The organism is Actinokineospora terrae, assembly GCF_900111175.1.
In the GTDB taxonomy this organism is placed as follows: domain Bacteria; phylum Actinomycetota; class Actinomycetes; order Mycobacteriales; family Pseudonocardiaceae; genus Actinokineospora; species Actinokineospora terrae.
Genome location: NZ_FOGI01000002.1, coordinates 161,364 through 216,197, shown reverse-complemented (window position 1 = coordinate 216,197; position 54,834 = coordinate 161,364). Strand labels below are relative to the sequence as shown.

The window sequence follows — 54,834 nt, the reverse complement described above, 5'->3', positions numbered from 1 at the left end:
TGTCCGGAGCTTTCCAGGCCACGGTGGACGAGGAGTACGTCGGCCGGGCCAGCGCGATCCTCAGCGTCACCGACGACGGACTCGCCCCGGTCGCCATGGCCGCCTTCGGGTTCCTCGCCAAGGTGACCAGCCTGGCGACGGCCACCACCGCGTTCGGCCTCTGCTTCGCCGCGCTGCTCTGCTTCGCCCTGTCCCGCCCGCACGTGCGCGACCTGCGCCTCGACGGCAGCACCGCCGCGGCGAACTGCCCATGACCTGCCGCCGGGGGCGCCTCCCGGGCGCCCCCGGCCGACCGACACTGAGCGGGCACAGGTGACCTCCAACGCAGGGGTGGGACAGACATGCGGAGTGTGATTTCGCTCGACGACCTCACGACCGCCGACGTCGACGCGCTGACCGGCCGGGCCGTCGCGTTCGGCGCGGGCGAGCGCTCCTCGGCCCTGGCCGGGCGCGCGGTCGGCGTCTACTTCCGGAAGTCGTCCACGCGGACCAGGACCTCGTTCTGGCGCGCGGCGACCAGGCTCGGCGCCCAGGTCATCACCTACGGGCCCGACGACCTCCAACTCACCACCGGCGAGACGCTGGCGGACACGGCCAGGGTCCTGTCCGGCTACCTCGACGCGTTGGTCGTGCGCACCAACGGCGACATCGCCGAACTGCGCGAGCTGGCCAAGGCCGACATCGCCGTCGTCAACGCGCTCACCCGGTTCGAACACCCGACCCAGGCCCTGGCCGACATCGCCACCCTCCGCGAGGAGTTCGGCGACCTCTCCGGCAGGCACCTGCTCTACATCGGCGAGGGCAACAGCACCGCCGCCGCCCTCGTGCGCGCCGCCGAACTGACCCCCGGCCTGACCTTCACCGTCGTGACCCCGCCCGGCTACGGCGTGCCCGACGACGTGCTGGCGGACAAGCCGTCGGGCATCACCCAGCACCACGACCTCGACGCGCTCCCCGAGGCCGTGGACGCCGTCTACACCAGCCGGTGGCAGACGATGGGAGTGTCCAAAGCGGACCCGGACTGGCTCACCGTGTTCACGCCGTACCAAGTGGACGAAGCGCTGCTGGAGCGGGTCTCGCACGACGGGACGATCTTCCTGCACGACCTGCCCGCCGTCCGCGGCCAGGAGGTCACCGACGGGGTGCTCGACGGCAAGCGCAGCCGCGCCTGGCGCCAGGCCCACCACAAGATGACCATCGCCATGGCCGTCCTGGAGTGGTGCGTCACCGGCAGGGACGACTGATGTCGACCACGCACCCGCGACTGGACGGGCCCCCGAGGCTGTGGCTGCTCGACGGCTTGATCGAGGCCGTCCGCGCGGTGAGCGACCGCGCCGACCCGCTCGACGAGACCGTGCTGTGCCTGGCCGAGTCGGCCGCGATCGCCGCCGCGTCCGTCGAAAGCGCGCGCAGCGAACCCCCCGGCTCCTCGGCCCGCCGCGCGGCGATGGCCCGGTCGCTGGCCGCCGCGCGCGCCGCCGTCGTCTGCGCCACCTACGCCCTCGCCGACGAACCCCGCGTCGAATGGAGCAAGACCATGACCACCACCGACCAGGCCGTCGACGGCGCCGCGCTCGCCAGGGCCGTGTACGACCGCGTGGACGCCGACGACGTCGAGGGCCTGCTCGCCCTGTTCACCGAGGACTGCGTCTACACCCGGCCCGGCTACCAGCCGTGGGTCGGCCACGCCGGGCTCGCCACCTTCTACCGGGAGGTCCGCTCGATCCGCTCCGGCGCGCACACCCTCACCGCCGTCCTCGCCACCGGCCGCGACGTCGCCGTGCACGGCGAGTTCCACGGCCTGCTGCGCACCGGCGACGAGGTCCACCTGCGGTTCGCCGAGTTCCTCGAACTCGCCGCCGACGGCCGCGTCGCCCGCCGCATCACCTACTACTTCGCGCCGCTGGCGTAGACCCGACAAGGAGCCCGCAGATGACGCTGGAGCTGACCCCCACGCCCCTGCCGACCCAGGCACCCACCCGGCCCGGCCACGGGGACGCGTTCACCGACCACATGGTCACCCTGGCCTGGAACCCCGTCGACGGCTGGCACGACCGGCGGGTCGGCCCGCTCACCGCGCTGCCGCTGCACCCGGCCACCATCGGCCTGCACTACGCCCAGGTGATCTTCGAGGGCCTCAAGGCGCACCGCCAGGTCGACGGATCGGTCGCGGTGTTCCGCCCCGACCGCAACGCCACCCGCTTCCGCGCCTCGGCCAGGCGGCTGGAGATGCCGGAACTGCCGGAGGAGCTGTTCCTGGCGGCGGTCGACGACCTGGTCGGCCTCGACCAGCACCTGCTCTCCGACGACCCCGACCTGAGCATCTACCTGCGGCCGCTGATGTTCGCCACCGAGCCCAACCTGATGCTGCGGCCGTCCGGGGAGTACCTGTTCCTGCTCATGGCCTTCGTCGCGGGCGGCTTCTTCGGCACCGACCCGTTCGCCCCCGTCTCGGTCCTCGTCGGCCGCACCCACACCAGGGCGGTCCCCGGCGGCACGGGCGATGTGAAGTGCGCGGCCAACTACGGGCCGTCGTTCGTCGCCCAGCGGCTCGCCCGGGAAGCGGGCTGCCAGCAGGTCGTCTGGCTCGACGCGCTCGAGCGCAGGTGGATCGAGGAGATGGGCGGCATGAACATGTTCTTCGTCCGCCAGGGCGCCTCGGGCCCGGAGGTCGTCACCCCCGCCCTCACCGGCACCCTGCTGCCCGGCGTCACCCGCGACTCGCTCCTGACCCTCGCCGCGGGCCTCGGCTACCCGGTCAGCGAGGAACGCGTCTCCGTCGACCAGTGGCGCGAGGAGTCGCTGTCCGGCCGCATCACCGAGACCTTCGCCTGCGGCACCGCCGCCGTCGTCACCCCGGTCGGCCGCGTCCACGACACCGACGGCCACTGGCTCATCGGCAACGGCACCCCCGGCCCGGTCACCACCGCCCTCCGCAAGGCCCTGGTCGACGTCCAACACGGCCGCACCCCCGCCCCCGAGGGCTGGCTCCGCCCCATCCCACCCCGCTAGTCGGACACGGAACTCCACCCAGTCCCGCTCGCCACACCGTAGTGCCCCCGGCTGACCGCTTAGCCGGGGGCACTGGGGCGCGCGCAAAGTGAACAACTGTTTCCCAACATGCCCGCTGACCTGCGGTTTCGGTTGGTAACAACGACCACCGCCGACGCGTAACCAAACCATTGAGGTCGCCCGAGGTCGCCGGCTAGCTTTCGGGCTCCCGCGAGTCCCCGCGGGAACGAGCCGCGGTGCGGGTGGCGATCACCGGCCCGTGCCCGGGGTTCGGTGTCCACCCTGCGTCCGGAGACCACCACATGACACGTCCCCATCGTCGCCGTGCCACCGCGATCGCCCTGGCGGCCGCCGCGGCCGCCGTGGCGTTCGTCCCCTTCTCCGCCGAGGCCGGCCAGCAGGCCGGGCTCGCCGACAGCGTCACCGACACCCTCCTCGCCGAGCGCGGTCCCGCCGTTGCCGCACAACGCGGTGTGGCCGCGCTGGCCCGGCACGCCGTCGTCGAGCCGCGGCGCGAGGCGTCCGACTGGTCGTTCGGCGCGGCCACGATCCCGGGCGATGCCGCCGTCCACGCGCCCGACGCCAGTCTGTACGTCGCGCACCGGGTCGCCGGGCGTTGGCAGGTGGGTGTCCTGGGCAGTGACACCTTCGTCGCGCTGACCCGGCAGGCGCCGGATTCCGTTGTCAGCGCGGACGAGAAGGGCCTGTTCAAGCAGAACCACGCCGCGGCGGGACCGGGTGCCGCGGCTCGCTCCGTCGAGACCGGGCTCGCGTTGCCGGTCAACGCGTCCAGCAACGTCGGCTGGGGCGGCGGCCCGCACGCCAACGACGGCTCGGGCTCGCTCTACAGCTCGCTGGACTTCGGCGGCAGCGGCACCGAGGTCCGCGCCGCGGCGGCAGGCAAGATCTACCGCGCGTGCGTCGACGCTGGTTCGAACCAGACCGCTTTGATCCTCATCGTGCACGCCAACGGTTACACCACCGGCTACTACCACCTCAACCAGCGCAGCAACTTCCCCGCGGACGGCACCTCGGTCGACCTCGGCTACTCCCTGGGCACCGCTGGCACCAACACCGTCTGCGGCGGTAGCGCCAACGGCGCGCACGTCCACTTCACCCTCCGCTCCGGCGACCGCAACAACCTCGCCTTCGAGTCGGTCATCGGCAAGACCATCGGCGGCTGGACCTTCCACACCAACGGCTCCAACTACGACGGCTACGCCACCCACGGCAACACCAAGGTCCAGGACGGCGGCACCCTCTACAACTACGGCCGCTACACCGGCAACGGCCCCTACGCCGCCACCGTGAGCTCCTCCAACGGCGCCAACGTCCGCTACAACACCAACACCTCCGCCAGTTCCACCATGTACACCGCCCCCAACGGCCGCGCCCTCGCCCTCAGCTGCAAGACCACCGGCAGCGCGGTCAACAACAACACCACCTGGTACCGCCTCACCGACACCGACTACGTCGCCGCCTCCCTGATCAGCACCACCGCCACCATCCCGAACTGCTGACCCCACCGAACGCCAGAGGCGCCCCGACCCGGGCGCCTCTGGCGTTCGGAGTACCCCACGGCACGCGAACAGCGGAACCTGCTGATCATCGCCGGATGCGCGGTTCTCCGTTGTGGCAAGGTGCGCCTCATCCGGGGGAGGGGAGCACCATGGTCGACAAGGTCCGGCGGCTGTCGTTGACCTCGCTGTTGCACCGAAAGCTGGACGACATCGACGAGCGCTGGACCGGGCCCCCGCCGGACGGCGGGATCGCGTCCAAGGCGGTGCGCCGCTTGCTGTGGCGCGCGCTGATCATCGGCCTGGTCGCCGTGGTCTGCGTGGTCCTCTCCGTGGTGCTCTACCAGGCGCCCAGTGCCCACGCCGAGTCGCTGCTGCGCGACGGGACGCACACCGAGGGCACCGTGTTCGTGCACGTTCCCCGCAAGGGGCCCAAGCCACGCGACGCGGTTTACGACGTCGAGTACTCGGCGGGAGGCAGGGAGCTGACCCGGTCTTATCGCGGACCGGACGACAAGCTGATCGAAGACGGGGCCAGGGTCGACATCGTGTACGACCCGGACGACCCCACCGACTTCCAGATCACCGGGATGCCCCACGAAACCCCGGTGCTGGGCCTCTTCCTGATCGTGCTCCTGCTGCTGACGTTCTGCGGCTTCGGTTTCGGCGCACTCGTCGGCATCCCCCGCTGGGCCAGGCGCGTCGGCCGCGCGGGGCCCGGCGACTGGCGCCCCGGCGAGAGCACGACAGTGCCAGGTCACCGAAGGGTTGTCGTCATCACCTTCGACGACGGCAACCGCACCACCCTGAGCCTCACCCGCCCGGTCTGCCGCTCCATCCCGTCGTTCCACCTGGGCGGCCCCGTGCTCGTCGCGGGCACAGGAACCCGGATCACGGTCCTGTTCGTCCGCGGCCCCGTCCTCGCGGCCGCCCGCGAACGCCCGTGGCGCTAGCCGGGTCCGCAGTGGTCCGGACCATTCGGGCGTGGTGTGCCGGGCGATCGGCGTATCCGGGTGTGCGCGTGGTGGAACCTGCTGATGATCACCTGGTGGGCGGCCCGCGCCTGTGGCACGGTGCGCGCAATCGTTGCCGGGGAGGGGAATCGTCGTGGCAGAGCGGATTCGTCGGCTGTCGTTGCGGTCGGTGGTGGTGCGCGGGCAGGACGACCTGGGCCTGCCGAAGAAGGACGTGACCGTCGACGACGACACCGCGACCCGAGGCGTGGCCCGGCTGCTCCGGCGCGCGGTGCTCTGCGGGGTGGCCGCGCTGGTGTGCGCCGGTCTCATCGTGGTGGTCTCGTGGTGGCTCCGGTCCCACCACGACACGCTGCAACGCGAGGGGGCGCGGGTCGAGGGCACCGTGGTCGCGGTCAACGATGTGGTCCGCAAGACCAGGTGGTCATCAGATCCGACCATCGAGGTCCGCTACTCGGTCGGCGGCGAGACCTTCACCGAGACCTACACCACCCCGAACACCCGGTTCGCCGTCAAGGACAGCACGATCCCACTCGTGTACGACCCTGCCGACCCGGGGGACTCCGCCTTGGCCGGGGAGGCCTACGAGGGCCCCAGGTGGTACCTCTGGTTCGCCGTCGTGCTGTTCCTGGCGTTCGCCACCCTCGGCTTCGGCGCCGTTGTCGGCGGCATCCGCTGGTCGATCCGCCTCGGCCCGGCCAAGGCCGGGTGGCGTCGCGGCCGCGGTCACCCAGTCATCGGGGAGCGGCACGCCATCGCCGTCCTCTTCGAGGACGGCACCACCTCGATACTGACCCTCACCCGCCCGGTGAACCTGAAGATCCCCATCCCCTACCGGGACAGCCCGGTACTGGTCGCGGGCTCGGGCGCGCGAACGACCGTCCTGTTCACCAGCGGCCCCGTCCTCGCCTCCGCCCGCGAGCGTCGCGTCCCGGTCAGGTGATCTCACCCAGGGACGCGTAAGACGAGCAAGGCCGTGTCGTCCGTGGCGTGGTCGCCGCGGTGTCGGGTGAGGGCTCGAGTGATCCGGTCGGTCATGTCGGTGGCGTCAACGCCGTCGAGCGCGCGCATCAAGCCCTCTTCGCCGAAGAACGCCCCATCGGCGTCGCGGGCCTCGGTAGCGCCATCGGTGTAGAGGAGCAAGGCGTCGCCTGGGGCCAGGTCGAACTGGACGTCCGTGAGGGTGACGTCGTCGAGCATGCCGAGGAGAGTCCCGGGGAGTCCCAGTGGTCGGACGGATCCGTCTGCTCGGCGGATGAGGGCGGGCGGGTGACCCGCGGTGCAGAGGTGGCCGCTGACGCCGTCGGCGGTGGTGCGGAAGGTCAGGTAGGCCGCGGTGAGGAACCGGTCGTAGCCGCGCTGGGTGATCATGGCGGTGTTGAGCCGGGACAGCACGGCGGCGGGGGACAGGTGCCTGGTCGCCTCGGCGCGCACGGTGTAGCGGGCGAGCGCGGTGATCTTGGCGGCCTCGGTGCCGTGACCGCACACGTCGCCGAGCACGGCGCACCACCACGGTCCGTGCGCCGGGAACAAGTCGTAGAAGTCACCCAGCACCGTGTCACCGGTGGCGGGTAGGTAGGACGCCGCCGCGTCGACACCGGGCACGGAGGCCAACACCGGCGGCAGCAGGCTCTCCTGGAGGCTGCGGGCCAGGGCGGCGGACGTGGCCAACGCGCTCCGCGTGGCGGCGAGCGACTGCCGCAGGTGCATCTCGTTGCCGACCGACCGGGCCAGCGTCGCCAGACCGGCCAACTCCGCCCGCCCCCACTCACGCGGGACGTCGTCGATGACGCACATGCTGCCCAGCACCTCACCGCCGGGCGCGAGGATCGGGTACCCGGCCCAGGCGCCGATGCGCATCGGCGCCACCGAGGGGTGGTCACGGGTGCGCGGGTCGGCGGCGGCGTCGCTCACCACGAACGGATCGCCCTCCAGCCCGACCAGGAAGTAGCAGAAGCTCTCCCGCACCGGGCTCTGCCGCGCCGCCGTGTCGCTCGGGTCCAGGTCGACCCCGACGCACGACTTCCAGTACGACCGCTTGTCGTCGACCAGGGTCACGAAGGCCCGCCCGACCCCGGTGAGCGCGGCGGCCAGCCGCGCGAGGTCGTCGAACACGTCCTCGGCGGCGGTCTCCGCCAACCCGGTGGCCGCGACCGCGGCCAACCGCCCCGGATCCGACAGCGCGGCGGGCAAGCCGTCCGCCCGCACCCCGCCCGGGAACAACCCCGCGACCTGACCCACGCATGCCCTCCAGAAGACCGCCGGACCGTCACGATAGGTGAGCCGAGCCCCGAACACCCCGTGCGCTTGGTCTCGATCCGGGCACCACCGGCGACCCGCGGGCTCGGCGGTCGGCCCACGTGATCACCCGACGTGGCACGATTCGCCCCACTCGTCGTCCTGAGTCCTGATCCGGGAGTGCACATGAGCGACCAGAACACCGCGCGGGGCGAGTCGACCGACCTGCCGCCCGCCCCGATCGACGTGCTGGTGGTGGAGGACGACGAGGGCGACGTGCTGATGATCCGCGAGGCGTTCGAGCAGCACGCGCAGCGCACCAGGCTGCACGTGGTCAACGACGGCGCCGACGCGATCGCGTTCCTGCGCCGCGAGGGCCGGTTCCAGGACGCGCCGAGACCCCGGCTGGTCCTGCTCGACCTCAACATGCCGCGGATGGACGGCCGCGAGGTGCTGGCCCAGGTCAAGGCCGACCCCGCGCTGGCCGCCATCCCCGTGGTCGTCCTGACCACCTCCGCCGCGCACGACGACGTCGTCGGCAGCTACTCTTTGCACGCCAACGCCTATGTGACCAAACCGGTCGACTTCGACGCGTTCATGGCCGCGGTCGGCAAGGTCGACGAGTTCTTCAGCGCCACCGTCCGCCTCCCGTCCTGACCCGCGGCCCCCGCCCGCGTATTCTGCCCGGGTGAGGTCATCTGGGGTCCTGGACCACGTGCGTGGACTCGGGGTGCACGACCACGTCTGCTGGGGCTACCGCGACCCGGACGACTTCCGCGACCACGCCGGTGAGTTCCTCGTGGACGGCCTGGCGCTCGGGCAGCGCCCCCAGTACGTCGTCACCAGCCAGGACGCCCCCAGTGCCCTCGCCCGGCTGCGGCGCGACCCGCGGCTGGACCGGGCCGTGCGCGACGGGGTCCTGCGGGTCACCGCCATCGACTCCGCCTACGCGGGCGAGGCGGCCGTGGACCCCGACGCCCAGGTCGACTGGTACGTCGCCGCCACGCGGGACGCCGTCGAGGCCGGTTTCGCCGGGCTGCGCGTGGTGGGGGAGGCGACGCCGCTGGTGGGCACCGCGGGCCAGTTCGACGCGTTCGCCCGCTACGAGCACCTCATGGACCGCCGGATGCCCGGGGTGCCGTTCGCCGCGCTGTGCGGCTACGACCTCACCGTCCTCGGCGAACCGGCCGTCGCGCAGATCGCGGTCATGCACCCGTTCACCAACCTCGACCGCCCGGGGTTCCGGCTGTGCGGGTCGTCGCTGCCGGGCTGCTCGGTGGCCCTCGGCGGGGAACTCGACCTCGCCAACGCCGACCTGTTCGCCGCGGCCCTCGACCGGACCGAGCTCCCGGTCGTCGACGGGACCATCACCCTCGACTGCACCGGCCTCGAGTTCATCGACCACCGCGCGCTGATGACCCTCGCCGAGCGCGCCGGTGACGCCACGCTCGTGCTGCTGACCCCCAGGTCGGGGCCCGCCCGCGTCGTCGACCTGCTCGGGCTGCGCTCGGTGCGCGTGGAGCGGCCCGCATGACCCGGTTCGCCCACCCCGCCTGGTTCTACACCTCCGACGAGGACTACCTCGCCGCTCTGGTGCCGTTCATCACCGATGGCCTCGCCGCGGGCGACCCGGTCGCCGCCGCCGTCCCCACCCCCAGGCTCGACCTGCTGCGCGACGCCCTCGGCGGCACCGCCCGCGAGGTGTACCTGCAGGACATGGCGGTCGTGGGCGCCAACCCCGGGCGCATCCTGTCCAGCGTCCTCACCGAGTTCGCCGACCGCCACCCCGACCGGCACGTCCGCATCGTCGGCGAACCGGTCTGGGGCGCCCGCGACAGCGCCGACTACCCCGCGTGCGTCCGGCACGAGGCACTGACCAACCTCGCCTTCGCCGACCGGCACGCCACCATCCTGTGCCCCTACGACGTCGCGGTGCTCCCCCCGCACGTCCTGGCCGACGCCCGCGTCACCCACCCGGAGATCTGGTCCACCGCGGGCCGCGACGCCAGCGACCACTACGCCCCGGACCAGGCGATCAGCAAGTACAACCTGCCGATCCCGCACCCCGCGCACGCCACCACCTTCACGGTCACCACCCCGGCCGGGGTCCGCGCCGCCCGCACGGCCATCACCCGCGCCGCCGCCGCCGCGGGCCTCGACACCGCCGGGCGCGCCGACCTGGAGATCATCGTCACCGAACTGGCCACCAACAGCCTCACCCACGGCGGCGGCCACTGCGAGATAGCCCTCTGGACCGAGAACGCCCTACTCCTCTGCTCCGTCAGCGACGCCGGCCGCTTCACCAACCCCCTGGCCGGAACCACCCCCCTCACCGCGGGCCAACCCTCCGGCCGCGGCCTGTGGCTCGTCCACCACCTCGCCCACCTCGTCCGGGTCCACACCACCGAACAGGGCACCACCATCCGCGCCTACCTGGAACTGCCGACTGCGAGCCAGGACCAGGCGGAGTAGCAGTCTCCTTGGCAGGATCCCGACCGCCAGGCCGGAATCAAGCGTGGTCGACCGGGTCCTGCTCAGCAGGGCGTCTGGAAGTCCGCCACCACCTAGAACGCGACGGCAGGCCCCCAGGCGGGAGAGCGCATCCGAGCGTTGTGGAAACCCTTCTCCAGGGCGGAAATCGCGTTGCCAGGCCGATCAGGCGTGGTCGACGACCTGGTCCTGGGCGGCAGGTGTCCGGAAGTCGGCCACCACCGTCGTGCCGGTTGTGCAGGCGGAGCGGTCCACCCGCACCGCGTCCGACAGCGCACGCAGCAAGACCAAGCCGCGGCCGCGGACGGAGAGGCGTTCGGTGGGGTGGTCCGTGGGTTCGCGCCAGCGGCCGTGGTCGGTGACGGTGAAGCGGAGGTTCCGGGTGCCTGCCACGGTGTTGAGCTCGTGGGCGCAGACGATCACCGGGCCGGGCGCGGTGCCCAGGTAGGCGTGTTCCACCGCGTTGGCCACCGCCTCGCCGACGCCGATCAGGATCGCGTCCACGACCTCGGCGGCGACCCGGCGCACGGTCAGCCAGGCGCGCAGGGCCGCGCGGACGACGGCCACGTCCTCGGCGCGGGCCAGGATCTCGATCCGGAGCATGGCGGTATCCATTGTCAGCAGTGGTACCCAGTCCGCACCCCCGTCACGCACACCCGTCCGGTCGGCCCACCGGGATCAGCCGGGGATGAGGAACTCCGCCGCCACCGTCGTGCCCGGCGCGGCGCGGGTCCCGTGGTCGATGCGCAGCCGCGCCGCGAGTGCCCGCAGGATGCCGAGCCCCCGGCCGCGGATGGCGATCGCGGCGCCCTGCGGCGGGGTCGGTTCGCGCCAGTGGCCGTGGTCGGTGACCACCACCGACACCGCGCGGTCGGCGACCTCGGCCGTCACGATCACCAGGCCGGGCGGGCCGGTCGGGTAGGCGTGCTCGACGCTGTTGGTGACCGCCTCGCTGACCGCGAGCAGGATCTCCTCGGCTGGACCGCGCGCGACCTGCCGGGCGGTGAGCCACGCGCGGACCTCGGACCGGATCTCGGACACGGCCTGGGCGCAGGCGGTGGCCTCTATCCGCAACGACACGGTGCACATCATGCCGGTCGCGCCCCCCGGCCGCTTGCCGCGTGCTGGTGGCCGGGCGAAGTATGCTGCCTGCCGTGTCGGGGATCTCCGAGCCCGTTGACCGGGTGAGCGTGCTGGAAGCGGTCACCGACGTGGGGCTGCGGCACATGAAGCTCGACGAGTTCCTGCGGGCCGTGCTGGCCCGGATCCAGCAGCTGTTCGAGGTCGACACCACCTCCGTGCTGCTCTACGACACCGCGGCCGAGGTGCTGACCGTGGAGGCCTCGGTCGGCATGGACGAGGTCGGCCACGGTGTGACCGTGCCGCTGGGGGTCGGGTTCACCGGCAGGGTCGCCGCGACCAGGGCCCCGGTGATCCTCGACCGCGTCGACCACACCACCGTCATGAGCCCGCTGCTGTGGCGGCGCGGCCTGCGCGCGCTGCTGGGCGTCCCGATGCTCGTCGGCGGTGACCTGGTCGGCGTGCTGCACGTCGGCTCGGTGACGCCGCGGCGGTTCACCGACGAGGACACCCAGCTGCTGCACCTGGTCGCCGATCGGGTCGCGCTCACCATCCAGGCCGAGGTCAGCGGTGCCGAACGCGCCGCGGCCACCGCGCTGCAGCGCAGCCTGCTGCCGACCCGGTTCCCCGCGATCGACGGTCTGAGCTTCGCCGCCCGCTACATCCCCGGCACCGGCATGACCGTGGGCGGCGACTGGTACGACGTGTTCACCCTCCCCGGCGACCGCCTCGGCGTGGTCATCGGCGACGTCGCGGGCCACGGCCTGGCCGCCGCGGTCGTCATGGGCCGCCTCCGCAGCGCCCTGCGCGCGTACGCCCTGATCTACGGAAGCCCCGCCGAGGTCCTCACCAACCTGCACGCCAAGGTGTCCCACTTCGAGCAGCGCAGCATGGCCACCGTCGCGTACGGGGTCATCGACCTCGCCACCTCGCGGCTCACCCTGTCGCTGGCCGGGCACTTGCCGCCCGCGCTCGCCCTGCCCGGGCAAGCCGCCACGCTGCTCACCGCGCGCCCCGGCATCCCCATCGGCCTCGGGCTCACCCCGCCCTGGCCGCGCCGCGACACCGTCATCGACCTCCCGGCCGGGTCGGTCCTGGCCCTCTACACGGACGGGCTGGTCGAACGCCCCGGCCATTCCCTCGACCCGTACCTGCGGCGGTTCCTCGACGCCATCACCCACGACGACCCCAACTCGATCTGCACCCAGGTCACCGAGACGCTCCTGGGCACCGCGCCCGCCCGCGATGACGTGGCCCTGCTCGTCGTGCGGCTGACCCCGAGCTGATCAAGGCTCCCACCAGCGGTTATGCAGACCCGAGGTCATCTATTCACATTTCGTCAAGCGAGCGCGTGACCCGCGTGCTTGTCTTGGGGCGTGACCGTACGTGGAACCGAGATCGCCACCACCCAGGAGCTGGCCGGGGCCGGGCGGGGGGTCGTGCTGCGGGTCGTGGGGGAGATCGACCTCGCCACGGCCGACGCGTTCCACGAGGCCCTGACCGCCGCTCTTGACGACGTCCACGCCCGTGGCCTGACCACCCTGGTCATCGACCTCACCGGCACCAGGTTCCTCGGCTCGGCAGGCCTCGCCGCGCTGGTGCGGGCCCACCGGCAGACCAGCCGGTCGTCGGTCGAGTCGGTGGTCGTCGCCGAGGCGAACTCGCTGGTCATGCGCGCGCTCACCGTCACCGGCCTGCACGAGGTGCTGACCGTCACCGATTCCGTCGAGCACGCGCTCGGGTAGAAAAAGTTTCGACGGGGGTGTCGGATCGGGCCGGACCCGTTCGTAGCAGGGGTGAGGGGCTGCCGAGAGGGCGGCTCACGGGAGTAGGGAACCCCGAGCATGAAGCTGACGATCGCCACCCAGGTCTCCGTCGACGGTGTGATGCAGGGCAACGGCGGGCGGCACCCGGACCTCGACCCCGGGTTCGAGCGCGGCGGCTGGGCCAGGCCGCTGTTCAGCCCCGAGGGCTCGGCGTACGTCGCGTCGATCTGCCGGCGCGCCGACGCGTTCCTGTTCGGCAGGCGCACCTTCGAGCTGTTCGCGGGCTACTGGGGCACGATGGCGCCGGGCAGTGGTCCGATCGCGGACGCGTTCAACACCCGACCCAAGTACCTCGCGTCCACCACGGTCACCGAGCCGGGATGGGCCGACACGACCGTGCTCTCCGGTGACCTCGCTACAGCCATCAGGGAGCTCAAGGACCGGGGCACGGGCGAGCTGCAGGTGCACGGCAGCGGCGTCCTGGCCCGGTGGCTGCTGGAGAACGACCTCGTCGACGAGCTGTCCCTGATCGTCATGCCGGTCGTCGTGGGGGAGGGCACCCGGCTGTTCCCCGCCGCCGGTCGCGACATCGCGCTGGAGCTGGTGGATTCGCGGGTCTTCTCGACCGGTGCCATGGCCCAGGTCTACCGACTCGCCGGTCGCCCGAGCTATGCGATCGGCTGAGGCGCGTGGCAGGCTTCGACGGCGAGTGTCGATCGTGGACGGACGGGACCTGAGATGCAGTACCTGGTATCGGTGATCACCGACAGTGCCGAACCCAGCACGCCCGAGGAGATGGCCGCCATCAGCGCGTTCAACCGCGGGCTCCAGGCGCAGGGGAGCTGGGTGTTCGCCGGTGGCCTGGCGGAGCCGAGCGCGTCGACGGTCGTGGACAACCGCGGCGGCGAGCCGCTGTTCACCGACGGGCCGTTCCTGGAGTCCAAGGAGTTCCTCATCGGCTTCTGGGTCATCGAGGCGGCCGATCTCGACGTCGCGCTCGGGATCGCGGCCGAGGGGTCCAGGCACTGCAACCGCAAGGTCGAGGTCCGGCCGTTCCGGTGAGCGGGGCGCGGGAGGCGATCGCCCAGGCCCACAGCGCCGAGTGGGCACGGGTGGTCGCAGCGCTGACCAGGCGGTTCGGCGACCTCGACACCGCCGAGGAAGCCGCAGCCGAGGCGTTCGCGACCGCCGTGGCGCGGTGGCCGGTGGACGGCGTGCCACCCAACCCCGGCGCCTGGCTGACGACCACGGCCAACCGCAAGGCCATCGACCGGATCCGCCGCGAGAGCAAGCGCGACGACAAGGAGGGGGAGGCGGTGCTGGTGCACGACCCCTCGCCGCCCCTCGGCGCCATCGACGACGACCGGCTCCGGCTGGTGTTCACCTGCTGCCACCCGGCGCTCGCCGTGGAGGCCCGCGTGGCACTGACGCTGCGCATGGTCGGCGGCCTGACCGTGCCCGAGATCGCCCGCGCCTTCCTGGTGCAGGAGACCGCCATGGGCAGGCGGATCACCCGCGCCAAGTCCAAGATCAAGGCGGCGCGCATCCCCTACCGGGTGCCGTCTACAGAGGACCTGCCTGCGCGGGTGTCTGGTGTGCTTGCCGTGCTGTACCTGGTGTTCAACGAGGGCTACCTGGCACGCGGATCAAGTCCCCTGCGCGAAGACCTGACCGCCGAGGCGATCCGGCTGACCCGGCTGGTTCGGGCGCTACTGCCGGATGACGGTGAGGTGGCCGGGCTGCTCGCGTTGATGCTGCTGATCGAGGCCCGCCGCCCCGCCCGGGTCTCCTCTTCTGGTGACCTCGTGCCACTGGACCAGCAAGACCGGCGCACCTGGGACCCCACCTTGATCGCCGAAGGCCACGGCCTGGTCCGCGAACGCCTGGCCTCCGGCGCCCCTCCCGGCCGCTACCAACTCCTCGCCGCCATCAACGCCGTCCACACCTCCGCGCCGACCTTCACCACCACCGACTGGCCCCAGGTCATCGCCCTCTACGACCAAGTGATGCGCGTTGACCCATCACCCATCGTCACCCTCAACCGCGCCATAGCCATCGCCGAACTCCACGGCCCCGAACCCGCCCTGGACGCCATCGCCCCCCTGGCCCCCGCCCTGTCCCACTACCGCCCCTACCACGCAACCCAAGCCGACCTCCTCCGCCGCTCCGGCCGCCTCCACGAGTCCCGCGCCGCGTACGACAAGGCCATCGCCCTCCCAGGCAACACCGCCGAAACCGCCCACTTGATCCACCGCCGCGACCAACTCGGCCAGTGACACCGGGGCCTGACGGTCTCCTCGCCGTGACGCTTCAGGCCTGGTGCGCGCTGTCCCACCAGTGCAGCACCCGCGTCCCGAACAGCGTCAGCCACTTCGACGGCTCCCCAGCCGGGACGTCGACCTCGAACCACACCCGCCCCGGGTGGCGGCCCGCCTGGAGCCACGTCCCGTCCGGTTGCCGGGCAGCGCGGATCAGGTCGATCGCGCCGGCCATGCGGGGATCCGGTGGGGTGCCGTCGTGGTGGGAGGCCTGGCGGAAGTAGTCGGCCGCGCGCAGGACGTCGTACGACCACCGGAACGGGTAGGCGAAGCGGTCCACCCACGGCGCCACCGGGTCACCCGTGGACAGCCGCCGGAACAGTCCGCGCTCCAGCAGGTACTCCTCGCCCGAGCGCCGCGCCGCCCGGGTCGCGTCCGTGCCGCCGGTCGCGACGTCGTAGGCGAGCAACCCGCTCAGCGAGTTCACCGTCGAGTGGTACGACGACCGCGTCGACCCCGCGACCCACTCGCAGTTCCACCCGCCGTCCGCCATCCGGTGCGCCAGGAACCACTCGACGATCCCGCTGACGTCAACCCCGAGCCACACCCCACTGGCGACCGTCATGGCGTTGACGCAGCAGTCGACCTCCCCACCCCAGTACGGCAGATCGTCGTACTCCCACCGGCAGTGCTCGGCAAGCAACTCACCCGTCCGCCGCTCCCGCAGCACCGCCGGATCGAGCCCCCACTCCCGCAACTCCCGCAACGCCCACGTAGTAGCCGTCCACGGCTGCCCCTCTTCCCCACCCCGGAAGTCCGCCGGAAAGTACGCCCCACCAGCCCACTGCCCATCAACCCCTTGAAGCGCCAACAACCGCGCCCCGAACCCCTCCACCCCAACCCGCCCCCGAGTCCCCTCCCACGGCTCGCCCAGCAGGTCCCGCTCCACCTGCCACCGCAACGCCACATCCGACTCGCGAAGCCACGACCCCAACCCACCGCCCACAATGGACCGCCCACCCGAGGATTCCACACCCCGACCATGACCAACCCCTGTGGACCTGTCAAGCACTACCGATCCACGACGCTCATTCCGAGACTTGGTTGGTGATCCAGACGTTCTGGGCGTAGCCGAGGGTGGCGCCCGCGCCGACGTCGCGCATCTCGTTGTGGATCTGCGGGCCGGGGAAGGGGTGGGCCGACTCACGAGTGCGGTTGGCGTACATCCGCGGAACGAGCAGTGTCCGCTTCGGGACCGGTCGACCGGTGCGCAGCCGGTGCAGGAGGTCGACCGCCCCCGCGGCGATCTCGTAGCCGTCCTGGACCACGGTCGCCCGCAGCGGTCCGGTCCCGGTGTCGATGTGCGCCCGCGCCTCGGCTGCCCCGTCCACCCCGACCACCACCGTGTCGGTCACGCCCTGCCAGCGCAGTGCCTCGACCGCGCCCAGGGCCATCTCGTCGTTGGTGCAGAACACCGCGTCCAGGCGGTGACCGCCGAGCAGCCGGGCCCGGACCGCGTCAAGGGCGGCCACCCAAGCGAACCCGCATGAGTCATCCACCACCACGCTCGCCTCGGGCAACACGGCCCGCAGCGCCTCCACGAACCCCTCCTGCCTGCCGGAGTGCTCGCGGCTCGCCGCGACGAACACCGCCGGATCCCGCCTGGCCAGGGCACCCGCCAGCCAGCGGGCGGCCGCCTCGCCGATCTGCCGGGACGGGTAGCCGACGAAGGCCGTGTTCGGCGGGTAGTCGGCCTCGCTCTCGAACGGTTCGAGGTCCAGGAACACCACTGGCCCGGAGATCTCGGCGCAGAACTCGACGAGATCTTCCCGCAGCCGTGCGGGATCGATCGGCATGATGAGCCCGCCCGCGTAGTCCGACCCGCGTGCCACGAGCCTGCGCAGGTGGTGCACGACCCCACGTCGGTCGTAGTCCCGCCGGGGCCGCTTGAGCACGACGTCGGTCTGCGCGTGGTCGAAGGCGTCGAGCACGTGCCCGATGAACTCGTTGAGCCAGTACTTCTGCTCGAATGCCGACACCACGAGGAAGACCTGCGTCATCGCCCTATCCTGCCGGCCCGGAGGTCGAGTGGGGCCCCGATCGCGCTGGTCGGGGTCGGGCTGCCGTGTTGTCCGGGAGTCCAGGTGTCGACCGCACTTGACAGCTGGCAGTAGCTCAACGAACATTGAGTCAATGGACGCTGAGTGGTCTTCGGAGCTGGTGGCGCGGGCGACCGTGCACGCCGCGTTGGGGGAGCCGGCGCGGTTGGCGATCGTGGATCGGTTGCTGTTGGGGGACGCGTCGCCGGGTGAGGTGGGGCGGGGGGTGGGGATGGCGAGCAATCTGGTGGCCCACCACGTGAAGCTGCTCGTCCAAGCGGGTCTTGTCGAGCGGGCGCGGTCGGAGGGGGATGCGAGGCGCCTGTACCTGCGGCTTCGTCCTGCGGCCTTGGCGGGGCTGGTGCCATCCGGGACGCGGCAGGCGCGGCGGGTGGTGTTTGTGTGTACGCACAACTCGGCCCGGTCGCAGCTGGCGGCGGCGTTGTGGAGCAAGCGCAGCAGCCTGCCCGCGGCGTCGGCGGGCACCCACCCGGCGGACGAGGTGCACCCCTTGGCGGTCGCGGCGGCCAAGGCCCACGGCTTGTCCCTGGGTCGAGCCCGCCCGCACCACCTCGACGACGTCGTGCAGCCGGATGATCTCGTGGTGGCGGTGTGCGACAACGCCCACGAAGAGCTGCCCGCCACCGACCGGCTCCATTGGTCCATCCCCGATCCGGCCGCCGTGAACACCCCGGAAGCCTTCACCACCACCTACCAAGACCTCTCCGACCGCATCTCCCGCCTCGCCCCAGCCGTCCACACAGGACCGCGATGAGAAGGGCGTTGGTCGCGGAGTTCCTGGGCAGCCTGCTGCTCGCCGCGCTGGTCGTCGGTTCGGGTATCGCCGCCCAGCGGCTCTCGCCCGACGACGTCGGCTTGCAGTTGCTGGAGAACGCCGCCGCGACCGCAGTGGGGTTGTACGCACTGATCCTGGTCTTCAGTCCGGTCAGTGGCGCGCACTTCAATCCGATTGTGTCCCTTGTGGATGCTGCACTCGGAGGGATTACCTGGCGCCACTTCGCGCTCTATGTACCCACCCAAGTGGTCGGATGTGTGACCGGCGCGATCGTGGCCAACGTCCTGTTCGACTCCGCGCCGATCAGCATCTCCACCACCGACCGCGCCACCTGGCCGCATGGGCTCTCCGAGGTCGTCGCGACCCTCGGCCTGCTGCTGGTGATCTTCTCCCTGGCCCGCACCGGCCGCGGTGAGAAGGCCGCGGCCGCCGTCGGCGCGTACATCGGTGCCGCGTACTGGTTCACCAGTTCGACCAGCTTCGCCAACCCCGCCATCACGATCGGCCGCGTGTTCAGCGACAGCTTCGCGGGCGTCGCCCCGTCCGCCGCGCCGCTCTACGTCCTCGCGCAACTCGCCGCCGCGGCCCTCGCCCTGCCGCTGATCCGCCTGCTCTACCCAGCCGTGCTCCACGAGGAGAGGACCGCATGAAGCCCTCGGTGTTGTTCGTGTGCGTGCACAACGCGGGCCGCTCCCAGATGGCCGCCGCCTGGCTGTCCCACCTCGCGGGCGACCGGGTCGAGGTCCGCTCGGCGGGCTCCACCCCCGCCGACCAGGTCAACCCCGCCGTGGTCGAGGCCATGCGCGAGGTCGGCATCGACCTCTCCGCCGAGACCCCCAAACTCCTCACCCACGACGCCGTCGAAGCCGCCGACGTCTGCGTCACCATGGGCTGCGGCGACGCCTGCCCTATCTTCCCCGGTAAGCGCTACCTGGACTGGGCGCTTCCCGATCCCGCAGGCCAGGGCATCGCCGCCGTCCGCCCGATCCGTGATGAGATCAGGGCGCTGGTTGAAGCCCTTATCGCTGACCTCGCCGGTTAGCCCAGCACCATCTGTTGATCTGCGCAGCAACCGCCGCTCTGGGCCGTGTCGGGGGAGTCGAACACGCCCGAGCCACCACACACACCTGTCTCCGGCAGGGTCAGCTCGACCCTGGCGGCGGCTTCGTGGTCCCCAGCGATCTCGGCGACGACACTGCGGACCTGCTCGTAGCCGGTCATCGCCAGGAACGTCGGCGCGCGGCCGTAGCTCTTCATCCCGACGAGGTAGACGTCCGGCTCCGGGTGCCGCAGCTCGGCGGCGCCGTGAGGGTAGACGGTGCCGCACGAGTGGACGTTGGGGTTGATGAGCGGGGCTAGCCTTGACGGCGCCTGCAACACCGGGTCCAGCTCTAGGCGTACCTCCGAGAGCCACGACAGATCCGGTCGGAACCCGGTCAGGGCTACCACCTCGTCCACCGGATCCAGTCGCCGCTGTGACACCAGCACCACGCGGTCCCCGTCCCGCTCCACGGCCTCCGTGCGGAACCCCGTCACCACCTCGACACGTCCCGCGCGAACCGCCTCTTGCGCCTTTAGCCCAAGCGCGCCGCGAGCCGGAAGCTGGTCGGCAGCGCCACCTCCGAACACCACGCCGGTCGTACCGCGACGCAACAACCACGTGACGTGCGTGCTCGGGTGCAGCTCGGTGAGCGCTATCAGGGCGGTCAACGCGGAGTGCCCACTGCCCGCGACCGCGATCCGCTTGCCCGCGTACCGCTCGGGCTCGGCCGCCAGATCCGGGACCCGGTAGATGATCCGGTCACTCGCCGCGTGCTCGCCGATCGCCGGGAGACCGTCGCCACCTAGAGGGTTCGGCGTGCCCCATGTGCCTGAGGCATCGATGACGGCGCGGGCGGTGATCCGCTCGCTAGGGCTAACGTGCACCGTCAACGGCTCACTGTCCCGGCCAGCATCAACGACCCGATCCCGTCCTCGCCGCGCGATCCCGACCACCCGCGCGCCGAACCGCACCCTGTCCCCGAGCGCGGCAGCCAGCGGGACCAGGTACTCCGCCGCCCACTCCGCCCCGGTCGGGTACCCCTCCGGCTGCCGCCACCCGTGACCTGCCAGGAGACGGCGCGCGGCGGGGTCCACCAGTTCCGACCACCGCGAGAACAACCGCACGTGACGCCACTGCGCCACCGCCGCGCCCGCTCCCTCGCCCGCCTCCAGCACGACGGTCGGCAGTCCGCGCTCCACGAGGCGCGCCGCCGCGGCCAGGCCCACCGGGCCCGCGCCCACCACCACTACCGGCAATTCGGACATGGCCACCTCTTTCATCGACGATTGTCTATCCTGTGCACCGGACTGTATAGACACTGGTCGATGAAGGCAACCATCGATGGGTGTCTATACACTGAGCTGGTGACCCTCCTCCCCGAGCAGGACGCCGACACCTACGCCAGCTGGTTCGCCTGCCTCGCCGACCCGACCCGGGTCCGACTCCTGCACGCCGTCGCCGCTGGCACTGTCGCCGTCGGTGCGCCTGGTGAGATCACCGTCGGCGCGCTCGCGGAGGTGGTCGGGGTCACCCAGCCCACCTGTTCCCACCACGTACGCAAGCTCGCCGACGCGGGCTTCCTCCGTCTCCGCCGGGAAGGCACCGCCACGCTGGTGTCGATCAACCCAGCCTGCTGCACCGGCCTCCCGCACGCCGCCGACGCCGTCATGGGCACCATCGTCACCAGCGCCTGCTGCCCGCCGGACCTGCCCGCCGACGTCACCGTCCGCCCGATGACCGACGCCGACTGGCGCGACGTCCGCCGTGTCTACGCCGAGGGCATCGCCACCGGCAACGCCACCTTCGAAACCGAGACCCCCACCCGCCGCACCCTCGACACCAAGTGGCTCCCCGACCACCGCTGGATAGCCGAGATCGACGGCGCCGTCGCAGGCTGGGCCGCCGCCACCCTCGTCTCCACCCGCGCCTGCTACTCCGGAGTCGCCGAGACCTCTGTCTACGTGAGCGAACTCCACCGCGGCCGGGGCGTCGGCAAGACACTCCTCCACCACCAGACCACCGCCGCCGACGCCGCGGGCCTGTGGACCCTGCAAACCGCCATCTTCCCCGAGAACCGCGCCAGCATCGCCCTGCACCACGCCGCGGGCTTCCGCACCGTGGGCGTCCGCGAACGCATAGCCCAACACCACGGCACCTGGCGCAACACAGCTCTCCTCGAACGCCGATCCCCAGACCGCCCTGATTGAGCTCGTCGCCCTGTCGAGCAATGCCCCCGGTTGGCGCACAAGGGAATTGCCGGTTCGGTCTCCCTGCGCGGTAGCGTCCAAGGACTGACCCCCGCGTGTGCTGTTCGGCCGAGTTGGTGATCATCCGCACCCGGTGGAACGAGCCGGGAGGGAGGGTCGTCGCAGTAGGTATGCGTCGACTTCCGCTGGTGCTAGTGGTGGCCTTCATCGTGACCGGGTGTTCGTCGACCGGGGCGCCACCGTCCGCGAAGGACCTGCCCGCCTTGGTGGCGACCGACGAGTGGGCGCAGGAGACCGGGTGGACGCGGTCGACCGCGCCTGCCCGCACGGCTCCGAGCAGGCGGTGGGAGATCAACGGCGACAGCTACTCGGTCGAGGGCGGGGTCATCGTCGTCTCCGCTGGTGGACAGGTGCGGCGGATCGACCCGGCCACCGGGAAGGCGATGTGGGAGGTCACCGTCCCGGGAGCGCCGCCGAAGACCAGCGTGTCCGGCGGCGGCGGGCTCTTCGTCCTGCGCGGTGACAGCTCGGGCGACAGTCCGTTCGCCGTCGTCCTCGATCCCGCTGACGGGCACGAGGTGTGGCGAAACCAGGGCACCGAGGAGATCCGCGGTGTCACGGCGCGCGGCGACCTGCTGATGGTCGAGTTCGCCCACGAGATCCGCGCCCTCGACCGGGCCACCGGCGTCCAGCGCTGGAGGAGTTCCCTGGCGACTTTCGCCTACGAGGAAGCGGTGCAGGTCTACGACGCGAGCACCGTGTCGTTCCTGGACCGCGTGACCGGCAAGCCCCGGTGGTCCGCGCCCGCGTCCGGCCCCGCCGCGGTGAACGTCATGGACGACCTGGTTTTCCTGACCGGCAACGGCGGCGGTGTCGTCCACGACCTGGCCACCGGCGACGAGCGGTGGCGGATCGCCCTGCCCGGGATGTCCGAGCCCTGGATCTCCCCGGTGGACGACACCACCTCCGTGATCTCCACCAACAGGCAGACCGTCGCGGTCGACAAGGCCACCGGCAAGCGGCTGTGGGAGGCGCCGGGCCTCGCCGTGGTCGAGCACGTCGACGGCGTGCCGCGCGTGGTCGTGCGCAGGTCCGTGTCACCGCGCGAGCAGGAGATGATCGTCTACGACGCCCGCACCGGCACACCGGTCGTCCCCGCGACGACCGTGCCGACGGCGGATCGCGCCGTGACCGCGAGCGGCCTGATGTACATGCGCGACTTCATGGACGTCACCGCGGTGCGGGTGCAGGACCTCAAGGTGCAGTGGACGATCAGCGACCGCGACCTGACCATGGCCTACCTGCACCCCATCGACAACGGCTTCGTCGCGTACGTCGACGACGACAAGGGCGCGAGAATCCTGGGCTACGTCGGCTGAACCGGTCTCCCGGCGGCGGTCGCGTCGCTAGGGTGACCGGGTGCGCGGACGAATCTGGTTCCAGGACAACCCATGGCCCGAGGGCCACGCCATCGCGACCTTCGAGTGGACCGCGGGCCTGGACGACAACGGCCACCTGTGGTTCGACCCGGTCCTCATCACCGAGGACTACGACGCGGAGCGGATGCCGGAGGAACCGCCGGACCGCACCAGGGAATGGGACTCGCCGGAGCTGTGGACCAACTACGAGGGCTGCCTGATCGAACCCCTCGACTACCACGCCTTCCTCGCCGCGACCCCCGGCTCGCCGTTCAGCTTCACCGCCACCGAACCGCGAACCCTGACCCTCGACCCCCTCCCCGAACCCCCCGACACCCGCCACGCCTTCCAACTCCAACTCCTCGGCCACGACACCTGCGCCGACCACACCTTCGTCATCACCCGCCAACCCGACGGCCACCACCGCATCGACTGGACCGCCCGCATAGCCCTGGCCTACGCGGGCGAGACCGAGTACCTGCACGCCTTCCGAGCCGAACTCCACGACTGCGCCCCCACCCACATCACCTACCCCGCCGAGATGACCCCGGACCAAGCCCACCACCACCTGACCGACCTCATCGACATCCCCCACCACTTCACCCCAGCCAAAGCAGACGGCCGACCCGTACTCCGCTACACCGGCCCGTAGACCGCACACGCCGAGCACCGGTCACCCTGACGGTGGACTTTCGCTCGGTGGTGGGGGCTGCCGCACTAGCGTGGCGCACGGACCACTGTGGATGTTCCCGGTCCTGGAAGTTGTCTCGTGCTGCTCGCGAGGAAGGCAGTCGGCGTCGTGGCGCTCGTCTGCGTGCTGGTGACAGGGTCAGCGGTCGAGGCCACGGGCGAGCGCTACGAGTGCTTTCAGAAGATCCAGGTCTACAACAGCGCGTCGTTCTTCATGTTCTTCGAAGGCCGGTACGGGCAGACGACCCACGCGGGGACCACCAACTCCAGCGGCGCGTACCTGTTCGGGTCGCACACCACTGACTTCGCCAAGTACAAGGTGGGCACGGGGCACAAGATCTGGCCCAGGGTGCAGGCGCTGGCCGGGCTGCGCAAGAGCGGTCCGAAGGTGCGCTACTGCAAGAACGGCAAGACGGCGCGCTACACGGTCACCGGCACGACGCTGTTCCACTCGGTGTTGCTCGACTGAGGAACACCCGCTGGTGGGCCGGGTTCGCACCCGGCCCACGTCGGGGTCAGTCGAGGGGGACGCAGACGTAGCCGTAGTCGGCCCAGTAGGTGGGGGTGATCTTGTGCCAGGCTATGCCGCAGACCGATGGGGGAGTGTTGCTGCCCCAGTTCTGGTTGAGGGTCACCGTGAAGCCGACGGCGGCGGGGGCGTCCTGGTTGGTGCTGTTGAAGGTGGGGCCGGACAGCTGGAAGTGGCCGTAGAACGGGGTGCAGTTGTTGCCCACGGTGGCCGAGTTCACGTACCAGCTGACCGGGCCCGTGCGGGTGTAGTCGACCGACACCTTCACGCAGCGGTTCGTCCGCTCGGTGGTGGTGGCGCTCGCGTTCGGCGCGCCGATGACCGAGATCGCCGCCACGGACAACACGGCGCACGCGCTCGCCGCGATCTTTCGCATAATGGACACGATTCCACGCCTTTCGATGCGGGGCGGCCGGACGCGTCGAACGCCCAACCGGAATCCCCAACCCGCCTCGCGCCGAATTCGGCGCCCCGATGAGCGTATCCCCGCGATCGGGGACCGTCTCTACTCTTTCCGGGCGCACCTGATCTTCTCAAGGAAGTACGACCACTCGCGCCGGTCAGAATTCCGACCGCTGGTGACCGCGAGGAGTTATCTCCACCGTCGACAGTGTTTGCCGCGGATCAAGTATCGCTCGTGCGTCGAGACATCCGCGCCGGGACATCCGTGTGTCGCCCGTATATCGGGAATCGTATACGAGCCTGCAACGCTGGTCCGCCTTGACTGGGGGCATGAGCTACAGCGACCCAGCACGAACACCGGGTCCGCCGACGCCGGGAATCACCGTCTACGGCTGTGAGCAGGACGAGGCCGACCTGTTCCGCCGGTTGGCGCCCCGCCTGGGTGTCGAGCCGACCATCACCGAGATGGCGGTGTCCGAGGCGTCCGTCGAACTGGCGACCGGAAATCGGTGCGTCAGTGTCGACCACAAGACCCGAATCGCCAATTCCACTGTTCTTGCCCTCAGCCGCGCGGGCGTGGTGTATGTCTCCACGCGCAGCATCGGGTACGACCACATCGACGTGGAGTACGCCGCGAGCGTCGGCATCACGGTGCAGAACGTCGCCTATTCACCGGACGGCGTGGCCGACTACACGGTGATGTTGATGTTGATGGCCGTGCGGAACGCGCGGGCGTCCATCAGGCGCGTGGACGTCCACGACTACCGGCTGACCGGCGTGCGGGGAAAGGAACTGCGCGACCTGACCATTGGCGTGGTCGGCACCGGCCGCATCGGCGCGGCGGTCGTGGACCGGTTGCGCGGCTTCGGCTGCCGCGTGGTGACCCACGACCGATTCCCCAAGGCCGACCACGTTCCGTTGGACGACCTGCTGCGGCTGAGCGACATCGTCACGCTCCACACCCCGCTCACCTCGGACACCCACCACCTCCTTGACCAGCGCCGTGTCGCGCGGATGAAGCCGGGCGCGTTCCTCGTCAACACCGGGCGCGGCTCGCTTGTGGACACAGAGGCCCTCATCGCGGCGCTGGAAAGCGGGCGGCTGGGTGGCGCGGCGTTGGACGTCGTGGAAGGCGAGGAAGGGATCTTCTACGCCGACCGCCGAACCCGGCCCATCGGGAACAAGTCGCTCCTGCGGCTGCACGGGCTGCCGAACGTGCTGATCAGCCCGCACACCGCCTACTACACCGACCGCACCCTGGGCGACATGGTCGAGAACAGCCTCCGCAACTGCGTGACCTTCGAAAGCGAGAACCAGCATGGCTAGGGTGAGGATCGGGATCATCTTCGGGGGCGCAGGCGAGGAGCACCCCGTCTCCGTCAAGTCCGCGCGCGAGGTCGCCGCCAACCTCGACACCGACCGGTACGAGCCGTTCTGGATCGGGATCACCGAGCGCGGCGCCTGGAAACTCTGCGCAGGCCCCGAAACGGGGTGGGAGGACAGCGGTCGACCGGCGGTGCTCTCCCCGGACCGCAGCGTCCACGGCCTGCTCGTCCTCGACCAGGGCAGGCACGAGGCGGTCGGTCTGGACGTCGTGCTGCCCGTCCTGCACGGCAAACTCGGCGAGGACGGTGCGATCCAAGGCCTGCTGGAACTCTCCGGCATCCCGTACGTGGGGTGCGACATCCAGAGTTCCGCGCTGTGCATGGACAAGTCCCTCACCTACGCCGTCGCCAGGAACGCGGGAATCGCCACGCCGACCTTCTGGACCCTCACGGCGAACGAGGACCTCGACCCCGCCCGGCTCGCCTATCCCGTGTTCGTGAAGCCCGCCCGCTCGGGGTCGTCCTTCGGCGTCACCAAGGTTTCCGGCGCGGACGGGCTGGCGGACGCGGTGGCGGTCGCGCGGCTGTACGACTCGAAGGTGCTGATCGAAGAGGCGGTCGTCGGCAGCGAGGTCGGGTGCGCGATCCTGGGCAGCGACCTGGACCTGGTAGCGGGCGAGGTGGACCAGATCGCCCTGTCCCACGGCTTCTTCAAGATCCACCAAGAGGCCGACCCGGAGAGCGGTTCCGAGAACTCGACCATCACCGTCCCCGCGGACATCCCGGCCGAGGCGCGCTCACTCGTCCACGCGACCGCGAAGACCGTGTACCGCGCTCTGGGATGCCGTGGACTGTCGCGAGTGGACATGTTCCTGACCGGCGATGGCAGCGTGGTCCTCAACGAGGTCAACACGTTGCCCGGACTGACCTCGTACAGCCGGTACCCGAGGATGATGGCCGCCGCGGGGCTGTCGCTCGCCGAGGTGATCGACCGGGTCGTGGCGCTGGCGTTGACGGGCAAGGTCCAGTGAGGGACGGCTTCGCCTACGTGGACGACCTCGTCCCCGGCCTTCGCTGGGACGCCAAGTACGCCACCTGGGACAACTTCACCGGCAAACCCGTCGACGGCTACCTGGCCAACCGGATCGTCGGCACGATGGCCCTGTGCGCGGCCCTGCAACGCGCGCGGGACAAGGCCGCGTCCCTCGGCTTCGGCTTGGTGCTCTGGGACGGCTACCGCCCGCAACGCGCCGTGGACAACTTCCTGCTCTGGTCGACCCTGCCCGAGGACGGCCGAACCAAACCACGCCACTACCCGAACATCGACCGCTCCGACATGTTCGAGAACGGTTACGTGGCAACCAAATCCGCCCACACCCGGGGCAGCACCGTCGACCTGACCCTCTACCACCTGCACACGGGCGAACTCGCGGCGATGGGCGGCCACCACGACCTGATGGACCCCATCTCCCACCACGCCGCCCCCGGCATCACGCACCTTGAGGCAACGAACCGCCACCACCTCCACACCATCATGCACTCCACCGGCTTCACCCCCTACCCCTATGAGTGGTGGCACTACACCCTCACCAGCGAACCCCACCCCAACACCTACTTCGACTTCCCCATCACGTGAAGACCGACTCGGACGCGGCCTCGGAGGCAGGAGTAAGTCGCTGGACGGCCGGGCCGGATCGCGGCTAACGTGCGAGATTCCTGTGTCGCGGTGAGGAGTGACCTGTGGCGGTCTTGTCGGCGGTACCAGTTGCCATCGTTCCTTCCGACGACAGGACCTACCCAAGTGGACATTCCGCGTATTCACACCATCCGTGAGAGCAGCCACCGCATCCACAACCCGATCGACGCCACCAAGTTGGCCACGCTGGGTCGCGCGCTGGGCATCGGGCCGGGTGCCACCGCCCTGGACCTGGCCTGCGGGACCGGCGAGATGCTGTGCACCTGGGCCCGTGACCACGGTGTGATCGGCACCGGGGTCGACCTGAGCAGCGTGTTCATCGAGAGGGCACGGGCGCGGGCCACCGAACTGGGCGTCGCCGTCACCTTCCAGCACGGGGACGCGTCCCAGTACGTCGCCCGGGAACGGGTCGATCTCGTCTCCTGCCTCGGGGCCACCTGGATCGGTGGTGGCCTCGAAGGCACCATCGCCCTGCTGGATCGCAGTCTCAAGCCAGGCGGGCTCATGGTGATCGGTGAGCCCTACTGGCTGAGCGATCCCCCCGACGAGGCCGTCGCCGCGTGCCACCTCACGCGCAAGGACGAGTTCGGATCGCTGCCGGACCTGGTCGACCGCTACGACGAGCTCGGCTACGACCTGGTCGAGATGGTCTTGGCCGACAAGGACAGCTGGGACCGCTACGCGGCGGCGCAGTGGCTGAACCTCCGCCGGTGGGCGGACGCCAACCCGGAGGACGACCTGGTTCCCCAGGTGCGGGCGGAGTCGCGCACGGCACCACGCGACCACGTGCGGTACCAGCGTGAATACCTGGGCTGGGGCGCCTTCGCCCTGATGCGGCGGTGAGGACTGGGTGGCGCGCGGTCCGCGCGCCACCCACCTCACGCGGTTCCCGCCGAACTCACGTGCCGGGATGTGGTCGTGCGGCGGGAAGCCGGACGGTGGCGCGGAGGCCGCCCGCTGTGCGGGGGGTGAGCGTGAGGGTTCCGTCGTGCGCGTGGGCGATGCTCTTGACGATGGCCAGGCCCAGCCCCACGCCCGCGTGGTCGGTGTGGAGGCGGCTGGTGGCGCGTTGGAAGGGTTCGGTCAGGGTCGTCACCAGGCGGGGGTTGAGGGGGGTGCCGGTGTTCTCGACGGTGAGGGTGACGGAGTCGGGGGACGTGGTGGTGGTGACCCAGACGGTGCCCTGGGCCGGGAGGTTGTGGACGATCGCGTTGTGCACGAGGTTCGTGGTCATCTGCAGCAGGAGCGCGTGCGAGCCGTCGGCCGTGGCCATGTCGCCGGAGGTTTCCAGGGTCACGCCGCGTTTCTCGGCCAGGGGGAGCAGCGTCTCGGTGGCTTCCTCCGCCGCCAGGGACAGGTCGACGGGTTCGCGGGCGAAGGAGCGCTGGTTGGCGCGGCTGAGCAGGAGCAGCGCCTCGGTGAGGTCGATGGCCCGCGAGTTCACGAAGTGCAGCCGCTCGACGAGTTCACCGGTGTCCCGCTCCAGGTCGGTGCGGGCGACGTCGAGCAGCGCCTGCGTGATGGCCAGCGGGGTGCGCAGTTCGTGGGAGGCGTTGGCCGCGAACCGCTGCTGCTCGGCGTCGTGCGCCTCCAGGCGGGCGAGCATGGTGTCGAACGCGTCGGCGAGTTCGCGGAACTCGTCACCGCGGCCCTCCAACTGGATCCGGTGCGACAGCGACCCGTCGGCGGCCAGCCGGGTGGCGTTCTTGATGCGGGTCAACGGCGCCAGCATGCTGCCCGCCAGGACCCACCCGCCCGCCAGGCCGAACAGCAGCAGGAACGCCAGCATCAGCGCCGCTTTGGGGACGAAGGCCCGCAACAGGTCCGACCGGTTGGGCACGATCAGCGGACCCGGCCACTCCGGCGCGTCGCGCGGCGCGGTGTAGATCACCTCCGGCACGTAGCGCAGCAGGAACACCCACACCACGGCCAGCAGCAGGACCCCGGCCAGCATGATGAACCCGGCGTAGCTGAGGGTGAGCTTGAGGCGGACGCTCAGCCCCGGAGCCCTACCCACGGTCCCCGTCAACGCGGTCGGGCGCCGTGTCGATGCGGTAACCCGCCCCCGCCACGGTCGCGATGATCCACGGCTCCCCGAGGCGTTTGCGCAGCGCCGACACGGTGATGCGCACGGCGTTGGTGAACGGGTCCGCGTTCTCGTCCCACGCCCGCTCCAGGAGTTCCTCGGCGCTCAGGACGCCCCCCTCGGCGGCCACCAACACCTCCAGCACGGCGAACTGCTTGCGGGTCAACGCGACGTAGCGGCCGTCCCGGTACACCTCGCGGCGGAACGGGTCCACCCGCAGACCGGCGATCTCCCGCACGGGTGGCCGGTTGTGCGCGCGCCTGCGGTCGAGCGCCCGGAGCCGCAGCACCAACTCCCGCAGGGCGAACGGCTTGGTGAGGTAGTCGTCGGCGCCGAGTTCGAACCCGCTGGCCTTGTCGTCGAGGCGGTCGGCCGCGGTGAGCATCAGGATCGGCATGCCGCTTCCGGACGCGACGACGCTCTTGGCGATCTCGTCACCGGAGGGCCCGGGGATGTCGCGGTCGAGGACGACGATGTCGTAGGCGTTGACGCTCAACAGTTCCAGCGCGGTGTCGCCGTCTCCGGCGATGTCGGCGGCGATCGCCTCCAGGCGTAGTCCGTCGCGGATGGCCTCCGCCAGGTAGAGCTCGTCCTCGACGACCAGCACACGCATGGCCCGATGCTACGAGCAGCCGCATATCGCCGTCATATCGAAAACACCAGTCATATCGAGAGCGCTGGACATATCGAAAGCACTAGATGCCCGTGTGCAGGAACGGCGCCCAGAGCAGCGGGTCCGCCGGGTGGCGCGATCGCACGCGTTCCACGGCGGCGTGCAGCGCCCGGGCGGCCGCGGGCCTCGGCTCACCCGGCACGAGCCCACCGTACACGACATCACTGACCTCCGCGGCGACGGCGTCACGCACCGACCACAGAGTCGCCACGACCTGGCGGTACCCGACCACCTGCAAGGTCCCGGCCAGATGCAGCGCCTCGTCGGCCAGGTCGATGGCGCCCGTCGCCGTCTCGCACGCCGACAGGTACGCGAACGCGCCCGCGGTCCGCGTCCCCATCAGCTCCGCGACGGTCAACCGCCGGTCCCACAGCTCGACCCCGCTCGCCACCGCGTCGCGTTCGTCCTGCTGGGCGTGACAGGCCAGGTGGACCCAGCTGTGGTCGACGAGCGCCCGCCGCACGGCGTCGGTGGTCGCCGCGGCCTCGGACAGGATGGTGGCGGACGGGAGTCGGGTGCCCAGCAGGTCCAGCTCCGCCGGTACCGCGGGCAGGGGCGGGCGACCGGGAGGGGCGCCGACGCCGACGAGCAGGCAGTCACCGGAAGCGGGCTCCGGTCCGGTCAGCGCGGCCAGGGTCGGCGTGTACGAGCTGACGACCCGACCCGCCACCGTCTGCGCGAGGTCCGTCGGCTGGGTGTTGGTCCGCGAGTGCCTGCCCGCCGCGTGCAGGGGGAGCGCGGTCAGCGGCCCGGTCGGACACCACCAGATCCGGGGCGGCTCACCCTCGGGGACCCCGCGGTGGCCGAGGTCCTCCAGCACCGGCTCGGCGATCTCCGTCCACAGCCACTCCAGGATGTCCAGCAGCTCCCGGCGCTCGGTCTCCCGTTCCAGCGCCGTCCGCCGCCGGTCGGACACGAGCACGCGCAGCCGCCGGGCCCGCGCGGTGACCTCGACCGCGGTGACGGCCAGCGGTAGCGCCCGAACCGCGGGCCCGGGCGTCACGATCAGCGCGGAGCAGCCGAACCGGCTGACGTCGACCACGACCACCGGACCGGGAACCCCCAGGTCCAGGTCGTCGAACACCGCAGGCGCCAGGAAGCCCTCGAACTCCGGCAGGGCGCGGGCCTGGGCCAGCAGGTCGGCCCAGGCGTCCAGCAGCCGCAGCCGCATGCCGGGGCGCGGGACCTCGCCGGTCGGGTCGTCCAGCCTGCCGCGCAGCCGGTCGAGCCCCTCGGCGATCGACGGGGCGCTCTCGGCCAGCCGGGTCAGGTTGGAGCGCAGGTGCAGCAGCTGACCCCACATCAGCGCACGCCCCTGCTCGAGCACCTCGATCGCGCGCTTCGCGGACCCGGCCGCCACCTCCAGCGCCGCCGCGTCGCACGCCACCCCCGGCCGGGTCATGATCTGCGCCTGCTGGTGGTCCCGATCCCGCCCCCGCCAGGCGAGCCGGGCCAGCATGTCCACCGCGATCCGGTGGGCGGCGACCCTCGCCGTCAGGTCGGTGGTGGTGTCGGCCCACCACAGCGCCGCGTTGAGCCGCACGTCCGGTGGCGCGTTGTCCTGGGTCGCGGCCTCCGCGAGCAGGTCGGCGTCACCGGTGCGCGAGCCCAGGTTGAACGCGATGCCCGCGCGGCGGGGGTCGTCCGGCGCCACCAGCCGCAGGCCCTCGCGCTGGCTGGTGTCGAGGTGTGCGGCGCCGTCGTCCACGCCGAGCAGGGCCGCGCGCGTCGCGATGGCGCTGCCGTGGTTGGTCACGTAGGCGACGAGGTCCGGGTGGCTCGGTCCGGCGAGGGCGATGGCCTCCGCGTAGTGGCCGATCGCCAGGTTCAGGTCCCTCAGCCGACTCGGGCTCGACGTCAGGTACCGCCGCCCGTGCGCCTTGACCTGGCCGTCCGAGACCGTCCGCGCGCTCCCGGTGTCGGCGGGGTCCGCGTTCAGGCGTGCGGAGTACGCGTCGGCCAGGTTGCACAGGTACTTGGGCCGGTCCTCGTCGTCCGGCGCGGCGTCCACCGCCGCCTGACCCCAGTCGATCGCGGTGTCGATGTCCGCGCGCCGCCCCTCGTGGACGAAGCGCTCCCGGTGGGCGAGGCCGAGGTTGCTCAACGCCGCGGGCCAGGCGTCGTCATCGCGGGAGAGCCCTTCCACCGCCGCGAAGCCCGCCTCGATGGCCCGGGTGATGTCGTCGGGATCGCGCGTCAGCAGGTAGCGCTCGCGTCGGCCGTTCCCGATGTTCAGCAGCACCCGCGGGTCGTGGCCGTCTCGCAGCGCGGCGTCGTAGTACTTGAGCCCGAGGTCGGCGTCGATCATCTCGCGGGTCCTGCGGAACTCGCCGAGGAAGTGGTTGCCCGCGTCGACGAACCGGCTCACCGTCGACCGCGTGACCTGCTCGGCCCTGGCAGCGTCGCCGGGACGGGCCCTGCGTTCCAGCAACGCCAGGAGATCGTCGAGGACCTCACCGCCCGCCACACCGGGCATCGTGTCGGCCAGGTGCTGTTCAGCGGCGAGGACGGCCCAGTCCAGCGCCGCCCCGTCCCGGTCCGCGCACCGGCGGGCCGCACCGGCGCGGACGGCGATGAGGGTGCTGACCAGCGGTTCGTCGTCCGGGGCGAGCGCGAGGCCGATGGTGCTCATCACGAGGGCGCCGTAGTCGTCGATCTCGCTGTCGGTCGCCCGGCTCATCTGCCAGGCGAGGGTGCCCGCGGTCCGCCACCGAGCCTCACCCGGCAGCACGCGTCCCCGGTCGTCGAGGAACGGCACGTCCTTGGCGCTCGCTCGCGCGGTGACCAGGACGAGGTGCTCGACGGCCCGGGACTCGGTCGCCAGCAGGACGAGCCGGGAGACCCGCGAGTACCACCCGATGCGACTGACCAGCTCCTGCGCGGCCGCCGATACGCCGACGTGGTGCGCCTGGTACACGAACTCCCTGCGCCACCAGTAGGCCAGCGCGAGTCCCGGCGAACCCCGGTCACGGGCGGAGCGGATGAGCTCGGTCAGCCGCCGCAACGCCGCCGGGGTGGCCAGGACGGGGTTCGCGTCGTACAGGGCGACCAGGTCCGCCGCGCTCCCGGCCTCGACCAGCGCGGTCATGACGTCCTTGGCCTCGGCACGCCGCCGGAACACCCCCATGACTCGGTGATCATGGCGGACCGGGCTGTGCCAGGCTAGAGCCGAACGCGGCGGATCTGTCCCGGGGAGGGTGGGCGGTTGGACGGCGAGGTCGACTTCGAGGACACAGCGGACTTCGAGTGGACAGTCCGGGCATTCGAGGCGCTGGAGAGCGGTCGCCTGCGCGGCAGGGTGTTCACCGCGGACGGCGTCGTGTCCACCCACGTGTGGGGCCAGTGCCCGCGCTGCGCCCACACCCTCGACGACCGGCAGGTCCACACCGCCGTGATCACCGGTCCGAGCCGGGAAACCGACGTGGCGGACGAGCCGCCCGCGTTGGCCGTGGACATCGCCTGCCAGTGCGGCCACCCCCATCCGCAGGCACCGGAAGGCGTCGCGGGTTGCGGCGTCAGCTTCCGTGTCGAGTTGGTGCTCGGATGAGCGGGTTCCGCCGCCCCGCGTCGCCGCCGGAGCCCGTGAGCCGGGCGGAGCACGCCGCCTTCGCCGCCCTGGTCGCCGAGTCGCTGCCCGCCGTCCGGGCGAGCGCGGCGGCGTGGCGCACCGGACTGACCGCCCTGGTCACCCTCATCACCGCCGCCATCGTGCTGCAGGGCAGGCGCGCCACCGCGGACCTCACCCCGTCGTGGCTGCTCGCCGTCACCGTCCTCATCGGCGGCGGCCTGGCCTGCTGCGCGGCGGGCCTGTGGCGGGTGCTCGCGGCCGAGGCCGGTTCCCGCACCACCACCCTCACCCTCGCCGACATCCACGCCCGCCACGGCTCGGTCGCCGCCTACCAGGCCGCCCTGGCGGTCAAGGCGGGCAAGCAGTTGCGCCAGGCCCGCGCTCTTGTCGCCGTCGCCCTGTGCCTGCTGTTCGCGGGCACCGTGGCGACCTGGTGGGCGCCGCCCGCCCCCAGGCTGCTCAAGGTCACGCACGGCAACACCACGACCTGTGGCCCGCTCCAGTCCGCGGACGGCGGGCGCGTCCGCATCACGCTGCCGGGCACCAATGTCTTCTCCGACATCGAGTTCACCGACGTCACCGGCATCGCCGTCGTGACCTCCTGCTGACCGGGACGCTCCGCCGTGGACAGTCGGGCCGGGCGCGGAGAACCTCCGACGAACAGCGGATGAAAGCGGCTTCGCGTTCGTGACGCCCGGGCCCCGCGCGCTCTAGCGTCCGGGACATGATCGGTGTGCGTCGGATCGCGCTGGCCTGCGCGATGTGTGTGGTGTGCCTGCTCGTGGCGGTCGGACCGGCCGGGGCGGTGGGCAACGGGGTGGACCCGGGGACGACGGTGATCCGCGAGCCGGTGAGCGGGCGCGCGGTCGACGACTGGAAGCTCGCCGGGCGCGCGAGCGCGTCGGGGGTGCAGGTCGCGCCGCAGTGGGTGCTGACCACCAGGCACGCGCCGGGGTCGGTCGGCGGGTCGTTCACCAACGCCTACGGGACCGCGAGGATCGACTCGGTGACCTCGTGCCCGGGGGCGAACTGCGACCTCAGCCTGTCCCACCTCGCCGTGGCGCTGCCCGCGCCCGCGTTCGTCGACCTGGTGGACAACGGGATCCCGCGGGCGGACAACACCCTCGCAGGCTCGGTGCTCGCGGTCGGCATGGGCGGCGGGAAGCTCACGGCGGGCTGGACGTCGCCGACCGGTGGGCTGATGCTGTCCACTTTGGTCAACCCGCCGACGGCGATCCCCGGCGACAGCGGCGGTCCCGTGTTCTACCACCGGCCGGGCGACACCAGCGGGCACCTGTTCGGGCTGATGACCTACGCCTCGACCGGCGTGATCAGCGGGGTGCCGCAGTTCTCCGCCGAGGCCAAGACCTTCATCAGCGGTGTCGTGGGGACCGCGGTCCGGTGGACGACCTTCGACCAGCTCGGCCCGCGGCCGCAACTGCCCGCCGCGATCACCGACTTCACCGCATCCGCGACGCAGAACTCGATCCGGATGGACTGGAAGCCGGTCCCCGCGGTGACGGCGTACACCGCGGTGCTGATCAACCCGGACAACCCGGCCGACCGCACACTGGTGCGCACCACCGCCACCACGGCCACCTTCGCCGTCACCGCGGGCGTGCGGTGGGGCGCGTTCGTGCTCCCGGAGACCGCGAACGGACAGGCCCTGGTGCCCGCCGGGATGGACACCATGGGGTCGACGATCACCTACAAGTACTTCCGCTACGTCGCCGCGGGCCCGCCGCCTTCGCCGGTCCGTGGCGTCACCGTCGAATCGACCTCGACCGGGTTCACCGTCGTCTGGGAGCGCGGTCCCGAGGCGCTGCCGGACGTGAACGACACCGAGGTCCGTGTCTGCGCGTCCAGCGACATCCTGTGCGGGCGCGCCATTGTCCGGGTGAACTCCGAGCAGCCCGGGGTGGGCATCACCGTTCCCGGCGTGGCCTACGGCGACCGGTTCATCCTGGCGCTGACCGACCACAACCCGGCCGGGACGGCGGCACAGGTCGTCGTGCCGGTGACCCACCTGCCGCTGCTGCCGCCGACCGCGGCCCGCTCGCTGTCCGCCCACGTGACCGACACGAAGATCACCTTCGGCTACGACTCCCGCGGCGACGACCCGGTCACCCTGGTCCCGCTCGGCCGCTACCGCCAGCACGCCCCTGCCGACATCTACCTGGTGTCGTTCATCGACCTGCAGGGCCGCAAGCGCACCCTCCCCGCGGTCAACCCCGCGACCCAGCCCACCTTCGACGTGAACCCCGTGACCTCCCGGATCACCCCGGGCCGCTACGACTTCACCCTGACCCCGCACAGCTGGAACTGGGGCGACGGCAAGCCGATCACCCTGTCGGTCCAGATCGGCACCCCCGGCGACTACTCCGTCGCGGCCAAGGTACCGCCCGCGCCCGTGTTCACCGGCGTCAACCCGATCACCTGGACGCAGCCCGCGCCCACCGCGAACCAGTCCGGTGTGGACTCCTACCTGCTGGTCGAACTGGTCAGCGGCCAGGTCTACGAACTCGGCTCCGAGCAGCGCGACTTCGACCCGTACTCGGCGCACCTGCAACGGGACCAGCAGTGGCGGGTCATCGCGGCGAACTACGAGTACGGCCAGTCCCTGCCGACGACCGCCGCCCCCATCGAGGTCCTCGGCGACTGACCGGACCACGACCACTGCCCGGCGATGTCCGGGCGGTGGTCGCGGTTCCCGCTAGGCGAGGTGGTCGACGAGGGTCTTGGCGATCACCGGGGCGCTGGCCGGGTTCTGGCCGGTGATCAGCGGGCCGTCCTGCACGACGGTGGGCTGCCAGTTCGCGGCGGACCTGGTGAAGTTCGCGCCGCGCAGGGTGAGGTCGTCCTCCAGCGAGAACAGCAGGTGGCGGGCCAGGTCGAGTTCGTCGTCCTCGGTGTTGGAGAACCCGGTGACGGTGCGCCCGGCCACGTACGGGTCGCCGTCCGGGGACCTCACGTCGCGCAGGATGCCGGGGGCGTGGCAGACCATGGCCACCGGGGTGTCGGCGGCGAGGGCCTGCTCGACCATCCGGATCACCCGGGAGTCGACGGCCAGGTCCCACAGCAGGCCGTAGCCGCCGGGGAAGAACAACGCGTCGAAGTCGCGGTGGTCGACCGCGGCCAGCGCGGCGGTCTCCCGGATGGCCAGCATCCCGGCCGGGTCCTGGGCGAACCGCTCGGTGTTCGCCGTGGTGAACGGGGCCTGCTGGCTGAGGTGGTCGATGGGTGCCTCCCCGCCGAGCGGCGAGGCGAAGACGACCTGGTAGCCGGCCTCGGTGAACACGTAGTACGGGGTGGCGACCTCTTCGAACCAGGTGCCGGTCTTCTTGCCGCTCACGCCGAGGTCGGCGTGCGAGGACATGGTGACGAGGATCCGCCGCGGTCGGGACATGGTGTGCTCCTTCGGGTCTCTACCTACTAGTAGATAGGGAGAGCCTCTCGGTCGGGACGCGCGGCCGTCAAGCGGGTGAGAGAGTGCTCACGCCTACCTATCAACAGGTAGGCTTTCCGGTATGGACCGAGTCGACACCCGAGGCGCCCTGCTGGACCACGCGACGCGGCTGGTCCGCACCCGGGGCTACTCCGCGTTCAGCTACGCCGACCTCGCGGCCGCGGTCGGGATCCGCAAGGCCAGCGTCCACCACCACTTCGCCACCAAGGAAGAACTCGGCGTCCGGCTCGTGGCCCGCTACACCGAGCGCTTCCAGGCCCGACTGGCCGACATCGACCAGCACGCCACCGGCCCGGTCGACGCCCTCGAGCGCTACGCCGCCCTGTACCGCGAAGGCCTGTCGGACGGCGAGGCCTGCCTGTGCGGCGTGATCGCCGCCGAGATCGCCGCCGTGCCCCCGGCCGTCGCCGCGGGCGTCGCCGACTTCTTCCGCGTCAACCGAACCTGGCTGACCACCCTCATCGAGACCGGCGCGCACTCAGGAGTCCTGCACCCCCAACGGACTCCCGCCGACCACGCCGCGACCCTGCTCGCCACCCTGGAAGGCGCCATCTTCGTCGCCAGGGCCTACGACGACGTTGCCGCGTTCGACCAGATCGCCACGACCGCGATCGCCACGCTCACGGCGTGAGAGGTCCCTCTCGCGCTAGCGAAGCCATCCACTCCGGTAGAGCACGCCCACTGCCTCCGCCCGGTTCCGCGCCCCCAGCCTCTGGTGGGCACTGGCCAACTGGTTCTTCGCGGTGTGCGGGCTGATGCCCAGTCGCCTCGCCGCCTGGCGGGTGGTCGCTCCCCGGGCCACCGCCTCCAGGACAGCTCGTTCGCCCGGGGGTAGTCGACGGATCTGTTCGCGTTCCGGGGGTTCGGCGCGGAACATGACGAGAGTGCCCGAGTGGGATCGTCGGGCGCGCACGGTGGACGCGCCGAGGCGGATGTCGGCTCGGCGCGCGGCCACCACGAGCTGGGAAGTCGTTGAGGACAGCGGCGATCCGGGCGCGAACCGGTGTCCCGCGGGCACCGCGCCGGGATCGCCCGAGGTCATCACGACGACCTCGGTGTGGTTGACGTAGGCGAGGAACACGCTTCTCCCAAGGCAGGCCGTGACCTCCAGGTGACCCACCAGTCGGCAGATCAGCGCTGTCTCGGCGGCCTTGTTCAGCGCGTCGAGCAGGTGTGGTTGCAGGTGCGCCATCAGTGCCACGTCGCGGTCCGAGAAGTCCGCACCACCGCGGCTGAGCGCGACGGCGTGCACCTCACCACTCGAGAGCGGCAGGGCGAGCGCGAGTTGTCGGTCGACGCCGATGGGCCGGTAGAAGTACTCGTACAGCTCGCGAGTGCGCAGTTCCCGCAGCGCGACGATGTCCGACCAGCGCGTGGGGGAGACCTGCCGGGTCCGCGCGTACCACCTCAGCAGCGGTTGTTGGCCGATGTACGCCTGGTAGGCGTCGCGGTCCGCGGCGTCCATCGCGCCGGGCGGCCAGGTGCGGAACTCGTTGCGCATCCGCCGTGCCTCGAAGATGTTGCTGGTGGCGATCTCCGCGCCCACCGCCTTCGTGAGTGCGGCGAGGACCGACGGGACGACGGTGTCGAGCCGGGAGTGGTCGATAGTAGCAGCGATCTCCCGCACCAGAAGGAAATCCGCGTTCGTCACCTCGCGCACCGGTACCTCCTCCCGCGCCCGCCGCGAATGGGGTTTTCTTCCTATGTCGATCCCACGGGCATCCAGGACAGACTGCCTGCGTCGGCACGAACGGCCGTCGTACGCCACCTGGAAGGACACGCCATGATCGACCCGCGCGCGGCACGCACGCAAGAGTCCGCGCCACTTCGTCCGACTTCTGACACGCGCCCATCGGACGGGCTCAGATGACCACGACGCGAGTCCTCGATGGTCTGGTGCGCAACGAGGTCACCGACACCGCCGTCGGCCACCTCACGCAGGCGGGCGAGATCACCGGCGGGGTGCACCTCTATCCGCCCCAGCGCGACAACCCCGTGGAACGGTCACGTCCCCGGGGTCGGGTGTGGTACTCGACTGCGGCGATCGGGGCGGCGATGGCGATGTGCGTCGTGTTGGCCGCGACGGCATCCGATCGATCGGCCCCCGCCGCGGGCGTGGCCACCACCAGCGCCCCAACCACCACGGCACCGGCGACGACGACGTCCACGCCGGTGAACCACGTCGTTCCCGTTCCCCCGCAGGCGAACGAGCCACCTCCCAGGGCGAGCGTCGAGACGGCGACCGTCACGAGCGTCCAGGCACCACCGCCCGCGCTCGCACTTCCCGTTGCCGCGCAGGGGGAGTTGCTGGTCGGCATCGCGCCGGTGGCGAGCCCGCGTGCCGGCTATCCGCACACCTGCGTGATCAACGGCCGCCCTTACCCGAACTCCATCCTGTTCTCCCTGACCGCGTCCGAGGCCGCGCGGCTCGACTACCACCTGCCCGACGCCACGCGACTCGTCGCCACGATCGGGCTGGTCGACGTGCCGGGCGGGACCACGGCGGGGGCCACGGTCTTCGTCCAGGACGGCGGCACCGACCAGCGGACCGGGCTCTCCCCGAAGGTCCTGCCCGACACCAGGGTGTCCTACGGCCGACCCGTGGAGCTCGCCGTCGCCGTCCGGTCGGGCACGCCGCTGAGGATCCAGGGATCGGCGGGATCCGACCTCGTCCTCTGCGTCGGCACCCCGAGGATCGAGCGGCGTTAGCCGCTACAGCGAGGCGAGGTCGACGGCGTTCGCCATGGCGCGGTGGCCCGCGTCGTTGGGGTGCAGGTGGTCGCCGCTGTCGTACGCGGGGTCGAGGGCGTCCGGGTCGGTGGGGGAGACGACGGCGCGGTCGAAGTCGGCCACGCCGTCGAACTCGCCCGAGGTGCGGATCCAGGCGTTGACCTCATCGCGCACCGACTCACCCTGGGGGCGGTAGTAGTCCGAACCCTTGTACGGCATCAGGGTCCCGCCGACGACCCGCACACCCTTGGCGTGCGCTTGCCGGATCAGCTGGCGGTAGCCCGCGATCACGTCCGCGGCGGTGACGCGCGGGTTGGGCACGGCGCACTCGAAGTCGATCTCGCTGAACCCGATGTCGTTGATGCCCTCCAGCAGGATCACCGTCCGCACGTCGGGCTGCCCGAGCGCGTCCCTGGCGAACCGGTCGACGGCCCTGTCGCCGAAGCAGGGGGAGTCGTTGAGCACCCGGTTGCCGCCGATGCCCGCGTTCACCACGGGAACCCGACCCCTGAGGCGCTCCGCCAGCTCGTCCGGGTAGCGGTTGTCCGCGTCCGGTGTGGACCCCGCCCCCTCGGTGATCGAGTCACCGAAGGCCACCACCACGTTCCGCCGCGGCGACAGGTCGACCACCTCGACGCCGCTGACGTAGTAGAAGGACTGCGTCGTCTCGCCGAACGCGCCCGCCGCGACGTCGGCCCGATGATCACCGACAGCGTGGTAGCTCGTCGCGTCGGCGAAGGTGTGCCCGGTGACCTTCCCGGTCTTGGTGGGGAAGTAGAGCGTCACGCTCAACCGCTGCAACGGGGCGACCGGCAGCAGAACGAGATCCGTGACGATCTCCCCACCCGCCGGGACGACCACGGTCCGCTTACCGCCGAAAGTCAGGTGCCGCACCGTGTCACGCCGCAGCGCCGCGCCTTCCGCGGCCACCGCGACAGTCGCCCCGCCCACCTTCAGCGCGGTGCCGCTGTGGGCGTTGGACAGCCGCACCCGGACCGCGGGCCCACCCGCGCTGACCCGCACGACCTGCCGAACGGTGTCGTTGTCGAACCCCTCGACCGCCAACACCGGGCTCACCAGGACATGCGGCTCCTGCACCGACGTCGCCCAAGTCGCCGCCCACCCAAGCCCCGACTCCGCCCCAGCAGGCGGCGCAACCAGCGCCATCCCAGCCGTGAAAGCCAACCCCAGCACGACGATTCTCTTCACCGGTGCGCCCCCCGAAGCCGAGTAGAGGTCCAAACCAAAGATCAACCTACCGGCTGCGCGCCCCACCCTCCAGCGCTCTTTCCGCCGAAGGGTGTGACGGTACGCGGGCTGACTCGCTGAGCCGAGGCGCTACCGGGCGCGGCGTCGACCGGCGCGGATGCCTGCGGAGAAAGCGGCCGCGCTGGTGGTCTTGGTCGCGACTTCCGGCGCAGCCGCGGGTGCTGAGCGGTTCTGCTTGGGAGTCGACGGGACCTGGCGGCGTTTGGCGATCGCGGGCTTGCGGGGGGTGCGCGGCGACCGCTCCGTGACCGGTTTCGCGGTCGGCGCGACGAAGGTGCGCTCGCCGGGAGCGAGTTCGGCGAGCAGCGGGTGGCCGGGCCGCAGCCGGGTGATCGTGGCGGCGACGCCTGCCTTGCGGGTGAGGTCGCGGACGTCGGCGACCTGGGCGTCGGTCATCAGGGTGATGACGGTGCCGGACGCCCCGGCGCGGGCCGTGCGGCCCGAGCGGTGCAGGTACGCCTTGTGCTCGACCGGCGGGTCGGCGTGGATCACGAGTGCGACGTCGTCGACGTGGATGCCGCGGGCGGCGATGTCGGTGGCCACCAGGGTGCTCGCCCGGCCCTCGGTGAACGCGAGCAGGTTCCTGGTGCGCGCCGTCTGCCCCAGGTCACCGTGCAGTTCCACCGCGGGGACGCCCTCCGCCACGAGCTGGCGGGTGAGCCGCGTCGCGCCGCGCTTGGTCCGGGTGAACACCACCGCGCGGCCGGGCGCGGCGGTCAGGTCGACCAGGACCGGGAGCCGGGCCGCGGGCTGCACGTGCAGCACGTGGTGGGTCATGGCCGTGACCGGGGAGGACGGCGGGTCGGTGCTGTGCGTGGCCGGGTTGGACAGGAACCGGCGCACCAGCACGTCGACCCCGGCGTCGAGGGTGGCGGAGAACAGCAGCCGCTGGCCGCCGCGCGGGGTCTTGTCCAGCAGCCTGGTGACGACCGGGAGGAAGCCGAGGTCGGCCATGTGGTCGGCCTCGTCGAGCACGGTGATCTCGACGGCGTCGAGGTGGGCGTGCCCGGTGGCGATGTGGTCGGCGAGCCTGCCGGGGCAGGCGATCAGCACGTCGACGCCCGCGCGCAGCGCCGACACCTGGGGCCCCGGCCGCACACCGCCGTAGACGGTCAGCGTGGTCAGCGACAGGGCCTCGGCCAGTGGGGCCACGGACGCCGCGATCTGGTCGGCCAGCTCCCGGGTGGGGGCCAGGATCAGCGCCCGCGGTCTGCCGGGGCGCCGCGCCTTGGTGCTGCCCGCGAGCCGGGCGAGCAGGGGCAGGGCGAACGCGTAGGTCTTGCCCGACCCGGTCCGGCCGCGGCCGAGCACGTCACGGCCGGACAGCGAGTCCGGCAGCGTGGCGGCCTGGATCGGGAAGGGACTGTCGATGCCGCGCGCGGCGAGCACGTCGACCAGCGCGGCGGGCACTCCCAGCTCCGCGAAGGTCGGGCTCTCGGCCGGGGTGACCCCGGTCGTGGACGGGCTGGTCTTGCTGGGGCGGCGAGCCGCCATACGGTACTCCGGAACGTTGAGGGACGTCTCTAGCAGACGTGCGCCGCCAGAACCAAGCGCGCGTCGCAGACACGATGCGAAGGCAGCCCGCAGCGGTGCAGGGCGAGGCCGCACCCCGAACCCTACAGGACTGAGCGGCCGATGTCTGGTGATTGTCGCCGCACCCGGCGTCAGGTCCACCGTAGACGTCCCGGGCGGGCGTGTGGACGACCGTCGGAACCAGCGGGCTCCGCTGATCGGTCGGCGCGGACTTTCCTTGTCTGCCAAGGGAATCCGCGTGTCACCCGGTCGGCTGATTCGGGTGGTCGGGGTTGCTGCCTAGGCTCGGGGAAATCGCGTCGGGGAGGACGAGAAATGGTTACTGGCAGAAGAACCGCAGTGGTCTTGGCAGCGTGCGCCGGGCTGGTCGGCGTGACCGCGCCGACCGCGGCCGCCGACAACGCGGTGCTTGGCAGCACATGCCTCAACGGGTGGTACGCGTTCACCGTGACCGCCACCGCGGGTGACATCCCCGCGGGCAGCCAGTGGACCTCGCAGTGGGTGGCCGCCACCCAGGTCCCGGCCGAGTACGACGTCGTGTCCTACCCCGGCGTGATCACCTCGACCCCGGTCAACGCCCACCTGGTCACCCTCACCAACCCGGCGCCGATCGCCGCGGGCACCCGCGTCGTGCTGGAACCGCACGGTTACTCGCTGACCAACAAGAGCAGGCTCACCCTCCGCCTCTCCGGCTACGGCGGCTCGGTCGGCCGCACCTTCCCGGTCGGCGAGTGGCCCACCTGCTGACCGTCCCCCAGGTCCCGGCGCGCTGCTCGACGGTCACCCGGAGTCGGTGGACCCTGCGCGGTTCGCGGCCGTAGTAGGCGAGCGTGGTGAGCGGGATGTCCTCACCGGACCGAACGAGCAGCACGGGCAGTCTGGACGGCACCGTGCTCGCCTTGTTCTCGGCACTGCCGAGCCCGCTCACCTCGCCCCACGGCACAACCCGCCCGCCCCGAACAGCGGCCGCTCCCGAACTCCCGTGCCGTCCAGCCAAACCCCGGCGCGCGCCGCCGCACCCGCCATCCCCACCCCGAGGACGAGCGCCGCCACCCCAAGGCCCAGCACGCTGACATCTCCGTCCGCGTAGGTCAGCATCGCCACACCCAGCAAGCCGAACACCGCGCCGCACACCACCCCGAACCACATCCAGGGCGACCGAACGGCACCGGGCAACCGCAACGGGCTGTACTCGGACATGATCCCCATTGTCCAGCAAGGTCATGCGATGTTCCTGTGCGCCTTGGTGTTGACGGGAACCTGTCCTTGTGTCGCTTTGCCGGTGACCATCGTGACGAGGGTGTCGACGAGGTCGTCGCTGGTGGTGTGCCACTTCTCGGGGTCGAGGTGGCCGCTGAGTTCCATTCCGGCCATGCCGTGGGCGCTGGTCAGCAGGAGTGCGCCGTAGTGCCGTGCGGGTCCCGGGCCGACGAGGGCGGCGACGACGGCCAGGAACTCGTCTTGGAAGCGTTCGGCAGCGCGATCGGCGGCGGCGGGGTCGCCCGCGGGTCCGCAGAGCTTGCGGTGGACCTGATCGAGTCGCGCGATGCGGTAGCCGGGTGGCCGGAACAGCAACTGGTACAGGTGCGGCTGCTGCCTGCCGACGTCGATGAGGGTGTGGAGGGCGCCGCGCAGCGCGTCGGCGGCCGGGAGGGCCGGGTCGGTGCGCAGGGCGTGCACCCGGTCGCCGATGCGGGTCCACGCCTCGGCGGCGATGGCGGTGAGCAGGCTGTCCTTGTCGGCGAAGTGCCGGTACGGCGCTCCCCGGGTCACGCCCGCCCGCGCGCCCACCTCGCGGACGGTGACCGCCTCGGGGCCGCCGTGGTCGAGGAGTTCGGTCGCCGCGTCGAGCAGCGCGCGGCGGGTGGCGGCGGCGGATTCCGCGCGGGTGACCATGGCGCCCAGCATACAGTTGACGGTGTCATCTGAATTGGTAGCGCCGGTGGGATGACAACGTCATCTGAAAAGCTGGTCGTCGTGACCGGGGCATCCACCGGCATGGGCGCGGCAACGGCCCGTGAACTGGCCCGCCGGGGGTTGCGCGTCCTGGCGGGCGTACGACGAGACCGCGACGCCGACGCCATCCGGGCGGTGACGCGCGGGTGCTGCACGCGCTGGTCAACAACGCGGGCATCCAGGTGAACGGACCGGTCGAGGCCCTGCCGATGGCGCGGTGGCGGCGGGTGTTCGAGGTGGATCTGTTCGGCCACATCGCCGTGACCCAGGCGCTGCTGCCCGCGTTGCTGCGCGGCGGGGGGCGCGTGGTCAACATCAGCTCGACCGGCGGCACGGTCGCCATCTCGGGCGTGACCGCCGACGCCGCGGCCAAGGTCATCGCCAATGCCGTGACGACCCGCAGACCCCGCACCCGCTACACCATCGGCCGAGACGCCGCCCTGATCACCCGCCTGGCTCGCGTACTGCCTGACCGGGCCCTCGACCGCATCACCGCCACCAACCTCCGCCGCCACTACCCGAAGGCCTACGCCGGTTGACTCACATAGTGGTCAGAAGGCGTACGGGCCGAACCGTCCCCATGCCACCACCGCGGCGAGGACCAGCAGCGCCAGATTCAGTGCCAGGTAGCGGAATTCGCCACGCCGGGCGTGCACCACCATCGCGCCCGCCATCGTCACCGCCAAACCGGTGGCGGCGATCGGCACGAGGATCGGAGCGATGTCGATCACAGCGGGCAGCACGAGCCCGACCACGGCCAGCAGCTCGAGGACGCCGAGCACCTTGATCGCCACCGGCGGCCAGCCCCGGTACCAGCCGAGACCCGCCTCGACGAGCTGCTCCCGGTCGTACCGCAGTTTTGTCGTCCCCGGGTACACGAACGCGGCCGCCAGGAGCACGGCAATGACCCAGAGCGCGATGTGCATGATTCACCCTCGACACGGATAGAGTTAAACGGTGGGGCGAAAATAGCGGCTTTTGCCTGAAAAGTGCAAGTATTCACGTTTTGTGCCGAGCGGATAGGGGCGCCTGCCCTGCTCGCGGAAAGCTCCCGCCGGCTCTTCTCGCAAGCCGCAGTCCGGATGGCCGATGAGATGGGTATTCGCCGCACGTGGCCACGATGTTCGAGAACTTCTCCGAGTCGACGATCGACGTGGGCGCGGCGCGGGTGTTTGTGCGCCGACGTGGCATCGGGTCGCGCCGGTGTTGGTCGAGCAGGGGTTCACCGTGGTGTGCCCCGACCTGCGCGGTTACGGCAGATCGCGGGGACCGGACCACTCGGCACACTCCAAGCGGGCAGTAGCAGGCGACGCGAGGTCGCTGATGCGCGCCCTGGGCCACGACCGGTTCGCCGTAGCGGGTCATGACCGGGGGAGCGCGGTCGCGTTGCGTCCTGGTCCTCGACCACCCCGACGTGGTCCGGGCCATGCTGGAGGACTACCGAGCGGGCCTGACCATCGACCGCGTCCACGAGGAGACCGACCGCGCCGCCGGACTGCTTTCCTCCGTTAGGGGCGGTTTGGCGGCCCGCTGCCGGGGCATCCTCGCGAAACGACCTCGGGGAGAGTCAGATGGCCGACCAGTCCACTCGCCGTGATCCGCGCACGCAGTACCCGGGTCCGGTGGCCGCGGGGGAGGACATCGACCACCCCGGCCCCACCAACCAGATGGACAGCGAGCCCGATCACGGGGAGCGCACCTACCGCGGGTCGAGCAGGTTGACCGACACCGTCGCGGTGATCACCGGTGGGGACTCGGGTATCGGCCGCGCGGTGGCGATCGCGTTCGCCCGGGAAGGCGCGGATGTCCTGATCACCTGCCTGCCCGACGAGGAAGACGACGCGCGGGCCACCGTCGAGCTGGTGACCGACGCGGGCAGGCGCGCGGAGGTCGTCGTCTGCGACCTGAGTATCGAGGCCGAGAACGCGCGCGTGGTCGAGCAGGCGGTGGCCGCGTTCGGCCGCATCGACGTCCTCGTCATCAACGCCGCCTACCAGATGTCGCGCGACGGCGGGCTGCCGGAGATCGACACCGAGCAGTTCGACCGCGTCCTCAAGACCAACGTCTACGCCCTGTTCTGGCTCTGCAAGGCCGCGCTCCCGCACCTGGCACCGGGATCGTCGATCATCACGACCTCCTCCGTCCAGGCCTTCCAGCCCTCGCCGCACCTGCTCGACTACGCCACCTCCAAGGCCGCGATCGTCAACTTCACCAAGGGCCTGGCGCTCAACCTCATCGACCGCGGCATCCGGGTCAACTCCGTCGCGCCCGGCCCCGTCTGGACACCGCTCATCCCCGCCACCATGCCGCCCGACAAGGTCGAGTCCTTCGGCGCCCAGGCACCCCTCGGCAGGCCCGCCCAACCAGCCGAACTCGCCCCCACCTACGTCTTCCTCGCCTCCCAGGAATCCAGCTACACCACCGGCGAGGTCATCGCCGTCACCGGCGGATCTCCCATCACCTGAGCCGTAACACAGCCCACGTGGCGCGGCCGGGGGAAGTCGGCCAGTATCGCGCTCAGTGATCCATCCAGGCCCACCAGGGGAGAGCAGATGTCCAGCAGCCAGTCTGACCGCGCGCGGGAGTTGCTGCGCCTGCACCGCGACCCAGCCCTGCTCACCGTGGTGAACGTGTGGGACGCCATCACCGCCAAGGTGGTCGCCGACATCCCGGGCACCAAGGCGCTGGCCACCGCGAGCCACTCGATCGCCGCCAGTCGCGGTTACCCGGACGGCGAGAAGATCCCGGTGGCGGAGATGATCGCCGAGGTCAAGAACATCGTCGACGCGACCGACCTGCCCGTCACCGCCGACCTCGAGGGCGGGTACGGCGACGCGGCCGACACGATCCGCAGGGCGATCGCGGTCGGTGTGGTCGGCGCGAACCTGGAGGACCAGGTCAAGCCGATCGCCGAGGCCGCGGCGCAGGTGGCGGCGGTGATCGCGGCGGCTGAGGCGGAGGGTGTCGCGGACTTCGTGCTCAACGCCCGCACCGACGTGTTCGTCAAGGCGGGCGACCGCGACCCCGCCGAGGTGCTGGCCGACGCCATCGAGCGCAGCCGCGCCTACCTCGACGCGGGCGCGCCGGTGGTGTTCGTCCCCGGCAAGCTCGACCTCGACCAGGTCACCGCGCTGGTGGACGCGGTCGGCCCGCAGCGCCTGACCCTGATCGGCCTCCCCGGCACGCCCCCGCTGGCCGACCTGGAGCGCCTCGGTGTGGCCCGGGTGTCCTACGGCCCGCTGTCCCAGCGAGTCGCGCTCACCGCCCTGGCGGAACTCGTCGAATCCGTCCACCAGGGCGGCGGCGTCCCCGAGGGCACCCGACCGCTGAACTGACCCGCCTGCTCGGGGCACCCCGAAGCAGAGGAGGGCGCCGTGGGCAAGGTGGTCATGTACGGGTCGGTGCCGGTCGACGGCTCCATCGCGGACGACACCGACCAGCCCGGACCCCTGTTCGACTGGCTGACCAGCGGCGACGTCCCGCTGGACGAGACCGGCGCGCTCAAGGTGTCGCAGACGCCGTACGACCACACCCGGGCGTACTGGGACCGGATCGGCCTGGTCGACGAGGTGCGCATGGACGTCGTCCCCGTGGTGCTCGGCTCCGGCAAGCGCTACTTCGGCCCGGTCGACGCGCGGCACCTGCTGGAGGATCCCGAGGTGCTCCAGGGCAACCGAGTACTCCACCTGCGCTACCAGGTACGCCGCTGACCAACCCGGGCGTAGGAAGTCCACTGCGGACGATGATCAGGCCCAGGTGTCGGCAGGCCGGGTCAGGCGACGGGGTGCGGCGGCCGGAGGTTGTGCCAGGCGCGTCCAACCAGCGGTGCTCGGCCGCGGTCTTGATCAAACCCGCCACGGTGCCGCGCCGGTGCTGCTATCACTTCCTCCAGTGAGCGGAGGAGGTCCGGACATGGCGCAGCAGGACGATGTTGTCGAGCTCTACCTGACCGAGGTGGCCGAGGACCGCAGGCCGCTCTGGGACGACCTGGTGGAACTGCCGCGCTACGTCGAGTCGGTGCGGGTGGACATGGCGGCGTTCCGGGGGTTCCTGACCAGGCTCGGTGTCCACCGGATCCTGGCCGAGGCCACCCGGGTCCGCGTGGTGGGCACGGTGCGCGACGACATCCACGACCACCGCGTGCCCGACCGCGTGATCACGCTGCACCTGGGCGGGCTCCTCAAGGGGATCGACCGGGCCCGGCGCGCGGACCCGGGGCTCACCGACGCCGTCGCGGCCGAGCGGCTGGCCAGGGCGATGTCCGACGCCATGATCCACCTGGGTGGTCACCTCAGCTCGGACGTGGCCGCCAGCACGCCGCTCGACCGCGATGTCACCTTCGCCGGGAAGGTGGGCAAGGCGATCGGCTTCCTCATCGGGATCGGGGTGACGGCGGTCTTCGTCGCCTTGCTCGCGTTCGAGGAGACCTACATGTACCTGTTCATCGCCGAGATCTTCGCCTTCCCCTACCTCGGCTACCGCGCCGGTCGCTACGTGGGCGAGCAGCGCAGGCTGAGCCGCCAATTCGACTCCGGCGCGCGGGCCAGGGCCATCGAGGTCGGCCCCACCATGATCAGCGAGGTCTACGCGGACGAACCCCCGTTCGTCACCGTCACCCTGCGGCCGCTCGACACCTGGCCCGACTAGCGGATCAGGGCGGCCTCCGTCGTGGTGTGCAGGTGGTCGGCGCCGATCCGATCGGTGAAGCCGGTCTCGGCGAGCAGCGCTCGGACCTCGCGGTGAGCCCTGGCCAGGCGTAGCTCGACCCCGCGGCCCGACAGGTCGGCGTGGAGGTCGGACAGCATGTCCGCCGCGGGAACGTCGAGGTCCGTTGTGGACTCCAGGTCGATCACCACGGTGCGCGCCCCGCCCAACAGCGCGATGACGGCCTCGTGCACAGCGACGGCGTTGGCGAAGAAGACCGGACCATCCGGACGAACCACGAGCACGCCCGGCACCGGCGAGCCGTCGGCGACCAACCCGGTGCCGTCCGAGCCCCGTCCCAGCGTCGAGATCCCCGCGCGGGCCGCCCGGTAGATGACCGCCACCACGGACACCAGGACCGCCACCGCCAAGCCGGGCAACACGTCCAGTACCAGCACACCCAGCAACGCGACGGCGGCCAGCACGAAGTCGGTCCGGCGCAGTCGCCACAACCGGCGCAGTTGCCTGACCTTGACCATCCGCGACACGGCAACCAGCACGATCCCGCCCAATACCGCCTCCGGCAACGGGGCGAACAACCCGGTCAACACCAACGCGACCACGGCTGTGACCACGGCCGCGGTGAGCAGCGAGACAGCGGACCGGGCACCCGCCAGGTCGTTCGCCGCCGACTTCGACAGGCTCGCGCCGACCGGGTACCCGCGGAAGAAGCCCGCGCCGATGTTGGCCGCGCCCAACGCCCGCAGCTCGGCGTCGGGGTCGATCGTGTTGCCGTGCTTGCGAGCCAGGGACCGAGCCGGACCGATCGCCTCGGCGAAGGTGACCAGGGCCAGACCCGCCGCGCTACCCGCCAGCGTCACCAGGTCCTCGAAGGACACATCGGGCACGGCAGGAGTTGTCAAGCCGCTGGGCAGCTCGCCCACGACATCCACACCGTTGCCGTCGAGGCCGAGCAGCGCCGAGACCGCGATCCCGGCGACCACCGCGATCAGCGCCACGGGCACCCGAGGCAGGAACCGTTCCACGACGAGCATCAGCGCCACGCAGCCCGCCCCGACCGCCAGCGTGGCGAGGTGGGTGTCGCCCAGGTGCCGCACGATCAGCCAGACCCGGTCGAAGAACCCCTGGCCGCCGCCCTCGATGCCCAGCACCTTCGGCACCTGCTTCACGGCGATGACCAGTGCCAACCCGGTGACGAACCCGGTCAGCACGGACTCGGAGAAGAACTGCGAGAACCGCCCGAGCCGCAACACGCCCGCCAGCGCCATGACCAGGCCGGTGACGATCGCCAACGCGCCGGTGAGCGCGATGAACTCCGCCGATCCCGTCGCCGCGAGAGCGCCGACCGCGGCCGCCGACAGCACCGCGACCGTGGCGGAGTCGGCGATCACCAGCTGCCTGGAAGTCCCGAAGACGGCGTACAGCAGCAGGGCGACCGGGGTGATGGAGAACGCGGTCTGCGGCGGCATCCCCGCCAACTGCGCGTACGCCATGCCTTCCGGGACGACGAGCGCGGCGACGCTCAGCCCGGCGAGCAGGTCGACGGAAAGCCACGCCCGCCGGTACCCGGGTAGCCATCCGACTATCGGTACCAGCTTGGCCAGTGCGGCCATGCACCCTCCTTTGTCGACGGTCGGCCGTCAGTGTCGGGTCGCGGCCGGGCAGGGGCTTCACCTGTGACAGGTGGAGTCGACCCGGCGATGTGCTCGGTCCGCCCGCCGGGGGTGATGCGGTGCGCCGGTCGGCTGAACGACCCTGGCGGCATTCGTCGAGGAGAGGTCGAGACGCATGACGCGACAGCGAGGTGGGCCCGACGCGCGGGTGAACCCGACCCGGGGACGCGCGAGCGGGCACTGGGGCGTGCTCAACGGGGTGCTGATGGTCGGGGTCGGGGTGGCCGCCCTGGTCTGGCCGGGCGCCTCGCTGGTCCTGTTGGCGGTCCTGTTCGGGATCACGTTGATGGCCAACGGGGTCGTGCGCGTCGTGCAGGCCATCGCCGACTCCGGGTCCGGCGGGAGCCGGGTGCTGCTCGGCCTGCTCGGCGCGCTGTCGCTGCTGGTGGGCGTGCTGTGCCTGCGGGCGCCGTTGCAGACCCTGGCACTGCTCGCCGTGCTGATCGGCTCGTGGTGGCTCGTCAGCGGCGTCCTGGCGGTGGTGGCCGCACTCGGTGACGGCGGGGGAGGGGGCTGGTCGGTCGCCCTGGGCGTGCTGAGCGCGATCGCGGGCGTCTACGTCCTGGTACAGCCCGGGATCTCGCTCGCAGCACTGGAGGTCGCGCTCGGCGTCGGCCTGATCGTCCTCGGGGCCGTCACCGCCGTCGAGGCCGTCCGCACCCGCCCGACCGGGCGATGATCGCCCGCCGCGAGGGCATGGTGTGGATCGGGGCCGGGACGTTCGCGATGGGCTCCGACGAGCACTACCCCGAGGAAGCGCCGGTCCACGAGGTCGCCGTGGCCGGGTTCTGGATCGACCGGACCACGGTCACCAACCGCGACTTCGCCCGCTTCGTCACCGACACCGGGCACGTCACGGTCGCCGAACGCGCACCCGACCCGAGCGACTACCCCGATGTCGACCCGTGCTCACTGGTGCCCGCGTCGGTGGTGTTCGTGCCGCCACCCGGGCCGGTTGACATGCGGGACAACCACAACTGGTGGCACTACGTCCCGGGCGCGAACTGGCGGCGCCCGGCAGGCCTGGGCAGCTCGATCCGGCGGCTCCTGGACCACCCGGTGGTCCACCTCGCCTGGGACGACGCTGTGGCGTACGCGGCGTGGGCGGGCAAGGACATCCCCACGGAGGCGGAGTGGGAGTACGCCGCCCGCGGGGGACTGGACCGCAAGCCCTATTCCTGGGGCGACGAACTGACCCCCGGCGGGGCGCACATGGCCAACACCTGGCAGGGGCCCTTTCCCTATCGCAACACCGTGGAGGACCGCTTCACGGGGACCGCGCCCGTGGGTTCGTTCCCGGCCAACGACTACGGCCTGCACGACATGATCGGCAACGTGTGGGAGTGGACCTCGGACTGGTACGCGCCGCACTCCGCGCCGGTCCGCTCGTGCTGCTCTGCGTCCACATCGGACGTACCCCGGCGCGTGGTCAAAGGCGGGTCCTTCCTGTGCGCACCCGACTACTGCCGCCGCTACCGCCCCGCCGCCCGCATGGGGCAGCCCGTCGACACCTCGACCTGCCACCTCGGCCTGCGCCTGGTGGCCCGGCCGTGACCGAACATGCTCCGCCACAGGTGAGGCGGCGCGCCGACTCCGGATCGGACAGTGACACCATGGACCCTTCGAACAAGCCCAACATCCTGGTCATCTGGGGTGACGACATCGGCATCACCAACCTCAGCTGCTACGGCGACGGCGTGATGGGCTACCGCACCCCGAACATCGACCGCATCGCCACCGAGGGCATGCGGTTCACCGACGCCTACGGCGAGCAGAGCTGTACCGCGGGCCGGTCGTCGTTCATCACCGGCCAGAGCGCGTACCGCACCGGTCTGTCCAAAGTGGGCATACCGGGCGCCGACACGGGGTTGCGGGCCGAGGACCCGACGATCGCCGAACTGCTCAAACCGCTCGGCTACGCCACCGGCCAGTTCGGCAAGAACCACCTCGGCGACCGCAACGAGTTCCTCCCGACCGTGCACGGCTTCGACGAGTTCTTCGGCAACCTCTACCACCTCAACGCCGAGGAGGAGCCCGAGCTGCCGGACTACCCGCCCACCGCCGACTTCCCCGAGTTCCGGGAGCGCTTCGGGCCGCGCGGGGTCCTGCACTGCTGGGCCACCGAGGACGATGACCCGACCGAGGAACCCCGCTACGGCAGGGTAGGCAGGCAGCGCGTCGAGGACACCGGCCCGTTGAACAAGAAGCGGATGGAGACCATCGACGACGAGATCCTGGACCACGCCTGCGACTTCATCCAGCGCAAGCACGCCGAGGGGACCCCGTTCTTCGCGTGGGTCAACACGACCCACATGCACCTGCGCACCCACCCCAAGCCCGACAGCGTCGGCCAGGCCGGGCGCTGGCAGTCCCCGTACCACGACACCATGATCGACCACGACGCCGTCGTCGGGTCGCTGCTCGACCTGCTCGACGACCTGGGCATCGCCGACGACACGATCGTCGTGTACTCCACGGACAACGGCCCGCACACCAACACCTGGCCGGACGGCGGCACGACGCCGTTCCGCTCGGAGAAGAACACCAACTGGGAGGGCGCTTTCCGCGTCCCCCAGGTGATCCGCTGGCCCGGCCGGATCGCGCCGGGAACGGTGAGCAACGAGATCATCAGCCACCACGACTGGCTGCCCACCTTCGTCGCCGCGGCGGGCGAGCCCGACATCGTCGCCAAACTCCTCGACGGCCACCGCGCGGGCGACAAGACCTTCCGCGTCCACCTCGACGGCTACAACATCCTCCCGTACCTCACCGGCGCGGCCGACTCCACCCCCCGCCCCGGCTTCTTCTACTTCTCCGACGACGGCGACCTGCTGGCGCTGCGCTTCGACAACCTCAAGATGGTCTTCATGGAGCAACGGGCCACCGGCACCCTCCAACTCTGGGCCGAACCCTTCGTCGCGCTCCGCCTCCCCAAGCTCTTCAACCTCCGCACCGACCCCTTCGAACGAGCCGACACAACCTCGAACACCTACTACGACTGGTTCCTCAACGAGGCGTTCCTGGTGCTGGCCGCCCAGGCGCTGGTCACCCGCTTCCTGGCCACCTTCACCGAGTTCCCACCCCGCCAACGAGCCGCCTCCTTCACCATCGACCAAGCCCTCGCCCGCCTCGAAGCCACCATCACCACCGGCCGCTGACCCCCGGCCCTGGTGGACAACGCCCCGTCCACCAGGGCCGCCCGGGGCGGCTGCCCCGTCCTGGGGCTGTCGGCCACTGAACCCGTCACCCACTCGGCGGGATGATGTCCGGCGTTCTCGGTCGCGCGGTGTATCACGTGTACGTGTGCAACGGGAGGTCCTCCGACCACTGGCCAGTGGAGTTCTCCACGACCCGCAAGTCAGCCTCGTGCGCCAACGCGACACGCTGACACCTTCCTCGCCGATGTCGGCTTCCCGCTCCGAACGCACGGCATCGGCGGATCCCCTGCCCCGGTGGAAGCCCCTCCGCCCACCAGGGCCACGCGCGGCCTTGGCGGGCAGGGGAGTGTCCATCAAGGCCGGTTCGGGCGCTCGGACCGTTCAGGACGTGGGTCGTTCGTCCACGACCTCGATCAGCTTGCCGGTCCGGGCGTTCGTGGCCAGTTCCGAGGGGCGGACCCATTCCACGGTGATCGGGTGGATGAGGCCCCGGCGGACGGCGGTGGGGTAGGGCGGGC

Annotated in this window: 61 protein-coding genes (2 of these 61 running past the window's edge); 42 read left to right on the top strand and 19 right to left on the bottom strand. The window is 71.2% G+C overall.

Translation table 11 applies throughout. From position 1 onward, the window contains the following. The 7 genes from BMY07_RS04400 to BMY07_RS04370 form a co-directional block, all read left to right on the top strand. Positions 1–254: the 3' end of an MFS transporter gene (locus BMY07_RS04400; protein ID WP_177215436.1), read on the top strand. Its footprint begins 1,006 nt before the window's first position; the window shows 254 of its 1,260 coding nt (coding positions 1,007–1,260); the start codon falls outside the window, past its left edge; its stop codon occupies positions 252–254. Positions 255–341: 87 nt separating this feature from the next. After that, positions 342–1,244, top strand: a complete 903-nt coding sequence (locus BMY07_RS04395; RefSeq protein WP_092775141.1) for an ornithine carbamoyltransferase — start codon at positions 342–344, stop codon at positions 1,242–1,244. Further along, on the top strand, positions 1,244–1,912 hold the full coding sequence (locus BMY07_RS35190; protein ID WP_245782197.1) for a nuclear transport factor 2 family protein: 669 nt from the start codon (positions 1,244–1,246) through the stop codon (positions 1,910–1,912). Before BMY07_RS04395 ends, BMY07_RS35190 begins: the two co-directional genes overlap by 1 nt. A gap of 20 nt (positions 1,913–1,932) precedes the next feature. Further along, positions 1,933–3,012, top strand: coding sequence for a branched-chain amino acid aminotransferase (locus BMY07_RS04385; protein ID WP_092775140.1), 1,080 nt, complete (start codon positions 1,933–1,935; stop codon positions 3,010–3,012). 302 nt (positions 3,013–3,314) lie between these two features. Beyond that, positions 3,315–4,532: a M23 family metallopeptidase gene (locus BMY07_RS04380; RefSeq protein ID WP_143073345.1), complete on the top strand. Its 1,218-nt coding sequence runs from the start codon at positions 3,315–3,317 to the stop codon at positions 4,530–4,532. Positions 4,533–4,681: 149 nt separating this feature from the next. Then, entirely contained in the window at positions 4,682–5,482 is an 801-nt protein-coding gene (locus BMY07_RS04375; protein WP_092775138.1) for a DUF3592 domain-containing protein, read from the top strand. Positions 5,483–5,636: 154 nt separating this feature from the next. Then, positions 5,637–6,446 carry a DUF3592 domain-containing protein gene (locus BMY07_RS04370; RefSeq protein WP_177215435.1) on the top strand — a complete coding sequence of 270 codons (810 nt, stop codon included), beginning with the start codon at positions 5,637–5,639 and terminating at the stop codon, positions 6,444–6,446. Between the two features lie 2 nt (positions 6,447–6,448). On the opposite strand, the gene BMY07_RS04365 is transcribed toward BMY07_RS04370, so the two are convergent. Continuing rightward, positions 6,449–7,744 carry a PP2C family protein-serine/threonine phosphatase gene (locus BMY07_RS04365; RefSeq protein ID WP_092775136.1) on the bottom strand — a complete coding sequence of 432 codons (1,296 nt, stop codon included), beginning with the start codon at positions 7,742–7,744 and terminating at the stop codon, positions 6,449–6,451. 183 nt (positions 7,745–7,927) lie between these two features. On the opposite strand from BMY07_RS04365, the gene BMY07_RS04360 reads away from it, so the two are divergent. From BMY07_RS04360 to BMY07_RS04350, 3 genes are read left to right on the top strand one after another with little or no spacing between them, the layout of a single operon-like run. Further along, complete coding sequence (locus tag BMY07_RS04360; protein WP_092775135.1) at positions 7,928–8,398, top strand: response regulator; 471 nt, start codon at positions 7,928–7,930, stop codon at positions 8,396–8,398. A 31-nt stretch (positions 8,399–8,429) separates the two neighbouring features. Further along, entirely contained in the window at positions 8,430–9,275 is an 846-nt protein-coding gene (locus BMY07_RS04355; protein WP_245782196.1) for an MEDS domain-containing protein, read from the top strand. Further along, entirely contained in the window at positions 9,272–10,213 is a 942-nt protein-coding gene (locus tag BMY07_RS04350; protein ID WP_092775133.1) for an anti-sigma factor RsbA family regulatory protein, read from the top strand. The genes BMY07_RS04355 and BMY07_RS04350 overlap by 4 nt, the downstream gene beginning before the upstream one ends. Before the next feature lie 183 nt (positions 10,214–10,396). Here the strand turns inward: BMY07_RS04350 and BMY07_RS04345 are convergent, their stop codons facing one another. Further along, positions 10,397–10,834: an ATP-binding protein gene (locus BMY07_RS04345; RefSeq protein WP_177215434.1), complete on the bottom strand. Its 438-nt coding sequence runs from the start codon at positions 10,832–10,834 to the stop codon at positions 10,397–10,399. A 75-nt stretch (positions 10,835–10,909) separates the two neighbouring features. Continuing rightward, positions 10,910–11,311, bottom strand: coding sequence for an ATP-binding protein (locus tag BMY07_RS04340; RefSeq protein ID WP_177215433.1), 402 nt, complete (start codon positions 11,309–11,311; stop codon positions 10,910–10,912). A gap of 74 nt (positions 11,312–11,385) precedes the next feature. Between BMY07_RS04340 and BMY07_RS04335 the strand changes: the two genes are divergently transcribed. From BMY07_RS04335 to BMY07_RS04315, 5 genes are all read left to right on the top strand, one after another. Then, a complete protein-coding gene (locus BMY07_RS04335; RefSeq protein ID WP_245782195.1) occupies positions 11,386–12,597 on the top strand; it encodes a PP2C family protein-serine/threonine phosphatase in 1,212 nt (403 codons plus the stop codon). 90 nt (positions 12,598–12,687) lie between these two features. After that, the gene (locus BMY07_RS04330; protein ID WP_177215432.1) at positions 12,688–13,056 is read left to right on the top strand and encodes an STAS domain-containing protein; all 369 of its coding nucleotides are present in this window, start codon (positions 12,688–12,690) and stop codon (positions 13,054–13,056) included. A gap of 99 nt (positions 13,057–13,155) precedes the next feature. After that, entirely contained in the window at positions 13,156–13,761 is a 606-nt protein-coding gene (locus BMY07_RS04325) for a dihydrofolate reductase family protein (RefSeq protein WP_092775128.1), read from the top strand. A 54-nt stretch (positions 13,762–13,815) separates the two neighbouring features. Beyond that, complete coding sequence (locus BMY07_RS04320; RefSeq protein ID WP_092775127.1) at positions 13,816–14,139, top strand: YciI family protein; 324 nt, start codon at positions 13,816–13,818, stop codon at positions 14,137–14,139. Next, a complete protein-coding gene (locus BMY07_RS04315; RefSeq protein WP_092775126.1) occupies positions 14,136–15,353 on the top strand; it encodes an RNA polymerase sigma factor in 1,218 nt (405 codons plus the stop codon). Before BMY07_RS04320 ends, BMY07_RS04315 begins: the two co-directional genes overlap by 4 nt. 34 nt (positions 15,354–15,387) lie before the next feature. Here the strand turns inward: BMY07_RS04315 and BMY07_RS04310 are convergent, their stop codons facing one another. Both BMY07_RS04310 and BMY07_RS04305 read right to left on the bottom strand, forming a co-directional pair. Continuing rightward, the gene (locus BMY07_RS04310) at positions 15,388–16,368 is read right to left on the bottom strand and encodes a prenyltransferase/squalene oxidase repeat-containing protein (protein ID WP_245782194.1); all 981 of its coding nucleotides are present in this window, start codon (positions 16,366–16,368) and stop codon (positions 15,388–15,390) included. Between the two features lie 55 nt (positions 16,369–16,423). Further along, positions 16,424–17,395: a sugar ABC transporter substrate-binding protein gene (locus BMY07_RS04305; protein ID WP_092775125.1), complete on the bottom strand. Its 972-nt coding sequence runs from the start codon at positions 17,393–17,395 to the stop codon at positions 16,424–16,426. Between the two features lie 133 nt (positions 17,396–17,528). Between BMY07_RS04305 and BMY07_RS04300 the strand changes: the two genes are divergently transcribed. Genes BMY07_RS04300 through BMY07_RS04290 form a run of 3 tightly spaced genes read left to right on the top strand, consistent with a single transcriptional unit; the run spans position 17,529 to position 19,272 of the window. Further along, positions 17,529–18,209 (top strand): arsenate reductase/protein-tyrosine-phosphatase family protein, encoded by a 681-nt coding sequence (locus tag BMY07_RS04300; RefSeq protein WP_092775124.1) that lies wholly within the window; start codon positions 17,529–17,531, stop codon positions 18,207–18,209. After that, positions 18,206–18,880 carry an aquaporin gene (locus BMY07_RS04295; protein WP_092775123.1) on the top strand — a complete coding sequence of 225 codons (675 nt, stop codon included), beginning with the start codon at positions 18,206–18,208 and terminating at the stop codon, positions 18,878–18,880. Before BMY07_RS04300 ends, BMY07_RS04295 begins: the two co-directional genes overlap by 4 nt. Continuing rightward, entirely contained in the window at positions 18,877–19,272 is a 396-nt protein-coding gene (locus BMY07_RS04290) for an arsenate reductase ArsC (RefSeq protein ID WP_092775122.1), read from the top strand. The genes BMY07_RS04295 and BMY07_RS04290 overlap by 4 nt, the downstream gene beginning before the upstream one ends. Here the strand turns inward: BMY07_RS04290 and BMY07_RS04285 are convergent. Continuing rightward, entirely contained in the window at positions 19,269–20,537 is a 1,269-nt protein-coding gene (locus tag BMY07_RS04285; protein ID WP_092775121.1) for an NAD(P)-binding domain-containing protein, read from the bottom strand. The genes BMY07_RS04290 and BMY07_RS04285 overlap by 4 nt on opposite strands. A 60-nt stretch (positions 20,538–20,597) precedes the next feature. On the opposite strand from BMY07_RS04285, the gene BMY07_RS04280 reads away from it, so the two are divergent. The 4 genes from BMY07_RS04280 to BMY07_RS04265 all read left to right on the top strand — a co-directional run bounded on the left by BMY07_RS04280 (position 20,598) and on the right by BMY07_RS04265 (position 24,056). Continuing rightward, positions 20,598–21,479: a helix-turn-helix domain-containing GNAT family N-acetyltransferase gene (locus BMY07_RS04280; protein ID WP_092775120.1), complete on the top strand. Its 882-nt coding sequence runs from the start codon at positions 20,598–20,600 to the stop codon at positions 21,477–21,479. Positions 21,480–21,676: 197 nt separating this feature from the next. Further along, a complete protein-coding gene (locus tag BMY07_RS04275; RefSeq protein ID WP_177215431.1) occupies positions 21,677–22,858 on the top strand; it encodes an outer membrane protein assembly factor BamB family protein in 1,182 nt (393 codons plus the stop codon). A gap of 40 nt (positions 22,859–22,898) precedes the next feature. After that, entirely contained in the window at positions 22,899–23,549 is a 651-nt protein-coding gene (locus BMY07_RS04270) for a hypothetical protein (protein WP_092775118.1), read from the top strand. 117 nt (positions 23,550–23,666) lie between these two features. Continuing rightward, positions 23,667–24,056, top strand: coding sequence for a hypothetical protein (locus BMY07_RS04265; protein WP_092775117.1), 390 nt, complete (start codon positions 23,667–23,669; stop codon positions 24,054–24,056). 46 nt (positions 24,057–24,102) lie between these two features. Here the strand turns inward: BMY07_RS04265 and BMY07_RS04260 are convergent, their stop codons facing one another. Next, positions 24,103–24,501, bottom strand: a complete 399-nt coding sequence (locus tag BMY07_RS04260) for a hypothetical protein (RefSeq protein ID WP_143073343.1) — start codon at positions 24,499–24,501, stop codon at positions 24,103–24,105. A 347-nt stretch (positions 24,502–24,848) separates the two neighbouring features. Between BMY07_RS04260 and BMY07_RS04255 the strand changes: the two genes are divergently transcribed. The 4 genes from BMY07_RS04255 to BMY07_RS04240 all read left to right on the top strand — a co-directional run bounded on the left by BMY07_RS04255 (position 24,849) and on the right by BMY07_RS04240 (position 28,382). Further along, positions 24,849–25,844 carry a D-isomer specific 2-hydroxyacid dehydrogenase family protein gene (locus BMY07_RS04255; protein ID WP_092775115.1) on the top strand — a complete coding sequence of 332 codons (996 nt, stop codon included), beginning with the start codon at positions 24,849–24,851 and terminating at the stop codon, positions 25,842–25,844. Then, a complete protein-coding gene (gene vanA / locus BMY07_RS04250; RefSeq protein ID WP_092775114.1) occupies positions 25,837–26,874 on the top strand; it encodes a D-alanine--(R)-lactate ligase in 1,038 nt (345 codons plus the stop codon). Before BMY07_RS04255 ends, vanA begins: the two co-directional genes overlap by 8 nt. Next, positions 26,871–27,479, top strand: coding sequence for a D-Ala-D-Ala dipeptidase VanX (gene vanX, locus BMY07_RS04245; RefSeq protein WP_092775113.1), 609 nt, complete (start codon positions 26,871–26,873; stop codon positions 27,477–27,479). The genes vanA and vanX overlap by 4 nt, the downstream gene beginning before the upstream one ends. Before the next feature lie 165 nt (positions 27,480–27,644). Then, entirely contained in the window at positions 27,645–28,382 is a 738-nt protein-coding gene (locus BMY07_RS04240; RefSeq protein ID WP_092775112.1) for an SAM-dependent methyltransferase, read from the top strand. 55 nt (positions 28,383–28,437) lie between these two features. On the opposite strand, the gene BMY07_RS04235 is transcribed toward BMY07_RS04240, so the two are convergent. The 3 genes from BMY07_RS04235 to BMY07_RS04225 form a co-directional block, all read right to left on the bottom strand. Beyond that, positions 28,438–29,556, bottom strand: a complete 1,119-nt coding sequence (locus BMY07_RS04235; protein ID WP_092775111.1) for a sensor histidine kinase — start codon at positions 29,554–29,556, stop codon at positions 28,438–28,440. Beyond that, positions 29,549–30,238 (bottom strand): response regulator transcription factor, encoded by a 690-nt coding sequence (locus BMY07_RS04230; protein ID WP_092775110.1) that lies wholly within the window; start codon positions 30,236–30,238, stop codon positions 29,549–29,551. Before BMY07_RS04230 ends, BMY07_RS04235 begins: the two co-directional genes overlap by 8 nt. Positions 30,239–30,320: 82 nt before the next feature. Continuing rightward, positions 30,321–33,425, bottom strand: coding sequence for a CHAT domain-containing protein (locus BMY07_RS04225; protein WP_092775109.1), 3,105 nt, complete (start codon positions 33,423–33,425; stop codon positions 30,321–30,323). 78 nt (positions 33,426–33,503) lie between these two features. Between BMY07_RS04225 and BMY07_RS04220 the strand changes: the two genes are divergently transcribed. From BMY07_RS04220 to BMY07_RS04210, 3 genes are all read left to right on the top strand, one after another. Continuing rightward, the gene (locus BMY07_RS04220; RefSeq protein WP_092775108.1) at positions 33,504–33,845 is read left to right on the top strand and encodes a hypothetical protein; all 342 of its coding nucleotides are present in this window, start codon (positions 33,504–33,506) and stop codon (positions 33,843–33,845) included. Next, positions 33,842–34,474, top strand: coding sequence for a hypothetical protein (locus tag BMY07_RS04215; protein WP_092775107.1), 633 nt, complete (start codon positions 33,842–33,844; stop codon positions 34,472–34,474). Before BMY07_RS04220 ends, BMY07_RS04215 begins: the two co-directional genes overlap by 4 nt. 116 nt (positions 34,475–34,590) lie before the next feature. Next, positions 34,591–36,528 carry a hypothetical protein gene (locus tag BMY07_RS04210; RefSeq protein WP_092775106.1) on the top strand — a complete coding sequence of 646 codons (1,938 nt, stop codon included), beginning with the start codon at positions 34,591–34,593 and terminating at the stop codon, positions 36,526–36,528. A 51-nt stretch (positions 36,529–36,579) separates the two neighbouring features. Here the strand turns inward: BMY07_RS04210 and BMY07_RS04205 are convergent, their stop codons facing one another. Beyond that, entirely contained in the window at positions 36,580–37,272 is a 693-nt protein-coding gene (locus BMY07_RS04205; RefSeq protein ID WP_092775105.1) for a type 1 glutamine amidotransferase domain-containing protein, read from the bottom strand. A gap of 121 nt (positions 37,273–37,393) precedes the next feature. Between BMY07_RS04205 and BMY07_RS04200 the strand changes: the two genes are divergently transcribed. Continuing rightward, positions 37,394–37,963, top strand: a complete 570-nt coding sequence (locus BMY07_RS04200; protein ID WP_092775104.1) for a TetR/AcrR family transcriptional regulator — start codon at positions 37,394–37,396, stop codon at positions 37,961–37,963. A gap of 15 nt (positions 37,964–37,978) precedes the next feature. On the opposite strand, the gene BMY07_RS04195 is transcribed toward BMY07_RS04200, so the two are convergent. Continuing rightward, a complete protein-coding gene (locus tag BMY07_RS04195) occupies positions 37,979–38,992 on the bottom strand; it encodes a helix-turn-helix transcriptional regulator (protein WP_218150589.1) in 1,014 nt (337 codons plus the stop codon). A 206-nt stretch (positions 38,993–39,198) separates the two neighbouring features. On the opposite strand from BMY07_RS04195, the gene BMY07_RS04190 reads away from it, so the two are divergent. Further along, the gene (locus BMY07_RS04190; protein WP_092775103.1) at positions 39,199–40,041 is read left to right on the top strand and encodes a hypothetical protein; all 843 of its coding nucleotides are present in this window, start codon (positions 39,199–39,201) and stop codon (positions 40,039–40,041) included. A 3-nt stretch (positions 40,042–40,044) separates the two neighbouring features. Here BMY07_RS04190 and BMY07_RS04185 read toward each other — a convergent pair whose 3' ends face one another. Together BMY07_RS04185 and BMY07_RS04180 are read right to left on the bottom strand one after the other, a co-directional pair. Continuing rightward, entirely contained in the window at positions 40,045–41,139 is a 1,095-nt protein-coding gene (locus BMY07_RS04185; protein ID WP_245782193.1) for an SGNH/GDSL hydrolase family protein, read from the bottom strand. A gap of 261 nt (positions 41,140–41,400) precedes the next feature. Further along, entirely contained in the window at positions 41,401–42,825 is a 1,425-nt protein-coding gene (locus BMY07_RS04180; RefSeq protein ID WP_092775101.1) for a DEAD/DEAH box helicase, read from the bottom strand. A gap of 378 nt (positions 42,826–43,203) precedes the next feature. Between BMY07_RS04180 and BMY07_RS04175 the strand changes: the two genes are divergently transcribed. Then, a complete protein-coding gene (locus BMY07_RS04175) occupies positions 43,204–43,611 on the top strand; it encodes a hypothetical protein (RefSeq protein WP_092775100.1) in 408 nt (135 codons plus the stop codon). 177 nt (positions 43,612–43,788) lie between these two features. On the opposite strand, the gene BMY07_RS04170 is transcribed toward BMY07_RS04175, so the two are convergent. Continuing rightward, the gene (locus BMY07_RS04170) at positions 43,789–44,064 is read right to left on the bottom strand and encodes a hypothetical protein (protein WP_143073342.1); all 276 of its coding nucleotides are present in this window, start codon (positions 44,062–44,064) and stop codon (positions 43,789–43,791) included. Positions 44,065–44,085: 21 nt separating this feature from the next. Next, complete coding sequence (locus tag BMY07_RS04165; protein WP_245782192.1) at positions 44,086–44,760, bottom strand: TetR/AcrR family transcriptional regulator; 675 nt, start codon at positions 44,758–44,760, stop codon at positions 44,086–44,088. A 51-nt stretch (positions 44,761–44,811) separates the two neighbouring features. Between BMY07_RS04165 and BMY07_RS36140 the strand changes: the two genes are divergently transcribed. Next, complete coding sequence (locus BMY07_RS36140; protein WP_425426228.1) at positions 44,812–45,006, top strand: SDR family NAD(P)-dependent oxidoreductase; 195 nt, start codon at positions 44,812–44,814, stop codon at positions 45,004–45,006. Then, positions 44,967–45,359, top strand: a complete 393-nt coding sequence (locus BMY07_RS04160; protein ID WP_281245030.1) for an SDR family NAD(P)-dependent oxidoreductase — start codon at positions 44,967–44,969, stop codon at positions 45,357–45,359. The genes BMY07_RS36140 and BMY07_RS04160 overlap by 40 nt, the downstream gene beginning before the upstream one ends. A 12-nt stretch (positions 45,360–45,371) precedes the next feature. Here the strand turns inward: BMY07_RS04160 and BMY07_RS04155 are convergent, their stop codons facing one another. Next, positions 45,372–45,746 carry a DoxX family protein gene (locus tag BMY07_RS04155; RefSeq protein WP_092775097.1) on the bottom strand — a complete coding sequence of 125 codons (375 nt, stop codon included), beginning with the start codon at positions 45,744–45,746 and terminating at the stop codon, positions 45,372–45,374. Between the two features lie 163 nt (positions 45,747–45,909). Here BMY07_RS04155 and BMY07_RS04150 point away from each other — a divergent pair, with 163 nt between their 5' ends. The 5 genes from BMY07_RS04150 (at position 45,910) to BMY07_RS04130 (ending at position 49,467) form a co-directional block, all read left to right on the top strand. Continuing rightward, a complete protein-coding gene (locus tag BMY07_RS04150; protein WP_245782191.1) occupies positions 45,910–46,332 on the top strand; it encodes an alpha/beta fold hydrolase in 423 nt (140 codons plus the stop codon). A gap of 59 nt (positions 46,333–46,391) precedes the next feature. Next, positions 46,392–47,285: an SDR family oxidoreductase gene (locus BMY07_RS04145; RefSeq protein ID WP_092775096.1), complete on the top strand. Its 894-nt coding sequence runs from the start codon at positions 46,392–46,394 to the stop codon at positions 47,283–47,285. Between the two features lie 87 nt (positions 47,286–47,372). Further along, positions 47,373–48,155, top strand: coding sequence for an isocitrate lyase/PEP mutase family protein (locus tag BMY07_RS04140; RefSeq protein WP_092775095.1), 783 nt, complete (start codon positions 47,373–47,375; stop codon positions 48,153–48,155). 39 nt (positions 48,156–48,194) lie between these two features. Further along, positions 48,195–48,530: a dihydrofolate reductase family protein gene (locus BMY07_RS04135; protein ID WP_092775094.1), complete on the top strand. Its 336-nt coding sequence runs from the start codon at positions 48,195–48,197 to the stop codon at positions 48,528–48,530. Positions 48,531–48,732: 202 nt separating this feature from the next. Next, positions 48,733–49,467 carry a hypothetical protein gene (locus tag BMY07_RS04130; RefSeq protein WP_092775093.1) on the top strand — a complete coding sequence of 245 codons (735 nt, stop codon included), beginning with the start codon at positions 48,733–48,735 and terminating at the stop codon, positions 49,465–49,467. Here the strand turns inward: BMY07_RS04130 and BMY07_RS04125 are convergent. After that, entirely contained in the window at positions 49,464–51,098 is a 1,635-nt protein-coding gene (locus BMY07_RS04125; RefSeq protein WP_092775092.1) for a SulP family inorganic anion transporter, read from the bottom strand. The genes BMY07_RS04130 and BMY07_RS04125 overlap by 4 nt on opposite strands. Before the next feature lie 175 nt (positions 51,099–51,273). On the opposite strand from BMY07_RS04125, the gene BMY07_RS04120 reads away from it, so the two are divergent. From BMY07_RS04120 to BMY07_RS04110, 3 genes are read left to right on the top strand one after another with little or no spacing between them, the layout of a single operon-like run. After that, positions 51,274–51,837 carry an HdeD family acid-resistance protein gene (locus BMY07_RS04120; RefSeq protein WP_092775091.1) on the top strand — a complete coding sequence of 188 codons (564 nt, stop codon included), beginning with the start codon at positions 51,274–51,276 and terminating at the stop codon, positions 51,835–51,837. After that, positions 51,834–52,712, top strand: coding sequence for a formylglycine-generating enzyme family protein (locus BMY07_RS04115; protein ID WP_092775090.1), 879 nt, complete (start codon positions 51,834–51,836; stop codon positions 52,710–52,712). Before BMY07_RS04120 ends, BMY07_RS04115 begins: the two co-directional genes overlap by 4 nt. A gap of 59 nt (positions 52,713–52,771) precedes the next feature. Then, positions 52,772–54,316, top strand: coding sequence for an arylsulfatase (locus BMY07_RS04110; RefSeq protein ID WP_092775437.1), 1,545 nt, complete (start codon positions 52,772–52,774; stop codon positions 54,314–54,316). A 381-nt stretch (positions 54,317–54,697) separates the two neighbouring features. Here the strand turns inward: BMY07_RS04110 and BMY07_RS04105 are convergent, their stop codons facing one another. Next, positions 54,698–54,834, bottom strand: the end of a protein-coding gene (locus BMY07_RS04105; RefSeq protein ID WP_092775089.1) for a phenylacetate--CoA ligase family protein. It continues 1,117 nt past the right edge of the window; 137 of the gene's 1,254 nt are visible here — the last part of the coding sequence; the start codon falls outside the window, past its right edge; its stop codon occupies positions 54,698–54,700.

What these genes read in the sequence shown, in the direction of transcription:
- BMY07_RS04395 (WP_092775141.1), top strand. Translation starts at nt 342, where the DNA reads ATGCGGAGTGTGATTTCGCTCGACGACCTCACGACCGCCGACGTCGAC.
- BMY07_RS35190 (WP_245782197.1), top strand. Translation starts at nt 1,244, where the DNA reads ATGTCGACCACGCACCCGCGACTGGACGGGCCCCCGAGGCTGTGGCTG.
- BMY07_RS04385 (WP_092775140.1), top strand. Translation starts at nt 1,933, where the DNA reads ATGACGCTGGAGCTGACCCCCACGCCCCTGCCGACCCAGGCACCCACC.
- BMY07_RS04380 (WP_143073345.1), top strand. Translation starts at nt 3,315, where the DNA reads ATGACACGTCCCCATCGTCGCCGTGCCACCGCGATCGCCCTGGCGGCC.
- BMY07_RS04375 (WP_092775138.1), top strand. Translation starts at nt 4,682, where the DNA reads ATGGTCGACAAGGTCCGGCGGCTGTCGTTGACCTCGCTGTTGCACCGA.
- BMY07_RS04360 (WP_092775135.1), top strand. Translation starts at nt 7,928, where the DNA reads ATGAGCGACCAGAACACCGCGCGGGGCGAGTCGACCGACCTGCCGCCC.
- BMY07_RS04350 (WP_092775133.1), top strand. Translation starts at nt 9,272, where the DNA reads ATGACCCGGTTCGCCCACCCCGCCTGGTTCTACACCTCCGACGAGGAC.
- BMY07_RS04345 (WP_177215434.1), bottom strand. Translation starts at nt 10,834, where the DNA reads ATGCTCCGGATCGAGATCCTGGCCCGCGCCGAGGACGTGGCCGTCGTC.
- BMY07_RS04325 (WP_092775128.1), top strand. Translation starts at nt 13,156, where the DNA reads ATGAAGCTGACGATCGCCACCCAGGTCTCCGTCGACGGTGTGATGCAG.
- BMY07_RS04320 (WP_092775127.1), top strand. Translation starts at nt 13,816, where the DNA reads ATGCAGTACCTGGTATCGGTGATCACCGACAGTGCCGAACCCAGCACG.
- BMY07_RS04305 (WP_092775125.1), bottom strand. Translation starts at nt 17,395, where the DNA reads ATGACGCAGGTCTTCCTCGTGGTGTCGGCATTCGAGCAGAAGTACTGG.
- BMY07_RS04300 (WP_092775124.1), top strand. Translation starts at nt 17,529, where the DNA reads ATGGACGCTGAGTGGTCTTCGGAGCTGGTGGCGCGGGCGACCGTGCAC.
- BMY07_RS04295 (WP_092775123.1), top strand. Translation starts at nt 18,206, where the DNA reads ATGAGAAGGGCGTTGGTCGCGGAGTTCCTGGGCAGCCTGCTGCTCGCC.
- BMY07_RS04290 (WP_092775122.1), top strand. Translation starts at nt 18,877, where the DNA reads ATGAAGCCCTCGGTGTTGTTCGTGTGCGTGCACAACGCGGGCCGCTCC.
- BMY07_RS04285 (WP_092775121.1), bottom strand. Translation starts at nt 20,537, where the DNA reads ATGTCCGAATTGCCGGTAGTGGTGGTGGGCGCGGGCCCGGTGGGCCTG.
- BMY07_RS04280 (WP_092775120.1), top strand. Translation starts at nt 20,598, where the DNA reads ATGAAGGCAACCATCGATGGGTGTCTATACACTGAGCTGGTGACCCTC.
- BMY07_RS04255 (WP_092775115.1), top strand. Translation starts at nt 24,849, where the DNA reads ATGAGCTACAGCGACCCAGCACGAACACCGGGTCCGCCGACGCCGGGA.
- vanA (WP_092775114.1), top strand. Translation starts at nt 25,837, where the DNA reads ATGGCTAGGGTGAGGATCGGGATCATCTTCGGGGGCGCAGGCGAGGAG.
- BMY07_RS04230 (WP_092775110.1), bottom strand. Translation starts at nt 30,238, where the DNA reads ATGCGTGTGCTGGTCGTCGAGGACGAGCTCTACCTGGCGGAGGCCATC.
- BMY07_RS04225 (WP_092775109.1), bottom strand. Translation starts at nt 33,425, where the DNA reads ATGGGGGTGTTCCGGCGGCGTGCCGAGGCCAAGGACGTCATGACCGCG.
- BMY07_RS04215 (WP_092775107.1), top strand. Translation starts at nt 33,842, where the DNA reads ATGAGCGGGTTCCGCCGCCCCGCGTCGCCGCCGGAGCCCGTGAGCCGG.
- BMY07_RS04210 (WP_092775106.1), top strand. Translation starts at nt 34,591, where the DNA reads ATGATCGGTGTGCGTCGGATCGCGCTGGCCTGCGCGATGTGTGTGGTG.
- BMY07_RS04205 (WP_092775105.1), bottom strand. Translation starts at nt 37,272, where the DNA reads ATGTCCCGACCGCGGCGGATCCTCGTCACCATGTCCTCGCACGCCGAC.
- BMY07_RS04200 (WP_092775104.1), top strand. Translation starts at nt 37,394, where the DNA reads ATGGACCGAGTCGACACCCGAGGCGCCCTGCTGGACCACGCGACGCGG.
- BMY07_RS04190 (WP_092775103.1), top strand. Translation starts at nt 39,199, where the DNA reads ATGACCACGACGCGAGTCCTCGATGGTCTGGTGCGCAACGAGGTCACC.
- BMY07_RS04180 (WP_092775101.1), bottom strand. Translation starts at nt 42,825, where the DNA reads ATGGCGGCTCGCCGCCCCAGCAAGACCAGCCCGTCCACGACCGGGGTC.
- BMY07_RS04170 (WP_143073342.1), bottom strand. Translation starts at nt 44,064, where the DNA reads ATGTCCGAGTACAGCCCGTTGCGGTTGCCCGGTGCCGTTCGGTCGCCC.
- BMY07_RS04165 (WP_245782192.1), bottom strand. Translation starts at nt 44,760, where the DNA reads ATGGTCACCCGCGCGGAATCCGCCGCCGCCACCCGCCGCGCGCTGCTC.
- BMY07_RS36140 (WP_425426228.1), top strand. Translation starts at nt 44,812, where the DNA reads ATGACAACGTCATCTGAAAAGCTGGTCGTCGTGACCGGGGCATCCACC.
- BMY07_RS04155 (WP_092775097.1), bottom strand. Translation starts at nt 45,746, where the DNA reads ATGCACATCGCGCTCTGGGTCATTGCCGTGCTCCTGGCGGCCGCGTTC.
- BMY07_RS04150 (WP_245782191.1), top strand. Translation starts at nt 45,910, where the DNA reads ATGAGATGGGTATTCGCCGCACGTGGCCACGATGTTCGAGAACTTCTC.
- BMY07_RS04145 (WP_092775096.1), top strand. Translation starts at nt 46,392, where the DNA reads ATGGCCGACCAGTCCACTCGCCGTGATCCGCGCACGCAGTACCCGGGT.
- BMY07_RS04140 (WP_092775095.1), top strand. Translation starts at nt 47,373, where the DNA reads ATGTCCAGCAGCCAGTCTGACCGCGCGCGGGAGTTGCTGCGCCTGCAC.
- BMY07_RS04130 (WP_092775093.1), top strand. Translation starts at nt 48,733, where the DNA reads ATGGCGCAGCAGGACGATGTTGTCGAGCTCTACCTGACCGAGGTGGCC.
- BMY07_RS04125 (WP_092775092.1), bottom strand. Translation starts at nt 51,098, where the DNA reads ATGGCCGCACTGGCCAAGCTGGTACCGATAGTCGGATGGCTACCCGGG.
- BMY07_RS04120 (WP_092775091.1), top strand. Translation starts at nt 51,274, where the DNA reads ATGACGCGACAGCGAGGTGGGCCCGACGCGCGGGTGAACCCGACCCGG.
- BMY07_RS04115 (WP_092775090.1), top strand. Translation starts at nt 51,834, where the DNA reads ATGATCGCCCGCCGCGAGGGCATGGTGTGGATCGGGGCCGGGACGTTC.
- BMY07_RS04110 (WP_092775437.1), top strand. Translation starts at nt 52,772, where the DNA reads ATGGACCCTTCGAACAAGCCCAACATCCTGGTCATCTGGGGTGACGAC.